The following is a 47,048-nucleotide window of genomic DNA, read 5'->3' on the forward strand; positions in this document are numbered from 1 at the left end:
TCGCGACATCCGCGTTGAACTGGTTGCTGATCGTCACCTGCTCTCCGCTGTCAAAGCGCAGCACCAGGTTGTTGTCCCGGCGCTCCAGAGCGCTCAGCCGCGTAGACGCCAGGTCGGCAAAGCGCACTGTGTCCACATTGCCCGGCGTGCTGTCGTACTCGCTCACCGTGTCCACGCCGTCACCCGCCTTCATCAGGTAGGTGTCGCCGCCCACGCCACCGTCCAGCGAGTCATTGCCCACACCGCCCACCAGGGTGTCGGCACCCACGCCCCCAAGAAGCGTGTCATTGCCATGGGCTCCATCAACGCTGTCGTCGCCTGCTGCAGCATTGAAATAGTCCGCAGAGCCGCCCAATCCGATCAGGTCGTTGCCATCGGTCGCAGCGCCTGCAAGGCGGCCAATGTCCTCCCTGGTCAGAACCGCACCGTCGAACAGGTACACGGCATCCACACCCGCTAAGCCGTCGGCATTGAACTGGCCCACGACCAGTGATTGGTCAGTGGTGGCACGAAACGAAATCACTAAGTCGTTGCCGGACCTGAACAGCGACAGATCCTCCATCTTCACGCCTTGCCGGATCTGCAGGAGATCCAGGGAGTTCGGATCCGCGTCTCGACTGTCGATGGTGTCCTTGCCACCCCCCACGCTCATCAGATAGAGGTCAGATCCGGTTCCACCAACCATCCAGTCGTCACCGGATCCGCCGTCAAGGACATCGTTTCCGACGTCGCCGTACAGCGCATCCCGACCGTCGCCCCCAAACAGGCGGTCGTCGCCTTCCCCGCCGTGGGCCAGATCATCGCCCCCCGATGCATCGATCAGGTCGTCTCCCTGTCCTCCATTGAGAGAACTGGCGCCGCCATCACCAAGGAAGATGTCAGCGCGTGCCGACCCTGTGGAGACGTCCGCCATGAGGACGTCCATGGCCGCGAGAGCGTCGGCAGTGCCTGCGTTCTTTGGCAGGAGCTCGATGTAGTGCCTCAGCAACCCTGGTCCATCCAGCCCGATCGCGTCCAGACTGGCCGCTGCCACCCGGTTCATGTCGACGAGGTCCTGCACGGCAGCCAAACCATCCTGATTGCTGCGGGCCTCCAGCATGGCCAGCGTACCGCTCACGTCAAAAGAGACCGTGTCTTCATCCAAGCGGAGCGTGGCGGCCTCGAAGTACGGATTCAAGCGCGTCTGGACAACCAGCGCCCCGTAGACGGACTCCGACAGTTCACGGTATGCATCATTGATGAGCTGAACTTGCTCATCGGCGATGCGGATTTCGAAGTGAAGACCCGGGTCCGTGCCGCCACCTCCGCCACCGCCACCGTCGCCATCGCCAATGGGATCCTTGGACGCCACCTCGGTGAAATCGAGAAACCGGGAACCATTGAATACCTCCAGCACCTCCAGCCGCCTCAAGATCACCAAGGCTTCTGGCGTCAGCACCTTGTGGGGGGGATAGCCCGGCGGCCCGTCGTAGGACCATTCGTAGTACTTGTCAGCGGCGAAACCGAAGTCGGCGGTGGCATACGCGCCGCCAGTCTGCTGGTCAGGGTCGGCGATGGTCCAATGCAGGGTCAATGTATGTTCGTCTTCAGCGACCACGGTACCGATCATCTCCCGGACATTGGAGCCGTCGGTCAATCGACCCGTGCCATCCGCCCACCGGATCAGCACGTCATCCAGTTGGGCGCGCTGCGCGTCCCGGTTTGCACCAGCAGCGAACGCTTCAACCGCCGCGACCAGACTGGCTGCTCGCTCGTCTGGCAGGCTCATCGCCTCCCTGAGGTCGCGCACCCAGCCGCTGCCCGACATGTCTGGCAGTGCCGCAGCACTGTCGCTGATGGGCACGTCATCTGGAAAATCGCGGTAAAACGGATTTTCCGACAGGTCAAGATTCGATGCAGCGCCGGTGATGTCCACACTCCCGGCGTCAGTCTGCGACCCATCAGTGCGGGTGACTGTGGCCGTGCCCGTCACCATGTTCCCATTCCCGAGATTCGTATTTTCGGACGTGTACTGCAGCGAAATGGACAGCACGCCTTGCTCTGACAGCGTACTCAGCTCACTTGCCTGGCTGACGCCATCGCCGTTCGCATCCCGCCACAGCCGAACCTGCTGAAACGCGGTATCGCGCGAATCGAATAGCTGATCACCATTGCTATCCAGACTCGCGAGTGCCTCGAAGCCATTGCTGGCCGTTCGCTGACCGCCGTATCCGTCACTGATCAGCGTATCGACGCCGAACAACTCGCGTCCTGAGTCAATGAGGCCGTTTCCGTTTCGATCCAAAGTGAGCCATGAATCATCCGGCCTCAGCCACCCAGTTCCCGTGCGTACACCGTCGCCATCGTGATCGAACAGAACTGGAATGCCACCACGAACGCCTAACGTCTCGATCCCGTCACCGTCCAAATCCAAAGCGAGCGGATCACGCCGTGGGCGCCAAGTAGTTGCAGACTGCCAAGCTGCGCTGCAGCTAATCGATATACCAAACGGATTCCCTCCATCCACAGACCAAGCGCAATCTGCGGGGTTTCCATTTCCGGCCCTGATCGCCCACCAAGACCTTATCGAATCCTCAATCTCCCGGATTCCATTGGCGATGGCTTCCGAGATCGGAGCTCGGGATGAGTATATTTCTTTGATGGCAGTGGCCGACGCGGCGATGGCTATACCCGTCGCCTTCGAGTACGGATCAGGACCAATAGTTGCCCCAATCGCCCCCGCTATGCCAACCATGCTGATTGATGAGATGACGATGGTATCGATTGCAGCTTGTCTCGCTGCATCATCTGGGGATCCAGCAATAACATCCATTGCAGACTGAATGGCGCTGATTTCATAGGCAGCCTGGGCTGCGAGGATTGTTAATCCGATAGGCGCCCCTCCAATCGCCTTAACAATGCCATTGATCTTCTCGTTTGCCGCAGCAGCAGCCTGAACAATGCCAGCAATACTCGCAACATCGCCCCTTGATATAGCCGAAATGTTCGATTCAATATTCTTCCAAATTTTGTGCGCATCAAGCGAAAGAATGGTTATTTCGCCCACCATCGCAGGCAAGGTCATGAAGTCACTCATTTACTCCCCTTAAGAACAACAGCCAGCAACACAAGCATTGCCGTGATTTGCCCAGCATACAGAAGACATCCAAGAGAAAATAAAACCCAATGCCTCCCACTCCACAAACGACCCGATGAACCGCCCACCCGCGGAAGAACAAGCAATTCCATCAAGCGAGAAGAGAAGTTCGCCGAAAGCGCCGCCGAGATAATAAATACAACAACACTAACCGCGAGCAATTTCCTTGTCTCTATCGCGGCGGCGAGCAAGATGGTAATAGCAAATGATAGCCAGAGCCCCACAGTTGCCGTCGACAGCACAGGATCGCGCTGAATCCACATAGATAATCGACCGATTACCGATCTAAGCATGATCACAAATCCATTCGAAAATTTTCCGATTTGCAAGCCACATCAGCAGGCGCCAAACGTAGGGCAACCTGTTTATCAGCTCATTCATTTGAACGGCATCCAAATCATACGGCCGATCACTTACACAAACGAATATAAACTGGATGGCTAGCGCTCCACAAATGCCTCTCCCGCCATCTCGCGAACAGGATCCAACAAGAAACTCAGAACCCGCCGATGCCCAGTTTTTATTTCCGCTGAAACAACCATCCCGGGCGCCAATGGCACTTCCCTGTTGCCAACACTTATGGCGCTTTGTTCAAGTTGCAGAGCGGCGCCAAACGCCGTATCGCTGGGCGCAGCGGCCCGCTGGTCGATCGAAGTCCTGTCTTCTGCGCGGATAACGTCGGCGGATACGTGGCGCACCGTGGCGCGAAGCGTTCCAAAGCGTGTGTAGGGAAACGTCTCCAGCTTGACCTCGGCATGCTGGCCCGGCCTGACAAAGCCGATGTCCTTGTTGGCGATAAGGACCTCGGCGCTGAGCGGAGCGCCATCCGGCACGATCACCATCAAAGCCTGTGCCGGTGTGACGACGCCCCCAGTGGTGTGAACGCTCAGCTGTTGCACGCGACCCGCCACCGGTGCGGAAAGCCGCGTGAGCTGATGGCGCAACTCGGCCTTGCGTTCCTCTTCGTCAAGCTGCTTCAATTTCAGCAAGGCCTGCGCCTCACGGTCGCGCAACTGGCGAATGGTCTCCGCTTGAAAGGCTGACTTCGCCCGGGACGCCTCCTTCCGCGCCGCTTTGGCCTCTTGAATGCGGGCTGCTGCGGCCGCCAGGTCGCGCTCTTGTTCGATACGCTCACGTGTGCGGTCCTGCCCAGCATGGCCCGCCAGAAAACCCTGTGCGCTCAGCGCCAGGTAGTCCGCCTCACGTTGCCGACTCAGTGGAACAGTGGCTTGCAGTTTGGCCTGCACGGCGCGCGCGGTTTCAACTTCTGCGTCCCGTCGGTCGTGTTCGGCTTCCAGCTTGTCCAGCTTCGCGCGAATGTCCAGCCACTCGGCCTTCAGATGGGCGAGCGTCTGCTGTTCGGCCCCCGCGTCCAGTTCAGGTGCGTTCGGCCTGCTTGGCAGGCGTCCCTTGTCCATGGCTTTTCGGAGGATTCTGCTGCGGACCGACTCGGACACAGCGGCTCGGCGCTCCTCTTCAAGACGCTGTCGGTCCGCTTGTGGGACGGTGGCGTCAAGCTCGATCAACAACTGGCCCGCCTGTACCGCATCGCCGTCACGCACATGGATCGCACGGACAACCCCGGACTCCAGGGGTTGCACCGTCTTGGTACGTTCATTGACCATCAGGCGGCCTGGGGCCACCGCGATGATGTCCACCTCGCCGAACCAGGACCAGGCCACGGCCAGTGCGAATGCAGTGCAAATCGCCCAGGCCGCCCGGCGAGGTGCTGGATGGATGGGCGTCTCCTGCAGGCTCAGTCGGGCTGGCAGAAAGGCGTGTTCATCCGCCATGCGTGGCGGGCCCAGCATGGCATGGCGGTGCTTCCAGGCGGCCTGGGTCACCACGGCGTAGCGGCGTAACAGAACGCACAAGGTGGAGCCGCCGCAAAGGTCGGTCCAGCTCATATTGCGGCCCCAGCGGCTGCGTGCGGGCCGGATTGCATGCGCCACAGTTTTGCGTACAACCCATCCGGCTGACGCAGCAGTTGATCGTGATGCCCAGCTTCGACGATCCTGCCGCCGTCGAGCGTGATGATTCGGTCGGCGTTTCGCACAGCGCTGAGGCGGTGGGCGATGATGATCACCGTGCGCCCTTGGCAGATCGCGCGCATGTTCTGCTGGATGATGGCCTCGCTCTCGTAATCGAGTGCGCTGGTGGCCTCATCGAGGATGAGGACTCGCGGATTGGAAAACAGCGCGCGGGCGATCGCTATACGCTGCCGCTGACCGCCCGACAGGCTGGCGCCTTGTTCACTGACCAAGGTGTCATAGGCTTGCGGAAGCTCCCCGATGAATTCATGTGCACCCGCCAGCTTCGCTGCCTGAATGACCATTTCCAGCGGTGCAGCTGGATCAGCGATGGCAATGTTCTCGCGCACACTCCGGTTGAACAGCAGGTTCTCTTGGAGCACCACCCCCACCTGCCGACGCAACTGGGCTGGATCCACGGACGTCAGATCCAGGCCGTCGATGAGAATTCGTCCTTGTTCAGGGGTGTGAAGTCGCTGGATCAATCGGGTCAAGGTACTCTTGCCGGACCCACTGCGGCCGACAACACCCAAGACTTCACCGGGTTTGATGTCGAGTGAGAGCTGTTGAATGACCGGGGGCGCATCCGGTCGGTAACGGAAGCTCACCTGATCCAGTGTGATTCGACCCTGCAAGGGGGGCAGATGGGCAGCTGTGGCGCTCAGCCGTTCAGTGGGACTGTCGAGAATGTCTGCAAGGCGTGCCATCGACAAACCGGTCTGCTGAAGATCAGCCCACATCTGCGCCAGGCGCATTACTGGTTGAGCCACCCGGGCAGCGAACATGTTGAAGGCAACGAACTGCCCCACGGTCAATTCGCCGTTCATGACCAATCGCGCGCCCCACCACAGCAAGGCCACATTGGAAATCCTGCCGATCAGCTGGACGCCCTCATTGGCCAGTTGCGCCAAAGTCTGCGTTCGAAAGCTGGAGGACACATAGGCCGCCAGTTGCTGGTCCCAGCGCCGTTGCATCTGCGGCTCCAGCGCCGAGGCCTTCACGGTCTGGATGCCATGGATGCTCTCCACGAGGAGGGCCTGGTTTTCGGCGCCTCGGGCGAATTTTTCGGACAGCCTCTGGCGAAGCAATGGGAGGACCAACACGCTGAGCGCGATGTACAGCGGAATCGACGCCAGGACGATCAACGTCAGTGTGACGCTGTAACCGAACATCAGCGCCAGAAAGACCGTCGAGAAGAGCAGATCCAACAACACGGTGAGTGCATTGCCGGTCAGGAAACTTCGGATGCTCTCCAGTTCCCGGACACGTGCGACAGAGTCTCCTACTCGCCTCGCGTGGAAGTAGGCCAGCGGCAGGTGCAGCAGATGGCTGTACAGCCGGCTGCCGAGCTCGACATCGATCCGGTTGGTGGTATGGCTGAAGATGTATGTCCGCAGGATGCTCAAGGCACTCTCGAACACCGTCACCAGCAGCAGGCCGATAACCAGAACATCAAGGGTTGCCATTCCCCTGTGCACCAGCACCTTGTCCATGACCACCTGAAAGAACAGCGGAGACACCAGCGCGAAGAGTTGCAAGAACAGCGAGATCACCACAACTTCGCCGAACAGCCATCGGTACTTGACCAGTGACGGGATGAACCAACTGAAGTCGAATCGGGCGGTTTGCCCGATCAGGCTCGCTCGGCTGGCGATCAGCACCAAATCGCCAGACCAGCGACTGCAGAAATCCTCCATGGTGACGATCTGCGGCCTGGCATCGTCGCCAGTGCCGAGCAGAAGGACCCGGTCGCCTTCCACCTTGGCGAGTACGGTGGTGTGTTGCCCGCGAGCGTCTAGCGTAAATGCCAGTGCTGGCAACGGCTGCATCGCAAGCCGCTCAGCAGCTGGGCGGACACGTTTGGCCCGCAGATGTAGCCATTTGGCAGCGCGCAGCAGTTCTTCGAAGGACGCTGGCGCTAGCGATGTCAGTGCAAGTTCATGGCGCAGCTGGCTGGGATCCGCGGGTACATGATGGAACCTCGCCACAAGGCACAAGGCCTCCAATGCCCCCCAGGACCGATCACTGCTTTCGGCGGATTCAGACTTCAACAACACACCGCTCCCTGGAAACCAATAGGGAGCGGCATTCCAACGACTGAGGCGCCTTTCGATCCCTGGGCTTGGTCGAGCCCGCTTGTTCTATTTCCCAGGGTAATGTCAAACGGCGCTACAGCCACCCCCCCCAAAAGGGGGGTGCGTGGGATAACCGCTACTTAGTTGTGAGAGACCCCGCACAGGCCTCGCAATATCGGCTCACGGAAACCCCACCTGAGATCTCAGCGACAACGACGCCGGCTTGAGCACGACAGATCGTTCAAATGTCCAAGGGATCGACGTCCACCGCCCAGCGCGCCAGGCCCTTGTGCGCCGCGCGCAGCGGCCCCAGCTGCGGCGCCCACTGCGCCAGCAGCCACTGCAGCCGGGCGCGCGAGCGCGCCTCCAGCAGCATCTGGCGGCGCTCGAAGCCGGCCACCTTGGCCACGTGCGGCGCCACCGGTGAATAGACCACCAGTTCATCCGCCAGCTCGGGCGGCATCAGCGCGCGCGCGGCGTCGCGGGCTTCGCGCAGGAAGGCCTCGGCCACCGCTGGGTCGCGTGCCTCGCAACGCAGCAGCGCCAGGTGGCTGTAGGGCGGCAGGCCGGCCATCTCGCGCTCGGCCAGCTGACTCTGCGCGAAGGCGGCGAAGTCGTGCGCGCGCAGTGCCGCGAACAGCGCGTGGCCGGGGGTCCAGGTCTGGATCCACATCTCGCTGCGCGCGGCGGCCTGCGCATCGCGGCCGGCGCGGCCGGCGGCCTGCATCAGCGTGGCGAACAGGCGCTCGGGCGCACGGAAGTCCGAGGTGAAGAGGGCGCCATCCGGGTTCACTGCAGCCACCAGCGTGACGCGGCGGAAGTCGTGCCCCTTGGTCACCATCTGCGTGCCCACCAGCACGTCCACGTCGCCGGCATGCACGGCCGCCAGCTGGGCCTCCAGGCTGCCCTTCAGGCGGGTGCTGTCGGCGTCGATGCGGGCCACGCGCACCGGCCCGCCGCCGGGACGTTCGATGTCCTGCAGCAGCTCGGCCACCTGCTCCTCGAGCCGCTCGGTGCCCCGGCCGATCGGCTCGATGTCGAGGTTGCCGCAGTCCGGGCAGGCGCGCGGCACGCGGTCGGCAAAGCCGCAGTGGTGGCAGCGCAGCGTGCGGTCGCGCTTGTGGAACACACGCCAGGCGCTGCAGTGCGGGCAGCCGCTCTTCCAGCCGCAGGCGCTGCACCCCAGCACCGGGGCGAAGCCGCGGCGGTTGAGGAACAGCAGCGTCTGCTCGCCGCGCTCGACGCGCTGGCGCATCGCCTGCAGCAGCGGCGCGGCCAGCGGCGGTGCCTCACGCCCGGCCGGTGGCTTGGGCTGCTGGGTCATGTCCAGCACGGTGACACGCGGCAACTCGCCCTGGCCGATGCGCTCGGGCAGGCTGAGCAGCCGGTAGCGGCCCGCCTGCGCGTGCAGCCAGGTCTCCAGCGACGGCGTGGCCGAGCCCAGCAGCACCGGCACGCGCTCGAGATGGCCACGGTAGACGGCCAGGTCGCGTGCCGAGTAGCGCGCACCGTCCTGCTGCTTGTAGCTGGGGTCGTGCTCCTCGTCGACCACCACCACGCCCAGGCGCGGCAGCGGACAGAACACCGCCAGCCGCGTGCCCAGCACCAGGTCGGCCTGGCCCAGGTGGGCCAGCAGCCAGTGCTGCAGCCGCTGCGCCGGGGTCAGGCCGCTGTGCAGCGTGACCAGGCGACGGCCGGGAAAGCGTTCGGCGAAGCGCGCTTCCAGCTGCGGCGTCAGGTTGATCTCGGGCACCAGCACCAGCGCCTGCCGGCCGGCCTCCAGCGCCGCCTCGGCGGAGCGCAGGTAGACCTCGGTCTTGCCGCTGCCGGTGACGCCGTGCAGCAGATGGCAGGCGGGATCGGCGTCGCCGCGGCAGGCCGGCAGCAAGGTGGCCAGCACCGCCGCCTGCCCGGGGCTGAGGGCGGGCCGCGGCGGTGCCTCGGCCGAAGGATCCGGGGCGGGCCGCCTGGCCAGCTTGACCAGGCGCCGATCCAGGCCATCGGCCTCCAGCCGGCGCAGTTCGGGGGGCAGCACGGCCAGCGCGATCTCGCCCACCGAGCGCTGGTAGTAGCGGGCGCTGAAGTCGATCAGCCGGCGCCAGGGCCCGTCCAGCGGTGGCAGCGCCTGCAGCACCTCGGAGACGGGTTTGAGCAGTCTGTCGTCACACGGGGCGGCATCCGGGTCGACATCCCAGACCAGACCCGGCACATCGCGTTTGCCCAGCGGCACTCGCACCAATGTTCCCGGCAAGAGTGGCTGCTCACTCAAGTAGTCCAGGCAAGGGGCCAGTCCGGCGTACTGCGGTGTCTCGACCGCCACAGAGACGCGTATCACCGCACAGCCTCAACTTGGCACTGAAAGCTGAAATCCACATCAGCTGACCAGCCTAAGTCAATGATTGTGAAGCGTTTTCCAAGTTGCCCACTTTTTCTGTGGATAACTTTGTGGGAAAGCTGACCCGGGCGGCCGCAAGTGCTTGATCCACCGGGGCCGCGCCTGGATTGCCCCGTTTCGCAGCAAGGCGAATTAACCATTGCGAATCAACCACTTACCACGAAACGCCTAGCGTTTGACGGATCCGTGACAGCCCCAGGGTCCGGTCACGCTCGCTGCCGCAGCTTTGGGGATAAGTCAAGCCCTGAGCACTCACTTACCCCCTCCTTCGCGACGCTGCGTGCGCTCGTCCTTGCGTCAGCGCAGAGGCGCGGCGAATGGGCCGGTCTCAGGCCCGCAACTGGCGCGAATGCCGATGCACCGCCTCCACCAGCGCCGCCACATGGTCAGGCGGCGTGAACTGGCTGATGCCGTGGCCCAGGTTGAAGATGTGGCCATCCCAGCCGCCATCGGCGCGCTGCGGGCGGCCGAAGCTGTCGAGCACCTTGATGGCCTCGGCCTGCACCGCGGCGGGCGGGGCGAACAGCACATTGGGATCGAGGTTGCCCTGCAGCGCCACCTTGGCGCCCACCGCCGCACGGGCCTGGGCCAGGTTGACGGTCCAGTCCAGACCGACGACGTCGGCACCGCAGTCGGCAATCTCCTGCAGCCACAGCCCGCCGCCCTTGGTGAAGACGATCACCGGGATGCGCTGGCCGTCCTTCTCGCGCTGCAGTTGCGACACCACGCGGCGGGTGTAGTCCAGCGAGAAGCGCTGGAAGGCGCCGTCGGCCAGCACGCCGCCCCAGCTGTCGAAGACCATCACCGCCTGGGCGCCGGCATCGATCTGGGTGTTCAGGTACAGCGCCACCGCGTCGGCATTGACCTGCAGGATGCGGTGCATCAGGTCGGGGCGGCTGTACATCAGGCTCTTGACCTGGCGGTAGTCGTCCGAGCCGCCGCCCTCCACCATGTAGCAGGCCAGCGTCCAGGGGCTGCCGGAGAAGCCGATCAGCGGCACCCGGCCGTTCAGGGCTTTGCGGATGGAAGTGACGGCATCGAACACGTAGCGCAGCTTGTCCATGTCGGGCACGACCAGTTCGGCCACGGCGGCCTCGTCGCGCACGACCTTGGCGAACTTCGGGCCCTCGCCCTGCTGGAAGCTCAGGCCCAGGCCCATCGCGTCGGGCACGGTCAGGATGTCCGAGAACAGGATGGCCGCGTCCAGCGGGTAGCGCTCCAGCGGCTGCAGCGTCACCTCGGTGGCGTAGTCGACGTTGGTGGCCAGGCCCATGAAGCTGCCGGCCTTGGCGCGCGTGGCGCAGTACTCGGGCAGGTAGCGGCCAGCCTGGCGCATCAGCCACATCGGGGTGTGCGGCGTGGGTTGGCGCAGGCAGGCGCGCAGGAAGCAGTCGTTGGCAAGGGGGGCAAACATGGGGCGATTATCGCCGGGCGATACTTGGCCGATGCTGATGATCACCCGCCCCCACCACCTGCACTGGCGCGGCTGGCTGTGCGCCGCCCTGCTGGGACTGGCCGCCACACTGGCCCAGGCCGCCAGCGCCTCGCGCGAGCTGCAGCGCCTGTTCGACGAGCACTGGCGCTGGCAGATGCGCCACCAGCCCGAGTGGGCCTCGTCGCTGGGCGTGGTTGAGGCCGGCGAGCGCTGGGACGACCACTCCCCCGCCGCGCTGGACGCGGCCGACGCCCACGAGCGCCAGCTGATGCAGCGCCTGAAGCGCATCGACCCCCGCCAGCTGCGCGGCGAGGAGCGCCTGTCCTGGGAGATCTTCCACCACGACCTGGCGCTGGCCATCGAGCAGCAGCGCCACCCGGTGCTGCGCACCCTGGTGTTGTCCAGCGTAGCAGGTCCGCACCTGGCGCTGTCGGGCGTGCTGCAGGACATGCCGATGACCAGCGAGGCCGACGCCCGCCGCGTGCTGGCCCGGCTGGCGGCCTGGCCGGCGCGCGTGGAGCAGGACCTGGCGCTGGCGCGCGAGGGGCTGAAGCGGGGCTGGGTCAGCCACCAGGCCTCGCTGCAACGCCTGCTGGGGCAGCTGGACGGCCAGCTGGCGCTGCCGCCGCGGCAGCAGCCGGCCTTCGAGCCGATGGCGCGCCTGCTGGCCGCCGGCCCCGAGGTGATGGTGACGCCCGCGCGCCGCGAAGCCCTGGCGGCCGAGGCCGAGGCGCTGATCGTGCAGCGCATCGCGCCCGCGCTGCGCACGCTGCGCCGTGCGGTGGCCGAGGAGCTGCTGCCGGCCGCGCCGGCCAACGGCAGCCTGTCGCTGCGCCCCGGTGGCGCCGAGGTCTACCGCCTGCTGGTGCGCGAGCAGACCACCACCGACCTGACGCCGACGCAGATCCACGCGATCGGCCTGGCCGAGGTCCAGCGCCTGCGTGCCGAGATGGACGCGCTGCGCGCCAGCACCGGCTTCGTCGGCGACTTTGACGCCTTCGTGCGCTTTCTTTACACCGATCCGCGCTTCTTCCACCGCAGTGCCGAGGCGCTGCTGGACGGCTACCGCAGCCTGGCCAAGCGGGTTGATCCGGCGCTGCCGCGCTTGTTCGCCACGCTGCCGCGCCAGCCCTATGGCATCCGAGCGATCCCGCCCGACCAGGGCGCCGGCATGGCCGACAGCTACAGCAGCGGCAGCCCCGACAACAGCCGCCCCGGCTGGTTCAACACCAATGTCGTGGCGCTGGACCAGCGACCGATCTGGCAGATGGAAGCCCTGTTCCTGCACGAGACCGTGCCCGGCCACCACCTGCAGGGCGCCCGCGCCCAGGAGCTGACCCAGCTGCCCGAGTGGCGCCGCCATGCCTGGCATGTGGCCTATGGCGAAGGCTGGGCGCTGTACGCCGAGGGCCTGGGCGAATCGCTGGGGCTGTACCAGGACCCGTACAGCCGCTTTGGCCGCCTCAGCTACGAGGCCTGGCGCGCCGCACGCCTGGTGGTGGACACGGGCATCCACGCGCTGGGCTGGAGCCGGGAGCAGGCGATCGACTACATCAGTGGCTGCTGCGGCATGGGGCGCGAGGAGATGGCCGCCGAGGTGGACCGCTACTTCGCCTGGCCGGCCCAGGCCCTGGGTTACAAGCTGGGCCAGATGCACATCCTGGCGCTGCGCGAGCAGGCCCGCCAGGCGCTGGGCGAGCGTTTTGACATCCGCGGCTTCCACCAGGCGGTGCTGGACCATGGCTCGGTGCCGCTGCCGGTGCTGGACCGCATCGTCGCCGACTGGATCCGCAGCCAGCGCCCTTGATCCGCGCCACCGCACCCCCAACTATCCGCCGTTGCCTGAAAGGACCCCCATGAGCTCCACCCCCTCCCGATCCTCCCGGCGCCTGCTGGCCAGCGCCACACTGGTGGTTGCCACGCTGGGCCTGGGCGGCTGCGGCTACAACGACTTCCAGCGCCTGGACGAGCAGGTCAAGGCCGACTGGTCCGAGGTGCTGAACCAGTACCAGCGGCGCGCCGACCTGATCCCCAACATCGTGGCCACCGTCAAGGGCGAGGCCAACTTCGAGCAGGAGACGCTGACCAAGGTCATCGAGGCGCGCTCGCGCGCCACCAGCATCCAGGCCACGCCCGAGCTGATCAACAACCCGCAGGCCTTCCAGCAGTTCCAGGCCGTGCAGGGCCAGCTCAGCAGCGCGCTGTCGCGCCTGATGGTGGTCAGCGAGAGCTACCCCACGCTGAAGGCCAACCAGGGCTTCCAGGACCTGCGCGTGCAGCTGGAGGGCACCGAGAACCGCATCACCGTGGCGCGCAACCGCTACATCGACTCGGTGAAGACCTACAACGTGCTGGCACGCAGCTTCCCCAGCAACCTCACGGCCATGGTCTTCAGCTACCAGCCCAAGCCCAGCTTCACGGTCGAGAACGAGGCGGCGATCAGCCAGCCGCCGGCGGTGAGCTTCGACAAGCCGGCGTCGGCCAAGTAAGCCATGCGTGCGCTGCTGCGCTGGCTGGCCCTGGCGGCCTGCCTGCTGGCCGGCGGGGCCTGGGCGCAGGCGCTGTTGCCGGTGCCGGCGCTGACGGCGCGGGTGATCGACCAGACCGCCACGCTCAGCCCCGCCCAGCAGCAGGCGCTGGAGGCCAAGCTGGCCGCCTTCGAGGCGCAGTCGGGGCCGCAGATCGTCATCCTGCTGGTGCGCAGCACCGCGCCCGAGGACATCGCCGCCTTCGCGTTCCGGGTGGCTGACCAGTGGAAGATCGGCCGCCGCGGCGTGGGCGACGGCCTGCTGGTGCTGGTGGCCAAGGACGACCGCGTGGCGCGCATCGAGGTGGCGCGCGCGCTGGAAGGCGCGGTGCCCGACCTGGCCGCGCGGCAGGTGATTGACCGCGCGATGGTGCCCGCCTTCCGCCAGGGCGACTACGCCGGCGGCCTGAACCTGGCGGTGGACCAGCTGATCGGCCGGATCTCGGGCGAAGGCCTGCCTTCGCCACAGGCGCCTTCGCGTGGTCCGCGGCTGGCTGGTCTCGACGGCCTGCCCAGCTGGATCTGGTGGGCGCTGCTGGCGGTGCCCCTGGCGATCTCGGCGGTGCGCGCGATGCTCGGCCCCGGCGCCGGGGCGCTGCTGATGGGCGGCGCCGGTGTGGCCGGCGGCTGGTGGCTGGCCAGCCTGGGCGTGGGCCTGGTGGCCGGCGGGGTGCTGGCGCTGGTCACGGCGCTGGGCGTGGGCGAGGCGCTGCGCCTGGTGCTCAGCGGGGCGGCGCGTGGCGGCTTGGGTGGCGGTGGCGGTGGGGGCGGCTTCTCGTCGGGCGGCGGTGGCTCGTTTGGCGGCGGCGGCGCCTCGGGGAGGTGGTGATGGGCAGTCCACTGGGTCGCTGGGTGCGGCACGCCTGGCACGCGCTGGGCAGCGACGGCCGCTGGCTGGACGCCACGGCACGCCAGCACATTGCCGAGCGCATTGCCGCCAGCGAGGCCGGGCACGGCGGCGAGATCCGCGTGTGCATTGAACGCGCCTTGCCAGCCGCGGCATTGCGCCAGGGGGTCAGCGCCCGCGCACGCGCCCAGGCCTGCTTTGGCGAGCTGGGGGTGTGGGACACCGCCGAGCGCTGTGGCGTGCTGGTCTACCTGCTGCTGGCCGAGCAGGCGATCGAGCTGGTGGCCGACCGCGGCATCACCCAGCGCGTGCCGGCAGCGCAGTGGCAGGCCCTGGTCGACGGCCTGGGCAGCGCGCTGCGCGGCGGACAGCGCGAGGCCGGTCTGCTGGCCACCATCGACGCACTGGACGCGCTGCTGCGTGCGCATTTTCCGCTGCGCGACGGCCAGGCCAATCCCGACGAGCTGCCCAACAAGCCGGTGCTGCGCTGAGCGGCGCATGAAAAAACCCGCCGGGCGTGACCGCCGGGCGGGTGGATGCGGAGCCAGGGCCGGTCAGCGGCTCTTGCGCAGCTTCTGGATCGCGGCCAGCTGGGCGGCCATGGTGGCGAACTCGCTTTGCGCGCTGGCGAAGTCGATGTCGCTCTTGGCGTTCTTCATCGCTTCCTCGGCAGCCTTCTTGGCTTCGTTGGCCTTGGCCTCGTCGAGGTCATGGCCGCGGATCGCGGTGTCGGCCAGCACGGTCACGGTGCCCGGCTGCACTTCCAGGATGCCCCCGGCGACGAAGACGAACTCTTCCTCGCCGTTGTCGGCACGCTCGATGCGCACCGCGCCCGGCTTGATGCGGGTGATCAGCGGCGTGTGGCGGGGCAGGATGCCCAGCTCGCCGTTCTCGCCCGGCAGCGCGACGAATTTCGCCTCGCCCGAGAAGATGTTCTCTTCGGCGGAGACGACGTCGACGTGAATCGTTGCCATGTTGGTTTCCTAGCGTTGAAGAAGGTTCAGTAAGCGAACAGACGGATGCCCGTGAAGGCATCCGACGCTCCGGCCTTACTGGATCTTCTTCGCCTTCTCAAAAGCCTCGTCGATGGTGCCGACCATGTAGAAGGCCTGCTCGGGCAGGTGATCACACTCGCCGGCGACGATCATCTTGAAGCCGCGGATGGTTTCCTTCAGCGGCACGTACTTGCCCGGCGAGCCGGTGAACACTTCGGCGACGTGGAAGGGCTGCGACAGGAAGCGCTGGATCTTGCGGGCGCGGGCCACGGCCAGCTTGTCTTCCGGCGACAGCTCGTCCATGCCCAGGATCGCGATGATGTCGCGCAGTTCCTTGTAGCGCTGCAGCGTGGCCTGCACGGCGCGGGTGGTGCTGTAGTGCTCTTCGCCGATGACGTTCGGGTCGATCTGGCGGCTGGTCGAGTCCAGCGGGTCCACGGCCGGGTAGATACCCAGCGAGGCGATGTCACGCGACAGCACCACGGTGGCGTCCAGGTGGGCGAAGGTGGTGGCGGGCGACGGGTCGGTCAGGTCATCCGCCGGCACGTACACGGCCTGGATCGAGGTGATCGAGCCCACCTTGGTCGAGGTGATGCGCTCCTGCAGGCGGCCCATTTCCTCGGCCAGCGTCGGCTGGTAGCCCACGGCGGAAGGCATGCGGCCCAGCAGTGCGGACACTTCGGTACCGGCCAGGGTGTAGCGGTAGATGTTGTCCACGAAGAACAGCACGTCACGGCCTTCGTCGCGGAACGACTCGGCGATGGTCAGGCCGGTCAGGGCCACGCGCAGACGGTTGCCCGGGGGTTCGTTCATCTGGCCGTAGACCATGGACACCTTGGACTCGCCCAGGTTCTCCAGGTTCACGACACCGGAGTCGGCCATCTCGTGATAGAAGTCGTTGCCCTCGCGGGTACGCTCGCCCACACCGGCGAACACCGACAGACCGCTGTGGGCCTTGGCGATGTTGTTGATGAGCTCCATCATGTTCACGGTCTTGCCCACGCCGGCGCCACCGAACAGACCGACCTTGCCGCCCTTGGCGAACGGGCAGATCAGGTCAATCACCTTGATGCCGGTTTCCAGCAGTTCCTGCGAGGGGCTCAGCTCGTCGTAGGACGGGGCCTTGCGGTGGATCGAGGCGGTCAGCTCTTGCGAGACATCGCCGCGCTCGTCGATCGGGTTGCCCAGCACGTCCATGATGCGGCCCAGGGTGGCCTTGCCAACCGGGACGGTGATGGGGTTGCCGGTGTTGGTCACGGTGACGCCGCGGCGCAGGCCGTCGGACGAGCCCAGCGCGATGGTGCGGACAACGCCGTCACCCAGCTGCTGCTGGACTTCGAGGGTCAGCGCGGAGCCTTCCATCTTCAGGGCGTCATAGACGCGGGGCATCTGGTCGCGCGGGAATTCCACGTCCACGACGGCGCCGATGCACTGAACGATCTTGCCTTGGGCTTGAGTCATTTCCAGTTCCTTCAATCTTGATTCGTTTCGAACGCTGGGTCGAGCGTGTGCCGTCAACCGCTGATCGCGGCCGCGCCGCTGACGATCTCGGAGAGTTCCTTCGTGATCGCCGCCTGGCGGGTCTTGTTGTAGATGAGCTTGAGCTCACCGATCAGCGTGCCGGCGTTGTCGGTCGCGGCCTTCATCGCCACCATGCGGGCCGACTGCTCGGAAGCCATGTTCTCGGCCACGGCCTGGTAGACCAGCGCCTCGATGTAGCGGGTCAGCAGCTCGTCGATGACGGTGGCCGCGTCCGGCTCATACAGGTAGTCCCAGCTGTGGGCCGACTTCTCGGCGTCGGTCTGGGCCAGCGCGTCGGCCGACAGCGGCAGCAGCTGCTCGACGACCGGCTCCTGCTTCATCGTGTTGATGAACTTCGTGTAGCACAGGTAGACGGCGTCCACCTTGCCCTCGACGAAGGCATCCAGCATGACCTTGACCGGGCCGATCAGCTTCTCGATCTGCGGGGCGTCACCCAGGCCGGTGACCTGCGAGACCACCTTGGCGCCGATGCGGTTCAGGAAGCCGTAACCCTTGGAGCCGATCGCCACGGCCTCGACCTTGGCGCCAGCGCCCTGAACGTCCTTCATCTTGGCCGTGACGGCACGCAGGATGTTGGTGTTCAGGCCGCCGCACAGACCCTTGTCGGTGGTGACGACGACGAAACCGCTGACGCCCGATTGGCCGCCCTGGCGCATGTACGCCGAGTGGTATTCCGGGTTGGCCTGCGACAGGTTGGCGGTGATGTTGCGGATCTTGTCGCTGTAGGGGCGCGCGGAACGCATGCGTTCCTGCGCCTTGCGCATCTTCGACGCGGCGACCATTTCCATGGCCTTGGTGATCTTCTTGGTGTTCTCCACCGATTTGATCTTGCCGCGGATTTCCTTTCCGACTGCCATGACTGTTTCTCCTAGTGGGTGAGGGACGGCTCGCGCACGGTGTTGAGGCGGTGGCGGGCTGTCCCGTCAGTCAGTGGCTTCAGGCGAAGGACTTCTTGAAGGCGGCAATCGCGCCGTTCAGCTCTTCCTCGGCCGCCTTGTCCATGGCCTTGTCGGCTTCCATCTTGGCCAGCAGGGCCGCGTGGCTGGACTTCAGGAACTGGTGCAGGCCGCTCTCAAACGACAGCACCTTCTTGACCTCGATGTCGTCCAGGTAGCCCTTGTTGACGGCATACAGCGAGGCGGCCATCAGCGAGATCGACAGCGGCTGGTACTGGGCCTGCTTGAGCAGCTCGGTCACGCGGGCACCGCGGTCCAGCTGCTTCTTGGTCGAGGCGTCCAGGTCCGAGGCGAACTGCGCGAACGCGGCCAGCTCACGGTACTGGGCCAGGTCGGTACGGATACCGCCGGACAGGCTCTTGATCAGCTTGGTCTGGGCCGCGCCACCGACGCGCGACACCGAGATACCGGCGTTGATCGCGGGGCGGACACCGGCGTTGAACAGGTTGGTTTCCAGGAAGATCTGGCCGTCGGTGATCGAGATCACGTTGGTCGGCACGAAGGCGGACACGTCACCGGCTTGCGTCTCGATGATCGGCAGCGCGGTCAGCGAGCCGGTCTTGCCCTTGACTTCACCCTTGGTGAAGGCTTCGACGTAGTCGGCGTTCACGCGGGCGGCGCGCTCGAGCAGGCGGCTGTGGAGATAGAACACGTCGCCAGGGAAGGCTTCGCGGCCCGGCGGGCGGCGCAGCAGCAGCGAAACCTGGCGGTAGGCGACGGCCTGCTTGGACAGGTCGTCATAGATGATCAGGGCATCTTGACCGCGGTCGCGGAAGTACTCGCCCATCGTGCAGCCGGAGTAGGCCGAGACGTACTGCATCGCCGCCGATTCAGAGGCCGAGGCGGCCACGACGATGGTGTAGTCCATCGCACCAGCCTGCTCCAGCGAGCGCACCACGTTCTTGATCGACGAAGCCTTCTGGCCGATCGCAACGTAGATGCAGGTCATGTTCTGACCCTTCTGGTTGATGATCGCGTCGATCGCCACCGCGGTCTTGCCGGTCTGGCGGTCGCCGATGATCAGCTCGCGCTGGCCACGGCCGACGGGCACCATCGAGTCAATGCACTTCAGGCCGGACTGGACGGGCTGGTCCACCGACTTGCGGGCGATCACGCCCGGGGCGACCTTCTCGATGACGTCGGTCATCTTGGCGTTGATCGGGCCCTTGCCGTCGATCGGCTGACCCAGGGCGTTGACGACGCGGCCGATCAGCTCGGGGCCGACGGGCACTTCCAGGATGCGGCCCGTGCACTTGACGGTGTCGCCCTCGGAGATGTGCTCGTACTCGCCCAGAATCACGGCGCCGACCGAGTCACGCTCCAGGTTCAGCGCCAGGCCGAACGAAGGCTGGCCGTCCTTGCCGGCGGGGAATTCGAGCATTTCGCCCTGCATCGCATCGGACAGGCCGTGGACGCGGACGATGCCGTCGGTCACCGAGACGACGGTGCCCTGGTTGCGGATGTCCGCCGAGGCGCCGAGGCCCTCGATGCGGCTCTTGATCAGTTCCGAAATTTCTGCAGGATTGAGTTGCATTGCTTTCTCCGAAAGCGCGACAGCCGGGGTTGGGCCGTCTGTCGGTGGATATGCCTGTGGGTGGGTGCCTACGGTGCTCAGCTGGTCAGCGCGACCTTCATCTGCTCGAGGCGCGCCTTGACCGAGGTGTCGAGCACCTCGTCGCCCACCACCACGCGCACACCGCCGATGAGCGACTCATCGACCTGCACAGTGGCATTGAGCTTGCGGCCGAAGCGCTTCTCCAGCGCGGCGACGGTGTCGGCCAGCTGGGCGGCGTCGAGCGGGAAGGCGCTGTGGATCGTGGCGTCCGAGACACCGCTGCTGGCGTTGACCAGCGCGCGGAATTGCGCGGCGATCTCGGGCAGGGCGGGCAGACGGCCGTTGTCGATCACGGTGCTCAGCAGGTTGGCGACCTTGGCATCGAGCGCGACCTTGGCCACGCTGGACACCACATCGAACACTTGCTTCGCATTGACCTTCGGGTTGTCGGCGAACTGGCGCAGCTGCGCGTCGCCGGCGACGGCGCCAATGGCCTCGACCTGTTCGGCCAGGGCACGGGCGTCGCTGCCGCCAACAGCCTTGAACAGGGCCTCGGCGTAGGGACGGGCGATGGTTGCTACTTCGGCCATTTTTTCAGCTCGGGTGGAGTGCCGGGATCAGAGCTCGGTCTTCAGGCGGGTCAGCAGCTCGGCGTGGACGCCGGCGTTGACTTCGCGCTTCAGGATCTGCTCGGCGCCCTTGACGGCCAGCACGGCGACCTGCTCACGCAGGGCTTCGCGGGCCTTCACGGATTCCTGTTCAGCTTCAGCCTTGGCGGCGGCGACGATCTTGGCGCCTTCCTCGCTGGCGCGGGACTTGGCGTCCTCGACCAGTTGCTGGGCCAGGCGTTCGGCGTCAGCCAGGCGCTTGGCGGCGTCATCCTTGGCGGACGACAGCGCGGCCACGACCTTCTTGTCGGCGTCGGCCAGGGCGAGCTTGGCCTTGTCGGCAGCGGACAGGCCTTCGGCGATCTTTTTCGCGCGCTCGTCGAGGGCAGCGGTGATCGGCGGCCAGACGAATTTCATCGTGAACCAGACCAGGATCAGGAACACGATCATCTGGACGATGAGGGTACCGGTGATGCTCACTTGTTTGCCTCAAACGGTGACGGGGACTTCAGCGAAGGGCGCGCTGCGGACAGCGCCCCCTTGGCCTCTCAACTCGACAGATGCCGGATTACTTGGCGATCTGGGCCAGCTGAGCCAGGAACGGGTTGGTCGTGGCGAACCACAGCGCGATACCGGTGCCGATGATGAAGGCCGCGTCGATCAGGCCGGCCAGCAGGAACATCTTGGTCTGCAGCTCGCCCATCAGTTCGGGCTGGCGGGCGGCGGATTCGAGGTACTTGCTGCCCATGATGCCGATACCGATACAGGCACCGACAGCGCCCAGACCGATGATCAGGCCGGCGGCGAGGGCAACAAAGCTGATGACTTCCATGATGACTCCTAGTTGAGAGGTTGGGTTGGAAAGGAAGGAAAGGGGATGAATCCGGATCAGAGCGCCGATCAGTGCGCGTCGTGGGCCTGGCCGATGTACACCAGCGTCAGCATCATGAACACGAAGGCCTGCAGCGTGATGATCAGGATGTGGAAGATCGCCCAGGCCGAGCCGGCGATGATGTGGCCGATCGCCAGGCCGATGCCGGTGCCCAGACCGACCGAGGCGAAGGCGCCGCCCATCAGGGCGATCAGCAGGAAGATCAGTTCGCCGGCAAACATGTTGCCGAACAGCCGCATCCCGTGCGAGACGGTCTTGGCGACGAACTCGATCATCTGCATCGCGAAGTTGAAGGGGTAGAGCAGCGGGTGGTCGCCGAACGGCGCCGAAATCAGCTCGTGGGCCCAGCCGCCGGCCCCCTTGATCTTGATGTTGTAGACGATGCAGACGATCAGCACGCCCAGCGACAGGCCCATGGTGACCGACAGGTCGGCGGTGGGCACGACGCGCAGGTAGGCGTGGTGCGGATCACCCCCCATGGCGCCGTAGATCTTTTCCCAGATCAGCGGCAGCAGGTCGACCGGCAGCAGGTCCATGGCGTTCATCAGGAAGATCCAGACGAACACGGTCAGGGCCAACGGCGAGACCAGCTTGCGGCTGTTGGCGTTGTGGACGATGCCCTTGGCCTGGCTTTCCACCATCTCCACGAGCAACTCGACTGCCGCCTGGAAGCGCCCGGGCACGCCGGAGGTGGCCGCACGGGCCGCGCGCCAGAGCAGGAAGCAGCCCAGCACGCCCAGCACGATCGAGAAGATCACCGAGTCCCAGTGGAACACGCTGAAATCGACCGGCGCGGAGCTGTGCTTGTTGCTCCAGAAGGTCAGGTGGTGGTTGATGTACTCGCCAGCGGTAGGCGCTGCGGCGTCGTGGGCTTCTGCAGACATTGGCGTGCGTTGTAGTTCAGTCAATTTTTCCGACGGCCTCGCCATGACAGCGCGACCCAGTACACCTTGATGCACACGATCAGGGCCACCAGCAGCGCTGGCCAGCTCAGACCGGGCACCAGCCTCGGCGCCAGCGCAAGCATGGCAAACGAGACCGCTATCTTGCCGAACTCCCACAACATGAAGCTGACGGCGGAAACGCCGGGCGCCAGGCTGCTGAGCCGACTGGTCATGCCGCGCGCCATCAAGGCCCCCGGCACCACCACTGTGGCCGCGCCATACAGCACCGACCACACAATCCCCTGTTGGCCAAAGACGAGCCACACGAGTGCGCCCATCACCAGCCCGACCACGGCTTGCACCGCGATCACCCGCCACGGTGAAACGGACGGGTCGGCCGCTGCCAGCGCCTGAGCCTCTTCGCGGGTCAGTGGCTTGAACGGCCGCCTTGCGTCCTCATCTTCAGGGTCTGCCCATGGGTCTGGGCGTTCATCACGCCGGGTCGACATTGGGGCCAAAAGTCCTGAGCTGTGGGCGGCAAAGCCTCGGGATTATATGGGCAAACCCTCATACGGCCCAGATCCCCCAGACGGTGCGCTCGGATATCCCCACGCTGGGGCGGTGCCCGGCAAGGGGCGGCGAGCGGCGAGCGCGCTGTGGCGCAGATGCTGCAGATTCAGCGCTCGAACAGCGGGCCGAACCGCCCGCAATTTCGCATCATGAAATTCAGCCGCGGTGGGCGGGATCAGAGCCGCACCAGCGTCGCCGGCAGACCCGGCACCGCCACCCCCGCACAGAGCACCTGACCGGCCCAGGGCTGGGCGGCCAGTTCTTCGGCCGGTCGCCCCTCGCGGGCGGTGGTGACGAACAGCGTGCGGCCATCGTCACCCCCCAGACAGGGCATGGTGGCGCAGCGCACCGGCAGCGGCCAGTCGGCCAGCACCCGGCCGTCGGGCGCCAGGCGCAACAGGCGCTGGCCCTCGTACATGGCGCACCAGTAGGCGCCCTCCACATCCACCGCGGCGCCGTCCGGGCGGCCGCCGTAGCTGTCCAGCGACTGGCCGGGCTGGCGCGGCGCGAACTGCGCCAGCACCCGCGGCGGGGGCAGCTGTTCGGCGCCACGCACGCCGTCGAAGGCGCGGATGCAGTGGGCCTTGGTGTCGGTCCAGTACAGGGTGTCGCCGTCGGGGCTCCAGGCCAGGCCGTTGCTGGTGGTGATGCCGTCGGCCATGCGCTGCAGCCGGCCGTTGGCGAAGCGGTACAGCGCGGCCAGCGGCGGGTCGCGCGGTTCGTAGATCGTGCCCACCCAGAAACTGCCGTCGGGCGCCGCCTTGCCGTCATTGAAGCGCTCGGTGGCGGGGTCGTAGGGCGGATCGGCCAGCCATTGGCGCTGACCGGTGGCGGTGTCGAAGCGCCACAGGCCATCGCGCATCGCCAGCAGCAACCCGCCGCCGTCGATCGCGGCGCAGCAGCCCGGCTCGGTGGGCAGGTCCCAGCGCTGGTGCCGGGCCTGCGCCGGCTGCCAGCGGTGCAGCGCGCGGCCCGGGATGTCGCACCAGTACAGGGCGTGCTCCTGCGGGTGCCACAGCGGCGACTCGCCCAGGCGGGCGGGCGGCACCGGCAGCGGCTGGAAGCTCGGCGGGTTCATCGGCCGGATTGTGGGCGCAGCGGGTTACCAAGGTGCGTCAAAGTGCGCGGATCCCAGGGGGGCTCGGCTCAACTGAGGTGAAGCATCGGTCGATGAACAGGCCCTGAGCGGCCTTGTTCCGCGTTTTGCCGAGAACCCCACCATGTCCTCACGCGCCACCCCCCTGCCCCGCACCGCCCTGGTCACCGCGCTGGCAGGCCTGATCCTGATGGGCGCGCTGGCCCACGGCAGCGCCCGCGCCGAGGCCCGCGGACCGCTGCGCGAGGACCTGTCCAGCCGCCAGCAGGACCTGGCCGAGGCGACCGGGGACGACATCGACGCCGATGCCGGCCAGTTCACCGACCGCCTGATCGTGCGCTACCGCAGCGGCAGCGCCGGCAACCGGCGCAGCGTGCTGAGCGCCTCGCAGCCCACCCATGACGCGCTGCACCGCCTGGGCCTGAGCGTGCGCCGCACGCACCGCGGCGGCCTGGGTGCGCAGGTGATGACGCTGGGCAGCTGGCACCCGGTGAGCGAGCTTCGCGCGGTGGCTCAGCGGCTGATGGCCGAAGACCCCAGCGTGCTGTACGCCGAGCCCGACCGCCGGATGCACACCTTCGTCACGGCAGACGACCCGATGTACCTGCAGCAGTGGCACTACTTTGACCCCAAGGGCGGCATCAACCTGCCCGCGGCCTGGCAACTGTCCGACGGCACCGGCATGGCCGTGGCGGTGATCGACACCGGGGTACGCCCGCACGCGGACCTGGCCAGCCAGTTGCTGTCGGGCTGGGACTTCGTCAGCAACAGCACCATGGGCCATGACGGCGATGGCCGCGACAACGACGCCAGCGATCCGGGCGACGGCTGCACCAGCGGTCGCAGCAGTTGGCACGGCACCCACGTGGCCGGCACCATCGCCGCCGTCACCGGCAATGCCACCGGCGGTGCCGGTGTGGCGCCAGGCGCGCGCATCGTGCCGGTGCGGGCGCTGGGCTGCGGCGGCGGCTACAGCTCGGACATCGCCGACGCCATCGCCTGGTCGGCCGGCGTCAGCGTCAGTGGTGCCACCGACAACGCCCACCCGGCGCGGGTGCTGAACCTGTCGTTGGGCGGCCAGGGCAGCTGCGGCGTGACCACCCAGAACGCGATCAACGCCGCCCGCGCCAAGGGCGCGGTGGTGGTGGTGGCGGCCGGCAACTCCAACGCCGATGTCGCCAAGTTCAACCCCGCCAACTGCAAGGGCGTGATCACCGTGGCCGCCACCGGCCCCACCGGCAAGCGCGCGCCCTATTCCAACAAGGGCACCGCGGTCGATGTGGCCGCCCCCGGTGGCGACATGAGCCTGGGCAGCAGCGCTGGCGTGCTGTCCACGCTGAACGACGGCGCGGTGGACCCGGGCAATGACACCTACGCCTACTACCAGGGCACGTCGATGGCCACGCCGCATGTGGCCGGCGTGGTGGCGCTGATGCTGGCGCGCGACCCCGGCCTGGCGCCGGACGATGTGGAGGCGCTGCTCAAGAGCACCGTGCGCGCCTTCCCCGCCACCTGCACCGGCTGTGGCAAGGGCATCGTCGATGCCGGCAAGGCGGTGACCGCCGTGCGCCTGGGCACCAGCCAGGCCGGCGATGTGGCCGAGGTGGAATCGAACAGCAAGATCGCCACCGCCCAGCTGCTGGCAACCCTGCCCGCCCGCGTGGCCGGCACCATCGCCAGCAAAGCCGACCTGGACCACTACCGCCTGAGCATCGCCGCCGGAGCCAGGATCACTGCGCGCCTGCTGCCCAACTCGGCCTCCAACTACGACCTGTCACTGCGCACCACCAGCGGCGCGGTCAAGGCCAGCAGCAGCAAGGCCGCCGGCCTGGCCGACACCATCACCTGGCAGAACAAGGGCGCCAGCGCGGTGACGATGATCCTGCGCGTGGCGCACGTCAGCGGCAGCACGGGCGCCGCCGGCACCTACTCGCTGGAAGTGGCGGCCGAGTGAGGCTGCAGCGCGGCTACATCCCCTTGAACAGGTGGGTGTAGCTGCGGCTGACCTCGAGCTTTTGCGCGTGGCCCTTGACGGCCACGATCTGGCGGCCGCGAAAGTCGCGCGTGACCGAGGCGATCGCCGACACCGCCACCAGCGTGGAGCGGTGGATCTGCCAGAAGCGCTCGGGATCGAGCTCGTCGATCAGCTCCTTGATCGGCTTGCGGATCAGCGCCTCCACCGTGGCGGTCTGCACCCGGGTGTACTTCTCGTCGCTGACGAAGAACAGCACCTCGTCGACCGGGATCATCTGGATCGCCTGGCCGACGCTGGCCTGGATCCACTTGAGGTAGCTGGGGGGCTTGGCCGGCAGGCCACCCGCGCCCTGGGCCGTGAGGCGGTGCAACAGCTGCTGCAGCGGTTGGGCGGGCGCGTCGCTGCCGGTGTCAGCGTCGCTGGCGCGCGCCGCCAGGCGGCGCTGCAGGCGCTCGACCGTGACCTTCAGGCGCTCGCGTTCCGCCGGCTTGAGCACGTAATCGGCGGCACCCTGCTCGAAGGCCTCGACCGCGTACTGGTCGTAGGCGGTGATGAAGACGATCTCGGGCAGCAGTTCGTCGTCCCCGATCTCCATCTGGGCTATCTGGCGCGCGGCCTCCACCCCGGTCATGCCCGGCATGCGGATGTCCAGGAAGACCACGTCGGGGCGGTGCTGCGCGACCAGCTCCACCGCCTCGGCACCGTTCTTGGCCTCGGCCACCAGCTGCAAGGCAGGCCAGGCCTCGGCCAGGCGGGCGCGCAGTTGGTCGCGCATCAGGCGTTCGTCGTCGGCCAGCACGGCCGTGGGGGCTTGCGGGGTGTTCATGCCGGGATGCTACGTGCCGGACGCAGCGCCCGCCACAGGGCCCAACCCAGCAGCCACAGCGGCGACAGCAGCAGCGCCACCGCCACCGCCACCGCTGCCAGCGGCAGACCCACGCCGGCCAGCAGCACCACCACCAGCACCGCAGCAGCGGCCAGCAGGGCCAGCGGCAGCGCCACCAGCACCACCGCCACCGTGCCCAGCGCCAACAGGCCGCCGATGCCGGCCAGCACCACCTGGTGCGCCGGCGGCAGCGGGCCGGTGGGCTTGAAGTGGAGCTCCTCGCCATTGACCACCACCTGGATCAGCGACTGCGGCCCCTCCAGCATCGTGACCCAGGCAGCGGCGAAGATGCCCACCACCGCCAGCAGCATCAGGGCCAGCAGCAGCCAAGCCAGGCGCACGGCGCCGGTCTGGGCGTGACGGGATGCGGTGAGTGTGCTCATGCCTTGGCTCCTTCGCCCTGGGCCGCGTGGCCAACGCTGCGGTAGGGCACGGTGATGGTGACGATCGTGCCGCCCACCGGGTTGGCCGCCACGGTCAGCGAGGCCTTGGCGCCGTGCAGCAGCTTGAGCCGCTCGCGGATGTTGTCCAGCCCCACGCCGGTGCCGGCGGTGGCGGCGTTGCCGAAGCCCACGCCGGTGTCGGTCACGCTGACCGCCAGCTGGCCATGGACGATCTCGGCCTTGACGCGCAGGCTGCCCCCCTCGGGCTTGGGCTCCAGGCCGTGGCGGATCGCGTTCTCGACCAGGGTCTGGATCATCATCGACGGGAACTCGGCCGAGAGCAGTCCGTCGGGCACGTCGATCTGCGCATCCAGGCGCTCTTCCATGCGCACCTTCAGGATCTCGACATAGGGCCGCACCACCGCCAGCTCGCGGCCCAGGTCGCGGGCAGCGCCGTCGCCGGTCTCGCGCATCGTGGGCATGCTGGCGCGCAGCAGGGCGATCAGGTTCTTCTGCATCTGGCTGGCGCGGGGCGGGTCGGTCTCGATCAGGTGGTCGATCGAGGCCAGCGTGTTGAACAGGAAGTGCGGCTCGACCTGCGCCTGCATGGCCGCCATGCGCGCCTCCACCACCTGGCGCTTGAGGGACTCGGCCTCGGCCGTCTCGGTGGCCTGGGCGGCCTTGACCTCGGCCTGCAGCCGGCCCTTGTAGGTGGCCTTCATCACTGCCGAGGCCAGGATCCACAGCATCGCCAGCTCGGGCAGCGACTCGCCGTAGCTGACGGTACGCCGCTCGATGCGCGGCTGCCCACCCAGTTCGGCCGCGGCCTGCCGGGCGTCTTCAGCGGCCTGGCGGGCGTCCTTCTCGGCCTCGACGGCGTCCAGGATCGCCTGGCGGGCCTCCTCCACCGCGTCACGCACGTCCTCGGCATCGGCGCCAGGCGGCAGCTTGATGCTGACACCGCGCTCGCCGGCGGTGATGTGCACCTCCTCGGGCGCCGACGCCGGTGCCGACGCGGCCCCCGGCACGGCCGAAGCCGCCCCGGACGCCGCCGAAGCCGCCGGCTTGGCCGCACGGATGCGGATGCCGCCAGCGCCGATCTCGATGTCCACGCCGCGGTCCTCGCTGCCGGGGCCGGTGGCGCCCTTTTCAATGTGGATCAGCGGCTTGGAGGGCTTGGGCGGCTTGGGCGGGCTGGGTGTGCGCGGCACCTCGGGGGCGTCGATCTCCACCGTTTCGGTGTAGTGCCAGCTGAAGGGCGGCAGGCTCTTCAGGATGGCCATGCCGATCAGCAGCGCCAGCGACAGCAGGAGGAAACGGCCCCAGGTGATGCTGGCCAGCCAGGTGCCGTAGGCGTGGAAGGCGCGCACGGCGCCGTCGGCAAAGCGGCGCGGGAAGGGCTGCAGGTTGGAGGTGGGCTGGGCAGTCATGGTCATGTGGGCTCTTGTGGCACCCTCACTGTAGGGGCAGCGGCCCCGCCGCCGCGACGGTCGTGTGACAGGCCGCGCCCTGGCCGGGATGAATTGCAGACGGCCGCGACAGGCCGGGCCGGACTCAGCGCCGCTCGACCAGCACCGGCACCAGCTGCAGCGCCTCGCGCACCCGCTCGGCGGCACTGCGGGCCTCGTCGCGGCTGGGGTAGGGGCCGGCCTGCAGGCGGTGCAGCGCGCCCTCGCGGAAGACCGCCAGCAGCGGCGCCAGCCAGTCGGCCTGCTCGGCCACCTTCTGATGGAAGGCCTGGGCGCCATCGGGCCGGCTGAAGGCGCCCAGTTGCAGCCACCAGCCGACGCCCGCGGTGGTGAAGGCGCGGGCAGACTCGGGCGGCTTGTCCAGCGCCGGATCGGCCGCCGGCACAGCGGGGGACGCGGGCACGGGGGCGGCCGCCACCGGGGGGGCGGCCGCCGGCGCCGTCAGCACCGGCGCAGTCACGGGCGGTGGCGCCACCGCCACCGCGGTCTCATCGGGCCGGCCGCGCGCGCGGCCCAATCCAGCGCGGATCTCCTCGTAGGTGATGCGCTCCACCTCCACCGGCCGCACGCCGCCGTGGACATCCAGCTTGACCGCCGCCGCCCAGGACAGGTCGATGATGCGGCCCTTGGCAAACGGTCCGCGGTCGTTGATGCGCACGATCACCTCCCGGCCATTGGCCGGGTTGCGCACCCGGGCATAGCTGGGGATGGGCATGGTCTTGTGCGCCGCGGTCATCGCGTGCATGTTGTAGGTCTCGCCGCTGGCAGTGCGGCGGCCGTGGAAGGCGCGGCCGTACCAGCTGGCCAGCCCGGCCTCCACCATCGGCGCGTCGCCGGTCTGCGGCACATAGGTGGTGCCGGCCACCTCATAGGGCTTGTTGGGGCCGCCCTGACGGATCGGCTCCACCTTGGGCTCGGCGTTGGGCAGCGCCATCGGGTCGGGCGAACCGGCGGGCGGTGGGCCGTCGCGCCCCGGCGGGCCCTGCGGCACCGGCCGCGACGGTGGCGCCGCGCCGCCCGAGGGCGCCTTGGGCGGCGACGAGCAAGCGGCCAGCACCGCCAGCGCCAGCAGCAGCAGCACCCGGCGCAGGGCCGCGCTCACCCCCGCCCCTCCTCGACCGCATGGCAGGCCACCACGCCGCCCTCGTCCACGGCGCGCAGCACCGGCCGCTCGGCACGGCAGCGGGCGTTGGCCAGCGGGCAGCGCGGATGGAAACCGCAGCCGCTGGGCGGCTGCAGCGGGTTGGGCACATCGCCCTGCACCGGCGTGCGGGCGCGCCCCGGCGCGGCCAGCGAGGGGATCGCATCAAGCAGCATGCGCGTGTACGGGTGGCGCGGCATGGCAAACAGCCGCCGCGTGGGCGCGCGCTCGACCAGGCGGCCCAGGTACATCACGCCCACCTCGTCGCTGACATGGCGCACCACCGCCAGGTTGTGCGAGATGAACAGGTAGGTCAGGCCGCGCTCGCGCTGCAGGTCCTTCATCAGGTTCAGCACCTGGGCCTGCACACTCACATCCAGCGCCGAGGTGGGCTCGTCGCAGACCAGGAACTCGGGCGCGGTGGCCAGCGCCCGCGCGATCGACACCCGCTGGCGCTGCCCGCCCGAGAACTGGTGCGGGAACTTGGCGCCATCGGCCGCCGCCAGGCCCACCGACTGCAGCAGCTCGGCCACCCGGCCCTCGCGCGCCGCCGCATCGGGCGCCAGGCCATGCTCGCGCAGCGGCTCGCCGACGATGTCGCCCACGCGCCAGCGCGGGTTCAGGCTGGCGTACGGGTCCTGGAAGATCATCTGCACGCGCCGGCGCAGCGCCAGCGCGTCGGCCGAGGCGTACACCGCATGGGCATCGCGGCCGTCGAACAGCACCTGTCCGGCGCTGGGCGCATACAGCCCCACCAGCACCCGCGCCACGGTGCTCTTGCCGCAGCCCGACTCGCCCACCAGGGCCAGCGTACGGCCACGCTCGATCTCGAAGCTGACGCCGTCCACCGCCTGCAGCCACTGGCGCGGCCGGCGCTCGATCACACGGGTCAGCCAGGGCGCCGAGACATCAAAGCGCCTGGAGAGATCCTGCACCTGCACCAGCGCGTCGCTCATGAGGTGCCCTCCACGGCCAGCCAGCAGGCCGCCTGCGTGGCGCCGGCCGGCATCAGCCCGGGCCGCTCGGCGCGGCAGCGATCGACCGCGCGCGGGCAGCGCGGGTGGAAGGCGCAACCGCTGGGGATGGCGCCCAGCCGCGGCATGCTGCCGTCGATCTGCGCCAGGCGTTCGCGCTCGCCATCCAGCGCCGGGATCGAGGCCACCAGGCCTTGCGTGTACGGGTGCGCGCCGCGGTGGATCACCTCGGCCACCGGGCCGATCTCGGCCACGCGGCCGGCGTACATCACGGCCACGCGGTCGCAGGTCTCGGCGATCACGCCCATGTCGTGGGTGACCAGCATCACTGCCGCGCCATGCTCGCGGCAGACCCGCTTGAGCAGGCCGATGATCTGCGCCTGGATCGACACATCCAGCGCGGTGGTGGGCTCGTCGGCCACGATCAGCCGCGGCTCGGCCGCCAGCGCCAGCGCGATCACCACCCGCTGGCGCATGCCGCCGCTGAACTGGTGCGGGTAGTGGTCCACGCGTTGCTCGGGCGCCGGGATGCCGGTGTCGCGCAGCAGCGCGATGGCGCGCTCGCGCGCCGCGGCGGCGTCCAGCGGCAGGTGGGTGCGGATGGTCTCGGTCAGCTGCCGGCCCACGGTGTAGAGCGGGTTCAGCGAGGTCAGCGGGTCCTGGAAGATCGCGCCGATGTGGCGGCCGCGCAGGCGGCGCAGGGCCTCGCCGCGCAACGTATCGATGCGCTCGCCGCCCAGGCGGATTTCGCCGCTGGCAATGCGCCCCGGCGGCTCCAGCAGGCCGATGATGGCCGCACCGGTGAGCGACTTGCCGGCGCCCGACTCGCCCACCACGCCGAGCACCTCGCCGGGATCAATGCTGAAGCTCACGCCATCGAGCGCGCGCAGCACGCCACCGCGCCGCTGCGGGAACTCCACCACCAGGTCTTGCACCTCGAGCAGCGCCATCAGTGCAGCCTCGGGTTCAGCGCGTCGCGCAGCCAGTCGCCCAGCAGGTTGATGCTCAGCGAGATCGCCACCAGCATCAGCCCCGGGAACAGCGTGATCCACCACTCGCCCGACAGCAGGTAGTTGTTGCCGATGCGCACCAGCGTGCCCAGCGAGGGCGAGGTGGGCGGCACGCCCACGCCCAGGAAGGACAGCGTGGCCTCGATGATGATGGCCTGCGCCACCTGCAGCGTGGCCAGCACGAAGACCGGCTGCATCACGTTGGGCAGCACATGGCGCCACATGATGCGGTGGCCCGGCACGCCGGTGACGCGCGCGGCCAGCACGTACTCCTTGTGCCGCTCGACCATGGCCTGGCCACGCACCGTGCGCGCATAGGGCACCCAGCCGGCCAGCGTGATCGACACGATCAGCACGCCAAAGGTCACCAGCAGCGAGGCCTGCGGAAACAGCGCATGCGCCACGCCGGCCAGCATCAGCGCCAGCAGGAAGGCCGGGAAGCTCAGCATCACATCGCACAGGCGCATCAGCAACGCATCCACCCAGCCGCCGCGGTAGCCCGCCAGCAGGCCCAGCGCGATGCCGATCAGCGCCGAGGCCAGCACCGACACCCCCGCCACCACCAGCGAGATGCGCGCGCCATACATCAGCGCCGAGAGGATGTCGCGCCCCTGCTCATCGGTGCCCAGCAGAAAGCCCGGCTGTCCGCCCTCGGACCAGGACGGCGGCAGCCGCGCATTGGCCAGCTCCAGCGCGTTCAAATCGAACGGGTTGGTCGGCGCCAGCCACTCGGCAAACACCGCCATCACCAGGCAGGCCAGCGCCACCAGCGCCGAGCCCAGCGCCACCGGCGAGCGGCGCAGGCTCAGCATCAGGTCAGACTGCCACCAGGCCAACATTCAGTGCTCCCGGCCCACACGCAGCCGCGGATCGACCACCACGTACAGCAGGTCCACCACCAGGTTGATGACCACGAAGATCAGCGCCACCAGGCACAGGTAGGCGGCCATCACCGGGATGTCGGCAAAGTTCACCGCGTCCAGGAACATCAGGCCCATGCCGGGCCACTGGAACACGGTTTCGGTGATCACCGCAAAGGCAATCAGGCTGCCCAGCTGCAGGCCCACCACGGTGATCACCGGCACCAGCGTGTTCTTCAGCGCGTGGCCGAAGTGGATGGCGCGGTCGCTCAGGCCGCGGGCGCGGGCGAAGCGGATGTAGTCGGCGCGCAGCACTTCAAGCATCTCGGCGCGCACCAGGCGCATCACCAGGGTCAGCGGGTAGGTGGCCAGCGTGATGGCCGGCAGCAGGATGTGGCGCCAGCCATCGGCCGTGGCCAGGCCGGTGGACCAGCGGCCGATCATCACCACGTCGCCGCGGCCGAAGCTGGGCAGCCAGCCCAGCAGCACCGCGAACACCAGGATCAGCACGATGCCGATCAGGAAGTTGGGCAGCGACACGCCCACCAGCGACACCGCCATCAGCCACTGCGACAGCCAGCCGTCGCGCCGCAGCGCGGTGTACACGCCCAGCGGAATGCCCAGCGCCAGCGCGATCAGCGCGGCCAGCAGCGCCAGCTCCATGGTCGCCGGAAAGGCCTGGGCGATGACGTCCTTGACCTGGCGCCCCAGGCGCAGGCTCATGCCGAACTCGCCTTGCACCGCATTGGCCACGAAGCGCTGGAACTGCACCGGCATCGGCTGGTCCAGGCCCAGCTCGGCGCGCACCTGGGCCACCTTCTCGGGGCTGGCGTCCTGGCCCACCAGAAAGGCCACCGGGTCGCCCACGTACTGGAACAGCGCAAAGGCCATCGCGGCCACGGTGAGCAGCACCGCGACCGACTGCCCCAGGCGGCGCAGCAGGAAGGCCAGCATCAGCGGGCGATGGCAGCGGTGATCAACATGCGGCCGATTGAACCACAGCCCCGGCCGGGCTGCCGCGCAGGGCATTCAGCGCCCGCTCGGTGACGGTCTGGGCCTGGCTGTCGCCCGGCGCCACCAGGGCGCTGCCCACCCGCAGGTGCAGGCGCAGCGCCGGCAGCAGCGGCAGCAGGCGCATGGCTTCCACCGATTCCTGCAACCGCCGCACCACCACGTCCAGATCGGTCGTGCTGAGCTGGCCGTCCAGCACCGCCACCAGCGCCCCATCGGCGCCGCGCGCCAGCACATCGGTCTGGCGCAGCTCATGCGAGACCACCGCGGCGGCGCGGCGCAGCACATCGTCGGCCACCGCGGGGCCGCTTTGCGCGCGCAGCGCCGGCAGCGGCTCGATCACCAGCGTCAGCACCGCAAAGCGCCGGTGCTCACGCGACCAGCGGCTCCAGGCCTGGGCCAGCGCGCGCGCCAGGCCCTGGTCGTTGACCAGGCCGGTCAGGCCGTCGATCTGCGCCTGGCTGCGCAGCCGGCCCAGCGTGCCCCGCAGCAGCAGCGAGGCCAGCAGCGCGTTCAGCAGCGTCAGCACCGCCGTGCTCAGCAGGCCCAGCGCCAGCGTGGAGGCGTCGCCCAGGTGGGCCTCCATCGGCCAGTCCAGCCACAGGCCGCCCACCGCCCGCGCCAGCATCAGGGCCGCCAGACCGCTGGCCAGGGCCCAGATGGCGCGGCCGGCCGCCGGGCCCAGGCTGGTCAACACCGGCCGCAGGCAGGCCAGCGACAAGCGCCCCACCATCCAGGCCATCACCAGCAGCAGCACCGCGCCGCGCCAGGGGGCGGACTCGGCGTCCAGCCCCAGCACCGCGATCGCGCCCAGCGCCATGGCCACCAGCGGCAGCGGCGAGGCCATCGGCGGCAGGCGCAGCGCCTGCTGGATGCCGCGCCACAGCAGCAGCATCGCCCCCAGCACCAGCATGTCGGCCAGCGCGTGGGTCAACCAGTAGGGCAGCGGCCCGCGCCCGGCGATCAGCAGCAGCGCCAGCGCCAGCACGGCGTCGAAACGGGCCAGCTCACGCAGCGCCAGGCGCCGGCCCGTGGCGTTGCCCGCGGCCACCTGCCACACCGCCGCGAACAGCAGCAGCTGCAGCGCCGTGACCAGCCAGACGACCTGGGCGCCGCTCATTCGCGCCCCGCATCCGGCAGCGCGCCGTGGCCGGCCCGCAGGCCTTCGGCCAGCGCCGCCAGCTCATCGGCCGCGCCGGCCCCGCGGCGCAGCGTGACCAGCAGCTGCGCCGTCTCGCGCGCCTGAGTGCGCAGCAGCTGCGCAATGCGCCGCGTGGCCCCGGCCAGGTCGGCCAGCTGGCCCGGCACCGGGCTGTCCTCGTCGCCGATCAGCAGGCCTTCAATGTGGTGGGCGTCCTGGGCATGGCGTTCCTGCAGGCGATCGAAGGCCTGCGCGACGTCTTTCAACAGCGCATCCAGCAGTGCCTCTCGTTCGGACAAGCCCGGCCCCGGGTCCCAGCCCGCCCGGCGCAAGGCACGCGTGTAGCGGCCCGGCCCTGCGGGGTGTCCCTCTGCGTCGCCGGCACCTGGGCCGGACAACGACTCCCAGGACATGCCAACCCCTCCATGGATGAAACACGATGTTACTGGGAAGGCGGGGATGCTGCACTGGGGTGATGCGGTGAGGGGACGGGGAATGCGGAGGAGTTCACGGAGCAAACGACCAATCGGCCCATTGGCTGGCCGGGGCTACCGTCGAAACCGGCCTGCAGTCGACGCACTCTGTGCCCTGAGGAAAGGCACTCCATCGAGCCCGGCTTGGCCCGAAGTTCCCTGAAGTGGCCTCGACGAAGGCGACCAAGCGGGCGCTCTCAACGCTCCTGTGCTGCATCGTGACTGGCGGCCAGAACGGGCGACAGCAGATAAGACAGCAGTGTTCGCCGAGCCAAGACAATCTCGGCCTGCACTGCCATTCCGGCTCGCACCGGCATGCCTTCGCCTTGGGGTTGCGCCAACTGCACCTCGGCACGAAACCCCCGCTCAGTGCCATCGGACTGTGCCATGGAGACGTCAGGTGCAAGTCGGGTGACTCGACCGTCCAGCCAGCCGTGGCGCTGGAAAGGGAAAGCGGCCAACTTCACACGGGCGGCTTGCCCCACCTCAACCTGACCTACATCCGAATGCCCCAACCAGACCTCTGCCTTAAGTGCAACTGAAGCAGGCACCACGCTCATCACTGTTGTGCCCGAGGCCACCACCTGTCCTGGTCCGTTGACCAACATGTCCTTGACCACGCCGTCAACCGGCGCGACCAGGTCCAGTCGACCTCGGCGGGCTTCCGCATGGGCCAACGCCTGAACCAACTGCGGCTCCTGCGCTCGCAAGCTCTGCAACTCAGTGGCCGCTCGGGACTGAAATTCGCTACGCAGGGCATCCAAACGGACGCGGGCAGCATCCCGGGACGCGAGCAATGCGCCCACTCTCGCCCGCTGCGCGGCCTCCTCGTCGTTTCGAGCCGCCTGATCGCGTTGGCGCTCCGCCATGGAAAGCTGGCTGAAGAATCCGTCTGCGTGGAGTTGAGCAATGGCTGTCAACTGCTGTTGGCCTGCACGTGTCAGGCTGGCAAGGCGCTGTTCGTCCTGGACTGCAGTGCGCCATTCGGCGTCGGCTTGAATCCATCGGGCCGTGGCCTCGCGCCGAAGATCCCGTTGAGCCTCCCGTCGTGCCCGCATTTCCGACGCTGCGTGCCGCTCTGCCTCACGCCATATCGCAAGAGGCACGTCAGAAGGGACTCGCGACTCCGCCTGTTCATCTGCGGTAGCGTCGGCAGCAACCCTGTTGAGTTCGGCGGCCATGGCCAAATTGGCCACCAACGCGCGTTGTGCAGCCAGCAGATCCGTACCGGCCTGCTGGGCATCCAGCGCGAGCAAGACCTGACCCTCCTTGACCTGATCACCCTCCTGGACGAGCAGCTTGAGAACAGTGCCTGACTCCATGGACTGTACGGTGCGAACTGAAGCCGTTGGCCTGATATGGCCGGAGGCCACCGCAACAACGTCTGTTTCAACCATGGACGCCCAGGCCACGAGAAGGACACCCAAGGTCATGACCGTCCGTCCGACTCCGACAAAGCCCGGACGACAGTCATACACGCTGTCCCTGTCTGGAGCATTCATATGGGGTCAGCGCACGACGACGTCAGGCATTTGCGACTCCATAGAGCCATCGCCGCTGATTTCGATCATCCATCCAGACGGGTAGGCGTGGAATCTGAGGCTCATCCTCATCATCGGACAATGACTGAATCCAGGATGGCGCCTGATGAATGGCCGAGTTGACCCATTGGTTCGCCCAAGCCAATTCGAGAGTGCCAGGGCCCCCGGCAGCGATGACCATGCCATCGATTTCTGCGGCGCTGCTTGAGCTGCCATCGGCCCATTGAACCCATTCAACAGGGCGCTGCCCGGCGGCGAACCAGTCCTTGATGAGGACCTCAACTGGCGGCCCCTCTGTGCTGGTCGCCAGGATCATGAGGTGCTTCCCGGCCTGGTTGACAACGACGTTCTCGCGGTTGGAATGAAGGAACTGAACCATGTCGACGCCGCCCTGATCACCTGCGGACTCGACGATGAGATCTGCCCCACCACCTGGATCGATCAGATATCGGTCATCGCCGACTCCTCCCGTCAGCACATCATCGCCAGCGAAACCGCGAAGCGTATCGTTGCCTGCGACGCCCAAGAGGCGATTGGCCCCCTGGTTGCCCTCCAGCAGGTTATTTCGACTGTTGCCCGCACCATCCACGTCTGCATCACCGAGCAGCCGGAGGTTGTCGACATTCGCCGACAGCGCGCGGTTCAGGCCAAGCCAGGTCTCGACGCGATCAACGCCCTCGCCAGCCAACTCGACAATATCGTCTCCAGCCTCGGCGACGAAGACATCGTCTCCTGCCCCACCCACCAGGGTGTCCACCCCCAAGCCGCCATCCAGGGTATCGTCGCCTGCACCGCCTTCGAGTCGATTCGCACCTGCGTTCCCCTGCAATTCGTTCGACTCGGCGTTGCCGATACCCCTTGATGACAGACTGCCCGTCAGTTCAAGCCGCTCCACCCCCGTCGGCAGCAGGGCGACCTGGAGTGCCGATTGGACGCGATCACGGCCGCCCTGAAGTCCTGCCAATTCAATCGCTTGATCGTTAGCGTCATCGAGCACAAAGGTGTCGTCGCCGTCTCCGCCGATCAAAGTATCAGCGCCCAAGCCACCGTCCAAGGTGTCGGCTCCACCTCGCCCGTCCAACAGGTCTGCGCCTGCGTAGCCCACGATGCTGTCAGCGCTGGCATAGCCTGTGACGGTGTCGTTGCCGCTCCCGACCTTGTCCAGCAGAGCTTGCCGGACCTGCTGCACCGTCATGTCGCCGTCGGTACAGCGGAGCAGGTCCACCGCCCAATCGCCATCGCCGTCAGCAAGCAGGTAGTTCCGAAGTCGGACTTCGTCGGTGCGCCCCTTGATGCGAACGACCACATCATCACCTTGGCGGAGCACATCAATGTCTTGAAGACGAAGGCCTTGCAGCAGCAGGATGTCTGTCGATGTGGCTGAGCGGGAATCCAGGTTCTCCACCACATCCACGCCACCACCTACCGCAAATTTATAGGTGTCGTTGCCATCGCCAGCCCGGAGTAAGTCGTCGCCGACGCCACCATCCAGGGTGTCATCGTGGGTACCGCCGATCAGGCTGTCTCGCCCTGCGAGACCAATCAGTTCGCACTGGTGGGTCTCCACCGAAGCATCCACACGATTGTCGGCAGTGTTTCCCGTGAAATGGCGCGTACCAACATAGGGAGAACCTGAAGCGATCAGATGCTCTATGTTCGCAGGCAACGCATAGGTCGTGGCGAAGAAGATCACCGTGTCTATGCCCTGACCTGCGACCTCCACCAGGGCTGCATCCTCCCAGTCGAGGTGATAGGTGTCGTCGCCGGCGCCTCCAACAAGATTGTCGGCGCCTGCGCTGCCAATCAGGGTGTCGTTGCCGTCTTCACCCAGGAGTAGGTCATTTCCTTCCTCACCGAGAAGCGCATCGTTGCCTGCGCCGCCGCGCAGGGTGTCATGGCCATAGCCGCTGTCGTAGATGTCATCGGCTGCGCCGCCAGTCAGGCTGTCGTTGGCGTCGCCACTCCAGTGAATCAAGTCACGCAGAGCGAGGCGACTGCCATCCGCAAAGTTCAAGGTCTCAATGGTGGAGACCTTGTGCACCTCGCCATTGGGTGCAATAAAGTTCGAGAAGAAACTGCGCAACTCCAGCCGGTCGCCGCCCCCGAAGTCCACGACCAGCCCGTTCTTGGACGACACAGATAGCCGTACATCGGCGCGCGACATGCCTTCTCCGATGATCGCACTGGAGGACGGGAGATTTTGCCCCGAATGGTCAACATGCCCCGTGAACACATCCGTTCCATCGCCACGTCCAAAGTACACGGTGGCGCCTGCTGCCGCGTCCATCCGGTCGTTGCCCGCACCTGGTATCAGCACCTGCCCCTTGCCGGCCAGATCCCAACAAAGCAGCGTATCGTCGCCCGCCCCTCCCGCGAGCGTTGCGCCAGCGCCAATGCAGTCAAGTGTGTCATTGCCGCTGCCACCGTCAAGATGTTGACGGTCGCCCGCATAGCCCAGGAGCGTGTCATCTCCCTCGCCTCCCTGCAGAACGGCATCCGCACGCCCGCCCCAAACCTCGTCATCACCATCGCCACCGATGAGTAGACGTCCCCCACTCAGCGTGTCTGCACCGGCGCCACCGTTGAGCGTATCGAGGCTGTCAATGCTCGCCAAATGATCGTCGCCCAAGCCGCCCGTCAGCGAATCAGCGCCGACAAATCCCCACATCGAGTCATTGCCGTCGGTGCCCTGGTTCAGCCGTTGGATCATGTCGTCGATTGACCACTCCGTGCCGTCGTCGAAACGGATTCTGCGCAATGGGTTGGCCGTCGATCTTGGATCGTTCTGTACGGCAAAGTCCCGCACCAGCAGACTGTCCTCGCTGCCGACAAGATGTATCCGCAGGCCCTCGGGAGCCCACGCGTTATCGCTCTGACGCACCCTCTCAAGCCTCAGCTGCGATGCTGTGATGCCGGACCCCCATTGCAGGGTCACATCAGGGGCCGTTGTCCTGGAACCCACCAACTCGTCCTGACCGTCTCCGAGCGAGAACCGCACCGTCGCCACGACACCTTGTGCAAAGCCCGCACCACTGACATCGATCAGATCATTTCCCGCCCCACCAGTGACCATGCTGCGGCCCGTCCACACCGTCAGTACGTCGTCTCCTTCTCCACCGTCCAGCGTGTCATTGCCCATGCCTGAGCTGAGTCTGTCGTTGCCCAAACCGCCCAGCAGCAAATCGTTGTCGTCGTAGCCATCCAGGATGTCGTTGCCACGGTCACCGATCAGTACATCATCGCCATTGGAGCCACTGAGATAGTCATCGCCCCAGCCACCGTCCAGGGTGTCGTTGACGGCAAGGCCGTTGGCATCAACGCTGGTCCCGTACAGCGTGTCGTTTCCACCAGCGCCGAACAGGGCCTGGCTAATGCTGTCGCTCGTCGAGAAGCGAAACGAGGTGCTCACCTTGTCCTGCACCCAGTCGCGAACAAGGACCGTCTCGCCGCCGATCTCCAGCTGAAGGCTCGGCTTGCGGTAGGCGTAGTAGATCTCCAGCTTTTGGCCGGCCGAGCCGATGCCCAGGGTCAGACTGGTATCAAGCAAGTCGTCCTGCACCGTGACCGCGCCAGGGCAGCGGATCAGATCATCACCGCCCGTGTCGACCACGGACTCCCAATCGACAGCCACTGCTTCAGTGTCGGACTCGGACACGACTGGCAGCACAGCGTCGCCATTGGCGAGTGTCATCCGCTGGGAATGCGCCTGACCCTGCCGAGCGATGGTGGCGGCTGACTCTTCGGTGATGATGAAAATATCGCTGCCTGAGGCGCCGAACAGGCGGTCGAGCCCCTCGCCGCCATGGATCAGGTCGTTGCCCCATCCACCGATCAGTGTGTCGTCGCCATCGCCGCCGTGCAGTTCGTCGAAACCGAACAGGGTCGATACGGCGTTGGAGACCGTCTCGTCCTCACCGGCAAGCCAGTCAGCTCCAGCCCCGCCCCAGAGCGTGTCGGCACCGCCGCCGCCAAATAGCACATCGTCGCCGTCACCACCCTCCATCCAATCACTTCCGTGGCCTTGCGCGGCCAGTACTTCAGCGGCTGTATCGCCCCAGAGCACATCGTTGCCCGCGCCGCCCCAGAGCTGGTCGCTACCGCCCTCGCCCCAGAGTCGGTCATTGCCCAGGCCGCCCCTGAGCTGATCGTCGCCGTGGTACATCGCATCGAAGGCCAGCACCGGGTTCCTGACGGCGCCATCGTCACCGTAGAGCCGGTCATCGTGATCGCCGCCGTCCAGCATGTCGCCGGCGCCACCGCCCACCAGCGTGTCCAGCCCGACGCCGCCATCCAGGCGGTCGGCGCCGTGGTAGGTGGCGGCCAGTTGGCCCGCCCAATCATCCCCGCTGAGGCCGTCATTTCCCGCGCCACCGTACAGCAGGTCACCCTGTCCGCCACCCGTCAGGCCATCGTTGCCGTCGCCACCCATCAGCAGGTCCCGGCCATGTTGCGCCGCTGGTGAACCGATCAGGCTGCCGGGCTCCGCGTCGTCGATGCCGTCGCCCCACAGTCGATCGTCGCCGATGCCCCCGTCCAGGGTGTCGTCGCCACCACGACCCATCATGATGAACTCGTTGCCGCCGCCGCCCAGCAGGATATCGGCCCCCTCGCCGCCGTACAGGTCGTCATCACCTTCTCCCCCGTCCAGCAGGTTGGAGAAGGTATCGGCCACATAGGCTGTGTCCAGCCAGTAGTACACCACCGACACGCCCGCTGTCTGGATGCCGAGCTTGGACGAGGTGACCGTGCCGAAAGCCGCCGAATTGGCAGGTGCCGCCAGCCCAAAGGGCGTCTTGGTCACGCCCCAGGTGTCGCCTGCGATCCAGATCTGCTCACCACCGGGCGCTACGAAACGGTCCGTAGTCTTCTGCTGTCTGAAGATGGCTGTGCTGTGCGACGACATCAGGACATCATTGCCCGCGCCACCCCGCAAGGTGTCGGACCCGCGACCACCAGAGAGCCAGTCGTTGCCCAGACCACCGGTCAGCGAGTCGGCGCCAGAGCCGCCGTCCAGGGCGTCGTTGCCCTCAAGGCCGTTCATGTCCTCCGGCTCAGCCGTGCCTTCGATCACATCATGAAACCCCCTGTGCTCCTCGCCGTGCTCCAGATTGCCCGTCTTCGGGTCCCACCAGCACTCGCTCCATTGATAGACGTCGTCGATGATGTGTGCGCGCTGGTCGCCCCGGTACTTCGATGTCGGCGAATCAGGTAGCGTCGCCTCCTGCAGCCGCAGTCCGAAGCGCCCGGTCTGCCCCTGCTCGATCACAACCACCGAGCCTGCCAACGGGCTGGACGCCGAGAAACTGACAACCAGGTCGAAACGATCCGCAGAGATGGGAACCTTGGCAAACGTGACCGAGCGGTCCGCGCTGCGCCATAAGCCATCGGCCTGCCATTGCCCCACCGGCAGGGTCATCCCCTCCAGTACCAGCGTGCCGTTGTTGTCGGTGTCCGACACCACCTGGGTGCCGTCGCCCTTCATGACGAAGTAGTAGTCGGAACCGAGTCCACCACGCAGCAGATTGACGCCTGCGCCGCCGAACAGGTTGTCGCCACCTTCCCCGCCCAGCAGGATGTCGTTGCCGGCGCCGCCCTTAAGCAGGTCAACGCCGCCACCGCCTTCGAGCCAGTCCTGGCCGGCGGCGCCGTCCAGGGTGTCGGCGCCGGCTCCGCCGAACAGGGCGTCCTGGAGGTCACCCCCCTCGGCGGCATCCGCAAGGTCGCCGCCGAAGGTCGTGTACCGGACGGGCGCATCCGGGTCAGCGCCAACAACAAGAACACGCCCCTCCGCCCTGTCATCGAACCGACGGATGTCGATGTACACCTTTGGATCCAGGTTTGAGGAATCCCTTTGGTTCAGGAAGCCCCGCCAGTACAACCAACTGGCCCGCTCCGCCATCCATCGGTCGGTGAAGCTCAGGGCCAAGGGATCCGCCTGCCGACTGCGCAACTGCACGTCGTTCGCCCAAACTGCATAGAGATCCGCATGCACGGAGGACAGCACATTCGGGTCACCTCCCTTCTGCCACAGCTGAAATGCCATGCCCCAGGGCAAGGACAGAAATGCCGCGAAGTCCGTCTGCGCCCTATCCGCATCAAAGTTCACGGTCAGTGAGGTCTGACCATCCAAGGCTGACAGCGCGGTGGAGTTGGCGGTCCGCCCGAGGGCGGCATGCAATTCGTCCCGATGTGCTTTGCCAATGGGCAGCCGCCGTGTGTTGCCAGTCAGCAGATACTCCAGAGAGTCGACCAGACGCTCGTAGGACTCTGGCTCCAGGTGGCTGGAGGACCTCAGCATCACCTTGAAGGTGGCGGGGTTCACCGCATCGCTCAGCTTCTGGAGGACGTCACCATAGATCTCGGTGGAGTCGCTCATCACCTTCATGCTGTGATTGAACGACCATTCAAACTCACCCAATGCCAGACGCGTCTGGTCTTCGATACCCAGGTCTATCGCGTTTCCCGGTCGGCTATGGAGTCCTGCAATGGACAGCCAGGGCGGGCGACCGACCGACGCCTCGTCCGCCACCAAATTTGTCACATGACTCATGTCCGCGTCATTGGGAGCCGCACTGGCTCCCAGGGCCTTGAAGAAGGCCGTAATCCCGTCAGATGTCCCGAACCCCGGCGCGTTGATCGCCATGGTTTGACGCACCTGGCCATGAAACAGGGTGTCAAAGGCCATCGCCAAATGCCCGCCAAGGCTATGACCCGTTACATCCACCAAAGGCTCGCTGGCCAGCGCACTGTGCAGTTGACCCGTGGCCGCCACCTTCGGTGCGCTTACCAGGTAATAGTCTTGGTTGAGCGGAATGAAGCCTGGCGCTATCAAAGAGAATATGTGCATCCCGCCCGGCGGGGGCGGCAGACCCTTGATGACACTCTTGATTTGAAATTGCGGCACCAGCAGCCCCTCCAAACTCGACTCGCGCTGCCACCAGTTGTACAACGAGACTATTTGAGAGAGGGCTGCACCTCCTTTTTCCAAAATGAAATCATCGAGGTAGTCAAGAGGCTCCAACGTACCACGAATGGCTACCGTCAGCCTTCCAACATCCTCACCTTGCGCGCGCTTGTAGACAGTGACTTCAAGTCCCGCATTCAGATCGGAATAAGTCTGCAACGCCAAACTCTGGTTTCCTGTTACCCAATCAACCTGCCCAATCGCAAGCCCCGCCACCCGTAGAGAATTCTTGTCTATGGATCCTTTCACAATCTGATCGGAATAAGCGGCAGCAGCCAATAGCGCCAACTCTTGATTGAAATATGTAGAATTCATGTTCTATCCCCCCCTCATGAAAATAGCATCAAATAGTTGTCCATCGGTTGGCCCACAGGCGTGTGACGAGAAATGATCCACAACAATAAAATCACCACCACTTCGGCCATAGCCAATTGCTCGCGCCAATATTTCACCCGTACGGGAAAGAACAATCTCAGTGGTAAATTTTGTGACCTGTGGAGAGCCATCGCGAATAATCTCCTCCACCCAAGTCATGTAATAAACATCACCTGCCACATACTCACTCTTGCTGCCAGCAGGGAACTGCGGCTTTAGCGGCACATATGGTCCTAGAGGCCCAATCCGCCCCGGATCCGGTGGAACCCTTTCAGTAACGAGAATTTGAAGCATGGGTTCGTTCTCGCACCATTGGTCAATCTTCCTGTCCCAGTACGCTTTCATGACCTCGCCATGGAGCCGCCAAGCAAGCAACATGACCACGAGCGCCAGGAACGGATGCCTCGCCATCCAGCGCAGAAGGCCCATAACGCCAGTCTTGATGCCTGCAAACGCCAAAGTCGTCGAGATCTTCATCAATCAATCTCCTCCACGATTCGAATCACTGCCGTCAGGATTCAATCGCACAACCCTATCGGGTTTCAGTCCAACGGGAACCTGATGCGCCACGAACAGGATGGTGACTTGACCCTTCAGCGCATTCAGCGTGGCCGCCACCTCGGCCGCAGCCGCCGCATCCAGGGCGCTCGTCGACTCGTCCAGGATCAGCACGCGCGGCCGGCGCAGCAGCGCACGGGCAATGACCAGGCGCTGGCGCTGACCGCCTGACAGGCCGGTCCCGCGCTCGCCCAAGCGGGTTTGATAGCCCTGCGGCAATTGCTCGATGACTGTGTGGATGCCGGCCAGTTGGGCGGCCACGGTGATGTCTTCGAAGCGGGCGTGGGGCGCGCCCATCTGGAGGTTGTCGAGCACCGTGCCGGCAAACAGCACGGCGTCCTGGGGCACGACGGCGAAGGCTTGTCGCCACTGGTTGACCGGAACATGCCGCTGGTCCATGCCGTCCAGCAGGATTTGGCCTTCGGACGGCCGAGCCAGGCCGAGCAGTAGGTGGATCAGCGTGCTCTTGCCGGACCCGGAACTGCCGGTCAGCAGGACCATGTGTCCGGCGGCGACTTGCAGATTCCATTGTTTGAACAGCCAGTGACCGCCATCGTGGTGACGGAAGGCCAGATCCTTGACGGCCAGCGCGGCGGGCCCTCCGGGCGATGGTGGGCGTCTTGGCAGGAGTTCAGACACCTCGGCCGGCACGGTCATGAGCTCACCCAGCCGGTCAACGGACACGCGAATCTGCTGGAAGTCGGCCCACAGGCCCACCAAGCGTGACACCGGTTGTTGGAACCGATGGGACATCAGCTGAAACGCCACCAACATGCCCACGGTGAAGCCGGGCTGGTGCATCACGATCCAGGCGCCGCCCATCAGGATGGCCGCCGATGTCCATTGCTCAATCAAGCTGGCCGACGATTGCAGCGTGTTCGTCAGTTGCCGGCTGCGCAGCGCTGAGCGAAGGTAGTCATCCAGTTGATCTCGGTATTGCTGGTCCAGCAGCGGTTCCAACTGCAGGCATTTGACGGTCTCAATGGCTCCCAAACGCTCGGTCACGAACGCCTGGTTTCGCGCACCCGCCTGAAAGACTGCCAGATTGCGTTGGCGCAGAGGGCGTGCCGCCAGCGCACCCAAGGTGGCCAGCAACAGGGTGGACAGCAAGACCAGGGCGGCCAATGGCGGGCTGTACCAAAACATCATGGCCAGCGCCATCAGCATGAAAGGCGTGTCCACCACCAGGCTCAGCGACGCCCCGGAGATGAACTCGCGCAGCGGCTCAACCGCCTGCATCCTGGCAGCCACCACGCCCAGCGGGCGGCGAAGCAGGAACGGCAGAGGGAGCCGCGACACCTGCTGCCATACCGAGTTGCCCAGCTCCGCGTCTATGCGCGTACCGGCCAGCAGCAGCAGTCCCTGGCGGGACCAACTCAGCAGTGACTGAAAGACCGCCACGCCCAGCAGCAGGATACCGACGGCCCACCAGGTGCTGGTGGAGCCGTGAACCACGACCTTGTCGATGACGACCTGCGCCAGCAAAGGGCTCACCAGTCCCAGGACCTGCAGGACCAGGGACGCAGCAAGGATGTCCCGACCCAAGAGGCGTTGGCGCCACACCGCCTGGCCGATCCAGCGCCAACCGAAGCTGGGCTGAGTGGGCGCCGCGTCCGGATCGACCGGTTGGCATCCTGGGGCAGACACCCGCCAGCATCGTGTTCCGGCGCGCGCCGTCAGGTCGGACCATCGGCACGGCGCGGGTGGGCGCTCGCCGTACAGGTTCAGTTGCAGCGCCGGACCGGCAGCGTCGTCGGCCAGATCTCCCGCTGAGGGGCCCAGGGGCTGGACGATGCCCGGAATCAGCCCCATACGATCACGCTCAGGCCCTGTGGGACTGCACAGAACCAACAGCGTGTCGCCGGGTCGCAAGGGTGCAGGGGGCGACTCCTGGATGGACCCTGCGCCGAAGGGTTGGATGTCGAGGCCCAGCTCGGCCATCAGCGACAGCAGTTGTCGTTGGCTGACTTGTCCAACCAGCACGCTGGACAGCAAATGCTGATCGAAGGCCCGGCCATGCAACTGGGCCATCGAGCCTATGGCCCACAGGCATTCTCGGGCGCCCAGGCAAGGCGCTGGCTTGCGCCCCTTGCCGCCCCGCAGGAAGCCCAGGGGTCGGTCACGCAAGGCAGTGGATGTCCACGAGGTCATGGGATGGAGAAGCGGGTGTGTCTCTGGTCAGGGCAGAGCCAGCGAATGTCGGCCGTCGTTCTTCATGCGCAGCCACCATGTAGAGTGATTGCCTGCGTGCCGCCGGTCCATCCCCCTTAAGAGGGTGTCGTCGAACAAGGCCCGCGGTACCTCCACCGATGAGCAAATCCCTCTACACCCTCCTCGGCATCCCCCCCGACGCCACCGCCGACACGATCCGCCAGGCCTACGAGCAGCAGGCGGCGGCGGCGCAGGACGAGGTGCGCCGGATGGCGGTGAAGGAGGCCTGGCTGACGCTGGGGCATCCGGGCCGGCGGGCGGCGTATGACGCGCGGCAGCGCGAGCAGCGCCACCGCGAGATGCAGCGCCACACCGGCGCGGGCGCTGTGCAGGGCGCTGACCGGGCGGCGTCGCCGCTGACCTGGCTGTTGCTGGGCGGGTTGATCGCGGTGGCCGCGATGGCGGGCTGGCGCTACTGGCAGGGCCGCGCGGCGGCGCGGGCATCTGCCGCGGCGGCTGCGGCTGCAGCGCCGGTGGAGGGGCCGACCGCCGCGGCACCCGCGGCCGCTGCGCTGCCGCCACCGGCCGCCGCG

At 66.8% G+C, this 47,048-nt stretch carries 35 protein-coding genes and 1 pseudogene; 6 read left to right on the plus strand and 30 right to left on the minus strand.

Annotated elements, in window-relative coordinates; genetic code table 11:
- The 6 genes from KAK06_RS21180 to hemE form a co-directional block, all read right to left on the minus strand.
- A partial coding sequence (locus KAK06_RS21180) for a calcium-binding protein (RefSeq protein WP_210804157.1) occupies positions 1-3,076 on the minus strand: 3,076 nt, incomplete at its 3' end.
- Complete coding sequence (locus KAK06_RS21185; RefSeq protein WP_210804158.1) at positions 3,073-3,399, minus strand: hypothetical protein; 327 nt, start codon at positions 3,397-3,399, stop codon at positions 3,073-3,075. The genes KAK06_RS21180 and KAK06_RS21185, both read right to left, overlap by 4 nt.
- Positions 3,400-3,576: 177 nt before the next feature.
- A complete protein-coding gene (locus tag KAK06_RS21190; protein WP_210804159.1) occupies positions 3,577-5,043 on the minus strand; it encodes an HlyD family type I secretion periplasmic adaptor subunit in 1,467 nt (488 codons plus the stop codon).
- Positions 5,040-7,223 carry a type I secretion system permease/ATPase gene (locus tag KAK06_RS21195; RefSeq protein WP_375140908.1) on the minus strand — a complete coding sequence of 728 codons (2,184 nt, stop codon included), beginning with the start codon at positions 7,221-7,223 and terminating at the stop codon, positions 5,040-5,042. Before KAK06_RS21195 ends, KAK06_RS21190 begins: the two co-directional genes overlap by 4 nt.
- Before the next feature lie 259 nt (positions 7,224-7,482).
- Positions 7,483-9,576, minus strand: coding sequence for a replication restart helicase PriA (priA, locus tag KAK06_RS21200; protein WP_210804160.1), 2,094 nt, complete (start codon positions 9,574-9,576; stop codon positions 7,483-7,485).
- A gap of 388 nt (positions 9,577-9,964) precedes the next feature.
- On the minus strand, positions 9,965-11,050 hold the full coding sequence (gene hemE / locus KAK06_RS21205; RefSeq protein WP_210804161.1) for a uroporphyrinogen decarboxylase: 1,086 nt from the start codon (positions 11,048-11,050) through the stop codon (positions 9,965-9,967).
- A 31-nt stretch (positions 11,051-11,081) separates the two neighbouring features.
- Between hemE and KAK06_RS21210 the strand changes: the two genes are divergently transcribed.
- The 4 genes from KAK06_RS21210 to KAK06_RS21225 are packed head-to-tail and all read left to right on the plus strand — an operon-like array spanning position 11,082 to position 14,936.
- A complete protein-coding gene (locus KAK06_RS21210; protein WP_210804162.1) occupies positions 11,082-12,878 on the plus strand; it encodes a DUF885 domain-containing protein in 1,797 nt (598 codons plus the stop codon).
- A 49-nt stretch (positions 12,879-12,927) separates the two neighbouring features.
- Complete coding sequence (locus KAK06_RS21215) at positions 12,928-13,560, plus strand: LemA family protein (protein WP_210804163.1); 633 nt, start codon at positions 12,928-12,930, stop codon at positions 13,558-13,560.
- Between the two features lie 3 nt (positions 13,561-13,563).
- Complete coding sequence (locus KAK06_RS21220; protein ID WP_210804164.1) at positions 13,564-14,427, plus strand: TPM domain-containing protein; 864 nt, start codon at positions 13,564-13,566, stop codon at positions 14,425-14,427.
- Entirely contained in the window at positions 14,427-14,936 is a 510-nt protein-coding gene (locus KAK06_RS21225; protein WP_210804165.1) for a TPM domain-containing protein, read from the plus strand. Before KAK06_RS21220 ends, KAK06_RS21225 begins: the two co-directional genes overlap by 1 nt.
- A 63-nt stretch (positions 14,937-14,999) precedes the next feature.
- On the opposite strand, the gene KAK06_RS21230 is transcribed toward KAK06_RS21225, so the two are convergent.
- The 10 genes from KAK06_RS21230 to KAK06_RS21275 form a co-directional block, all read right to left on the minus strand.
- Positions 15,000-15,419 (minus strand): F0F1 ATP synthase subunit epsilon, encoded by a 420-nt coding sequence (locus tag KAK06_RS21230; RefSeq protein WP_210804166.1) that lies wholly within the window; start codon positions 15,417-15,419, stop codon positions 15,000-15,002.
- Between the two features lie 75 nt (positions 15,420-15,494).
- Positions 15,495-16,901, minus strand: coding sequence for a F0F1 ATP synthase subunit beta (atpD, locus tag KAK06_RS21235; RefSeq protein ID WP_210804167.1), 1,407 nt, complete (start codon positions 16,899-16,901; stop codon positions 15,495-15,497).
- A 53-nt stretch (positions 16,902-16,954) separates the two neighbouring features.
- Entirely contained in the window at positions 16,955-17,839 is an 885-nt protein-coding gene (gene atpG / locus KAK06_RS21240) for a F0F1 ATP synthase subunit gamma (RefSeq protein ID WP_210804168.1), read from the minus strand.
- 79 nt (positions 17,840-17,918) lie between these two features.
- Complete coding sequence (gene atpA, locus KAK06_RS21245) at positions 17,919-19,472, minus strand: F0F1 ATP synthase subunit alpha (RefSeq protein WP_210804169.1); 1,554 nt, start codon at positions 19,470-19,472, stop codon at positions 17,919-17,921.
- A gap of 77 nt (positions 19,473-19,549) precedes the next feature.
- Positions 19,550-20,083 (minus strand): F0F1 ATP synthase subunit delta, encoded by a 534-nt coding sequence (locus KAK06_RS21250; protein WP_210804170.1) that lies wholly within the window; start codon positions 20,081-20,083, stop codon positions 19,550-19,552.
- Between the two features lie 27 nt (positions 20,084-20,110).
- Positions 20,111-20,581, minus strand: a complete 471-nt coding sequence (locus KAK06_RS21255) for a F0F1 ATP synthase subunit B (RefSeq protein ID WP_210804171.1) — start codon at positions 20,579-20,581, stop codon at positions 20,111-20,113.
- Positions 20,582-20,669: 88 nt separating this feature from the next.
- Positions 20,670-20,933, minus strand: a complete 264-nt coding sequence (atpE, locus tag KAK06_RS21260) for a F0F1 ATP synthase subunit C (RefSeq protein ID WP_247653034.1) — start codon at positions 20,931-20,933, stop codon at positions 20,670-20,672.
- Positions 20,934-21,001: 68 nt separating this feature from the next.
- Positions 21,002-21,877 carry a F0F1 ATP synthase subunit A gene (atpB, locus tag KAK06_RS21265; RefSeq protein ID WP_210804172.1) on the minus strand — a complete coding sequence of 292 codons (876 nt, stop codon included), beginning with the start codon at positions 21,875-21,877 and terminating at the stop codon, positions 21,002-21,004.
- 20 nt (positions 21,878-21,897) lie between these two features.
- A complete protein-coding gene (locus tag KAK06_RS21270) occupies positions 21,898-22,386 on the minus strand; it encodes an ATP synthase subunit I (RefSeq protein ID WP_210804173.1) in 489 nt (162 codons plus the stop codon).
- Between the two features lie 236 nt (positions 22,387-22,622).
- Positions 22,623-23,525, minus strand: coding sequence for an SMP-30/gluconolactonase/LRE family protein (locus KAK06_RS21275; protein ID WP_210804174.1), 903 nt, complete (start codon positions 23,523-23,525; stop codon positions 22,623-22,625).
- Positions 23,526-23,667: 142 nt separating this feature from the next.
- Here KAK06_RS21275 and KAK06_RS21280 point away from each other — a divergent pair, with 142 nt between their 5' ends.
- On the plus strand, positions 23,668-25,497 hold the full coding sequence (locus KAK06_RS21280; RefSeq protein WP_247653035.1) for a S8 family peptidase: 1,830 nt from the start codon (positions 23,668-23,670) through the stop codon (positions 25,495-25,497).
- A 13-nt stretch (positions 25,498-25,510) separates the two neighbouring features.
- On the opposite strand, the gene KAK06_RS21285 is transcribed toward KAK06_RS21280, so the two are convergent.
- The 14 genes from KAK06_RS21285 to KAK06_RS21395 all read right to left on the minus strand — a co-directional run bounded on the left by KAK06_RS21285 (position 25,511) and on the right by KAK06_RS21395 (position 46,335).
- Positions 25,511-26,344: a LytR/AlgR family response regulator transcription factor gene (locus KAK06_RS21285; RefSeq protein ID WP_210804175.1), complete on the minus strand. Its 834-nt coding sequence runs from the start codon at positions 26,342-26,344 to the stop codon at positions 25,511-25,513.
- Positions 26,341-26,787, minus strand: coding sequence for a hypothetical protein (locus KAK06_RS21290; RefSeq protein ID WP_210804176.1), 447 nt, complete (start codon positions 26,785-26,787; stop codon positions 26,341-26,343). The genes KAK06_RS21285 and KAK06_RS21290 overlap by 4 nt, the downstream gene beginning before the upstream one ends.
- Positions 26,784-28,223: a sensor histidine kinase gene (locus KAK06_RS21295; RefSeq protein WP_247653036.1), complete on the minus strand. Its 1,440-nt coding sequence runs from the start codon at positions 28,221-28,223 to the stop codon at positions 26,784-26,786. Before KAK06_RS21295 ends, KAK06_RS21290 begins: the two co-directional genes overlap by 4 nt.
- A 118-nt stretch (positions 28,224-28,341) precedes the next feature.
- Entirely contained in the window at positions 28,342-29,358 is a 1,017-nt protein-coding gene (locus tag KAK06_RS21300; protein ID WP_210804177.1) for a septal ring lytic transglycosylase RlpA family protein, read from the minus strand.
- Positions 29,355-30,353, minus strand: a complete 999-nt coding sequence (locus KAK06_RS21305; protein ID WP_210804178.1) for an ABC transporter ATP-binding protein — start codon at positions 30,351-30,353, stop codon at positions 29,355-29,357. Before KAK06_RS21305 ends, KAK06_RS21300 begins: the two co-directional genes overlap by 4 nt.
- On the minus strand, positions 30,350-31,321 hold the full coding sequence (locus KAK06_RS21310; RefSeq protein ID WP_210804179.1) for an ABC transporter ATP-binding protein: 972 nt from the start codon (positions 31,319-31,321) through the stop codon (positions 30,350-30,352). The genes KAK06_RS21305 and KAK06_RS21310 overlap by 4 nt, the downstream gene beginning before the upstream one ends.
- Positions 31,321-32,220 carry an ABC transporter permease gene (locus KAK06_RS21315; protein ID WP_210804180.1) on the minus strand — a complete coding sequence of 300 codons (900 nt, stop codon included), beginning with the start codon at positions 32,218-32,220 and terminating at the stop codon, positions 31,321-31,323. The genes KAK06_RS21310 and KAK06_RS21315 overlap by 1 nt, the downstream gene beginning before the upstream one ends.
- Positions 32,221-33,195, minus strand: coding sequence for an ABC transporter permease (locus KAK06_RS21320; protein ID WP_210804181.1), 975 nt, complete (start codon positions 33,193-33,195; stop codon positions 32,221-32,223).
- A 22-nt stretch (positions 33,196-33,217) separates the two neighbouring features.
- The gene (locus KAK06_RS21325) at positions 33,218-34,372 is read right to left on the minus strand and encodes a GGDEF domain-containing protein (protein WP_210804182.1); all 1,155 of its coding nucleotides are present in this window, start codon (positions 34,370-34,372) and stop codon (positions 33,218-33,220) included.
- Positions 34,369-34,692, minus strand: coding sequence for a hypothetical protein (locus tag KAK06_RS21330; RefSeq protein WP_210804183.1), 324 nt, complete (start codon positions 34,690-34,692; stop codon positions 34,369-34,371). The genes KAK06_RS21325 and KAK06_RS21330 overlap by 4 nt, the downstream gene beginning before the upstream one ends.
- Positions 34,693-35,063: 371 nt before the next feature.
- Positions 35,064-36,299, minus strand: coding sequence for an HlyD family type I secretion periplasmic adaptor subunit (locus KAK06_RS21335; protein ID WP_210804184.1), 1,236 nt, complete (start codon positions 36,297-36,299; stop codon positions 35,064-35,066).
- 91 nt (positions 36,300-36,390) lie between these two features.
- A complete protein-coding gene (locus KAK06_RS24310; protein WP_310741136.1) occupies positions 36,391-43,686 on the minus strand; it encodes a calcium-binding protein in 7,296 nt (2,431 codons plus the stop codon).
- 3 nt (positions 43,687-43,689) lie between these two features.
- Positions 43,690-44,223: a hypothetical protein gene (locus KAK06_RS21390; RefSeq protein WP_210804185.1), complete on the minus strand. Its 534-nt coding sequence runs from the start codon at positions 44,221-44,223 to the stop codon at positions 43,690-43,692.
- 3 nt (positions 44,224-44,226) lie between these two features.
- Positions 44,227-46,335, minus strand: coding sequence for a peptidase domain-containing ABC transporter (locus KAK06_RS21395; protein ID WP_210804186.1), 2,109 nt, complete (start codon positions 46,333-46,335; stop codon positions 44,227-44,229).
- Positions 46,336-46,613: 278 nt separating this feature from the next.
- Here KAK06_RS21395 and KAK06_RS21400 point away from each other — a divergent pair.
- Positions 46,614-47,048: pseudogene (locus KAK06_RS21400) on the plus strand (hypothetical protein); the annotation flags it as partial.

Origin of the sequence: Ideonella aquatica, from assembly GCF_018069755.1 — a bacterium.
Taxonomy (GTDB): domain Bacteria; phylum Pseudomonadota; class Gammaproteobacteria; order Burkholderiales; family Burkholderiaceae_C; genus Ideonella; species Ideonella aquatica.

Excerpts from the sequence above, each read along its gene's own strand:
- atpB (WP_210804172.1), bottom strand. The coding sequence starts at position 21,877 with ATGTCTGCAGAAGCCCACGACGCCGCAGCGCCTACCGCTGGCGAGTAC.
- KAK06_RS21230 (WP_210804166.1), bottom strand. The coding sequence starts at position 15,419 with ATGGCAACGATTCACGTCGACGTCGTCTCCGCCGAAGAGAACATCTTC.
- KAK06_RS21335 (WP_210804184.1), bottom strand. The coding sequence starts at position 36,299 with ATGACCTTGGGTGTCCTTCTCGTGGCCTGGGCGTCCATGGTTGAAACA.
- KAK06_RS21305 (WP_210804178.1), bottom strand. The coding sequence starts at position 30,353 with ATGAGCGACGCGCTGGTGCAGGTGCAGGATCTCTCCAGGCGCTTTGAT.
- KAK06_RS21215 (WP_210804163.1), top strand. The coding sequence starts at position 12,928 with ATGAGCTCCACCCCCTCCCGATCCTCCCGGCGCCTGCTGGCCAGCGCC.
- atpA (WP_210804169.1), bottom strand. The coding sequence starts at position 19,472 with ATGCAACTCAATCCTGCAGAAATTTCGGAACTGATCAAGAGCCGCATC.
- KAK06_RS21290 (WP_210804176.1), bottom strand. The coding sequence starts at position 26,787 with ATGAGCACACTCACCGCATCCCGTCACGCCCAGACCGGCGCCGTGCGC.
- KAK06_RS21395 (WP_210804186.1), bottom strand. The coding sequence starts at position 46,335 with ATGGCCCAGTTGCATGGCCGGGCCTTCGATCAGCATTTGCTGTCCAGC.
- atpD (WP_210804167.1), bottom strand. The coding sequence starts at position 16,901 with ATGACTCAAGCCCAAGGCAAGATCGTTCAGTGCATCGGCGCCGTCGTG.
- KAK06_RS21275 (WP_210804174.1), bottom strand. The coding sequence starts at position 23,525 with ATGAACCCGCCGAGCTTCCAGCCGCTGCCGGTGCCGCCCGCCCGCCTG.
- KAK06_RS21190 (WP_210804159.1), bottom strand. The coding sequence starts at position 5,043 with ATGAGCTGGACCGACCTTTGCGGCGGCTCCACCTTGTGCGTTCTGTTA.
- KAK06_RS21250 (WP_210804170.1), bottom strand. The coding sequence starts at position 20,083 with ATGGCCGAAGTAGCAACCATCGCCCGTCCCTACGCCGAGGCCCTGTTC.
- atpE (WP_247653034.1), bottom strand. The coding sequence starts at position 20,933 with ATGGAAGTCATCAGCTTTGTTGCCCTCGCCGCCGGCCTGATCATCGGT.
- KAK06_RS21295 (WP_247653036.1), bottom strand. The coding sequence starts at position 28,223 with ATGACCATGACTGCCCAGCCCACCTCCAACCTGCAGCCCTTCCCGCGC.
- KAK06_RS21210 (WP_210804162.1), top strand. The coding sequence starts at position 11,082 with ATGCTGATGATCACCCGCCCCCACCACCTGCACTGGCGCGGCTGGCTG.
- KAK06_RS21225 (WP_210804165.1), top strand. The coding sequence starts at position 14,427 with ATGGGCAGTCCACTGGGTCGCTGGGTGCGGCACGCCTGGCACGCGCTG.
- atpG (WP_210804168.1), bottom strand. The coding sequence starts at position 17,839 with ATGGCAGTCGGAAAGGAAATCCGCGGCAAGATCAAATCGGTGGAGAAC.
- KAK06_RS21285 (WP_210804175.1), bottom strand. The coding sequence starts at position 26,344 with ATGAACACCCCGCAAGCCCCCACGGCCGTGCTGGCCGACGACGAACGC.
- KAK06_RS21185 (WP_210804158.1), bottom strand. The coding sequence starts at position 3,399 with ATGTGGATTCAGCGCGATCCTGTGCTGTCGACGGCAACTGTGGGGCTC.
- hemE (WP_210804161.1), bottom strand. The coding sequence starts at position 11,050 with ATGTTTGCCCCCCTTGCCAACGACTGCTTCCTGCGCGCCTGCCTGCGC.
- KAK06_RS21220 (WP_210804164.1), top strand. The coding sequence starts at position 13,564 with ATGCGTGCGCTGCTGCGCTGGCTGGCCCTGGCGGCCTGCCTGCTGGCC.
- KAK06_RS21320 (WP_210804181.1), bottom strand. The coding sequence starts at position 33,195 with ATGCTGGCCTTCCTGCTGCGCCGCCTGGGGCAGTCGGTCGCGGTGCTG.
- KAK06_RS21390 (WP_210804185.1), bottom strand. The coding sequence starts at position 44,223 with ATGAAGATCTCGACGACTTTGGCGTTTGCAGGCATCAAGACTGGCGTT.
- KAK06_RS21270 (WP_210804173.1), bottom strand. The coding sequence starts at position 22,386 with ATGTCGACCCGGCGTGATGAACGCCCAGACCCATGGGCAGACCCTGAA.
- KAK06_RS21315 (WP_210804180.1), bottom strand. The coding sequence starts at position 32,220 with ATGTTGGCCTGGTGGCAGTCTGACCTGATGCTGAGCCTGCGCCGCTCG.
- KAK06_RS21280 (WP_247653035.1), top strand. The coding sequence starts at position 23,668 with ATGTCCTCACGCGCCACCCCCCTGCCCCGCACCGCCCTGGTCACCGCG.
- KAK06_RS21325 (WP_210804182.1), bottom strand. The coding sequence starts at position 34,372 with ATGAGCGGCGCCCAGGTCGTCTGGCTGGTCACGGCGCTGCAGCTGCTG.
- KAK06_RS24310 (WP_310741136.1), bottom strand. The coding sequence starts at position 43,686 with ATGAATTCTACATATTTCAATCAAGAGTTGGCGCTATTGGCTGCTGCC.
- KAK06_RS21310 (WP_210804179.1), bottom strand. The coding sequence starts at position 31,321 with ATGGCGCTGCTCGAGGTGCAAGACCTGGTGGTGGAGTTCCCGCAGCGG.